Here is a 52264-nt window from a genome sequence, read left to right as displayed (position 1 = left end):
AACCATAAGGGCGCGACCCGTGGGTCGCGCCCTTCGTCGTCCCGTTCACCGGGTGCTGTCGCGTCCCCGGTCAGGACGGGAGCGGCCCCATGCACGCTCCCGTCCTGACGAGGCCCGGCTGGTCGAGGCGTCAGCCGCAGCTGATCGCCTCGTACCCGGCTTCGTAGGGCGTCGTCACCGTGACGCCCTCGACGACCGCGGTACCCGTGACCGTCGCCGTACCGGCGTCGATCGCGGTCGACCGCGAGCTGAACGACTGCGAGGCCGACTTGCCCGGCGCGACGTCCTTGAACGTCTTGGTCCCGAACGGCGTCTCGACCACGACGTCGGCCTTCGCGGCGCCGTCGTTGACCGCCCGGACCGCGACCTGCGCCTTGCCCGCGACGCAGCGCGACTGCGCCGTGACCGTGAGCTCGACCGACGCGTCGAGGTTCCGGACCCCGACCGTCTGCCAGCGCTTGCCCGCACTCGCGTTGTGCAGGTGCAGCAGGAGCAGCTCGCCCGTCCCGGCCTCGGTGGCCGCCGCCGACCGGTTGACCGTGAGCGGTGCGTCGTCGGCGCCCACGAACAGGAGCTGGCCACCGCCGCTGAACCAGTACGCGGGGTCGTACGGGTCGCCCGTGAACGGACCGACCCGGTCGATCGACTGGTCGGGCTGCGTGCCGTAGTACGAGTACGTCGCGACCGTGAACGACGGCACCGTGCCCGGCTCGATGCCGAGCTCGGCGATCGCGATCGGCACCACGAGCACGTTGCTGTCGAAGACCGACGTGTCGACGTCCGCCCAGACCGAGTTGACCGGCTCGAGCAGCACGCCCTCGCCCGCCCCGTACTCCTCGCCGTCGGGACCGGTCCAGTCCTTGAGCGTGTACGTGGTCGCCAGGGTCAGGTCCGACTCGTTGTACTTGCGGACCACGGTCTCGAACTCGGCCGATCCGTCGCCGTCCACGTCGGTCTCGACCGACGGGAACATGACCGCGCCGAGCGAGGCCCAGTCGCCGTCCATGGCCACGCCGATGCCGATCCGGCCGTCGCCAGGCTCGGCGCCCGCGGCCGCGTACTGCGGTGCGCTCGACGTGAAGCCGACCGCGCGGATGTCGCCCGACGCGACCGCCGAGGCCGACGAGCCCTCGGCGGCGTCCGCCTCGAGCCGCGGGCTCGTCGCCTTGAGCTCGAACGGCGCCACGAGAGACGTCCAGCCGCCCGAGGCCACGCCGCGTCCGTCGAGGTCGAGCTCGGCCGACGTGTCCTGGTTCAGGAACGTGACGTCCTTGCCCGTCAGGTCGCTCACGAGCTTCGGCGCGGCCTGGACCGGGACGCGCAGCTCGCTGCCCGACTCCGGCGTCAGGACCAGGCGACCCGTGAGCATGCCGACGAAGTCGCGCGGCACGCCCGAGGTGGTCTCGGCCGACGTCGGGTCGAGCTGCTTCGCGAGCGTCGCCGGGTCGGCCGTCAGGGTCAGCGTGACCGTCCGGGTCTGCCCCGCGGGGATCGTGAGGTTCGCGGGCGAGACCGTGACGGTCGCGCCCCCCGCGGTGCTCGACGTCGTGAACGCCGCCGCGTACTTCACGGCCTGCGAACCCGTGTTCTGCACGTCGACCGTGCGTCGCTCCGTGACGGTCTTGTCAGCCACGGGCACGAGCCCGTACGACACCGAGACGAGCTCCTTGTCCTGCGCCGAGAACGCGAGGGTCGAGTTCTTCACCGCGTCGACCGCGTCCACGCGACCGGACCCGACCCGCTCGGGGCCGTACGCCGTGCCCGTGCCGCCCTGGCCCGTCCACACGTCGTGCGAGGCCGTGTTCATGACGGCCGTCTTGACCTGCTGCGCGCTCCAGCCCGGGTGGGCCTCCTTGACGAGCGCCGCGATGCCCGCGACGTGGGGGGTGGCCATGGACGTGCCCGACTTGATGCCGGGCTGCGTGAGACGACCCGAGGCCACGGAGGAGATCCCCGTGCCGGGTGCGGCGACGTCGGGCTTCACGACGCCCAGCGAGCCGTGCACCCCGCGCGACGACCCCGCGTTGAGCGTGTCCCCGATCGCGGGGATCTCGACGAACGACGAGTTCGCGAGCGACGGGCCGAGCGTCAGGACGACCCCGCCCGCCTCGATCGCCGGACGCAGCGCGTCGTGGCTCGGACCCGTGAGCTGCGCGCCCGGGATGCCGGCGTTGCCCGCGATCCCGGCCGCGAAGACCTCGAGCTCGGACGACAGCAGGACGCCGACCGCGCCCGCGGCCTGCGCGTTGTTGAACCGCGTCGCGCTCCCGCAGGCCCGGGTGGCGTCGTCGTCGTCCCAGTAGAGGAACGCGATCTTGCCCGCCGTGGCGGCGGCCTGGGCCGGCGTCAGGGGCGTGCACCCGCTGACCGTGGCGCCCAGGAACGCGACCTCCGCGGTCACGTCGACCGAACCCGTGTAGCTCTGCGAGTTCTGCGCGGGGTAGGAGCCCGCGACGCCCGCAGGGGCCGTGACCTCGACGCCGTCGAACGTCTGGGTGTTGCCCACCGAGTTCGCGACCGTGAGGGAGGTGCGGGCGTTGCCCGGCGAGCCGCCCACGTCGGTCACGTCGCCCGCGTTGCCCGACGCGACCACCGCGAGCGTGCCCAGGCGTGAGAGCTGGTCGATGAACAGGTTCTCCGGGTCATCGGCCGGGCTGTTGTCCGAGCCGAGCGAGAGGTTGACGATGTCGAGCCGGTCGGACAGGTCACCGTCACCGTCGGGGTCGGCCGCGAACTCGAGCGCGTCGACCACGACGTTCGTCGAGCCGCCCAGGTCGCCGAAGACCTTGAGCGCGTACAGGCCCGACTCGGGGGCCGAGCCCGGCCCGACCGTCCAGTCGGAGATGTCCGTGAGGGTCGTGTAGTCGCCGTCGAACGTCGTCCCGTCGGCCAGGACGCCGTAGCCGCCCGTCGTGCCCGCGACGTGCGAGCCGTGACCCGAGCCGATCGAGTCGAGCGAGTCGATCGGGTTCTCGTCCGGCGTCGGGATCAGCGACGTGCCCGGCACGGTGCCCGACGCGTCGTAGTCGTACCCCGCGAAGTCGTACCCGCCGAGGTACTTGGCGTCGTCGAACGTCCCCGCGGGGACGGGGCCCTGCCCCTTGACGCCGTACGCCTCGTCGTACGCGGCCTGCGTGCCCGGGCCGCCGAAGCCCGCGTGCGTGTAGTCGATGCCCGTGTCGATGATCCCGATCCGGACGCCCTGCCCCGTGTAGCCCGTGCTCTGCCAGGCCTCGAGGGCGCGCGTGAACGCGTCGGTGCCCTTGTTCGAGGGCGTCTTGGGGATGATGCGGTAGACCGTGACGACCTTGTCGTCGGCGGCCAGTGCCCGGACCTGCTCGGCGTCACCCGTCACGACGACGCCGGGGACGAGCCTGCTCGTGACGGACACCTGCTGGGGTGCACCCGCGGCGCGGGCACTGCGGGCGTTCGTCTGCGCGGGGACGACGGTGTCCGCGAGGCGCTCGACGACGGCCTGGTTGTCCTCGACCTGCGCCGGGCTCGCGCCCTGGTCAGCGAGGTCCACACCGGACGGGGTGTCGAGCTGGACGAACGCGGTCACGGTCCCGGAGGAGTCGGCGAGCGAGGGGGCGACCTTGCCCGCCTCGCTCTCCGTGGGGGACAGCGAGCTCGCGGACTTCGACGTGAGGTCGGGGCCGGAGGGCCCGGCGGGATCGGACGGTAAGGACGCGGCGGGCAGCGTCGATGCTGCGACCACCGCCAGTCCTGAGAGAGCAGCTAACAACGAACGGTGCTTCATCGACACTCATTTCCCCGGTACGGACCGGTGGCGTTGAAGGTGCGTGGTGGTTCCCCCGTGGTGGTCGCCGACGGCTGTGTGCAGACGACCGTGCCTGCACGCTATAGGTGAAGTCCCGCTCCCGCGCGCCACGCGAACGTCGGGGCAGCCGGGACAAACCAGGACAGGACGCAGGGGACCCCCTACGATCGGTCCGGGGGCGCGGAACACCGAGGTTTCGCAGTCGGTCCTCACCCACGTGTCGACGTCGTCCGCGGGCAGCGGCCGGCTCGGCCCACGCTGTGAAGGAGCACACCATGTCACGTCGTTCGACCCGCATCGCAGCCGTCTCCGCGGCTCTCCTGGTCGTCGGGGCGCTGAGCGCGACCCCCGCGCTCGCCGACGGACCCGACCTCACGTCGAAGTCGTTCGCTGCCGAGGAGGACGTCTGCTCGGTCATCGCCCAGCCCACCCCGGCGGGGCAGGACATCGCCTTCACGCCCGCCCCCACGGTCGAGTGCTTCGACTCGTTCGGCGAGGCCATCGAGGCCGCGACGGGCGTGCCCGTGACCGACCCCGCGATCGAGGCCGGCGAGCCCGCGGCCCTGCAGGCCTTCGCCCAGGAGCAGTCGGCCCAGGCGGCGCAGGCACAGTCCCGCGCCGCCGGCCCGAGCGCGACCGCCGCGGCACCGGGGGCGACCATGATGCTGGGCGTCGCGTACAAGGGGGCCAACCACACCGGGGGAAACAAGGTCTTCTGGAGCAACGGCGGCACCGGGTGCAGGACCGGCAACACGTACGGCTTCCCCCGGCTGTCGGACTACCTGTTCAACAACAACATCAGCTCGCTGAACGCGTACGCCGAGTGCTGGGCGACCCTCTACGACCTCGAGAACTACGTCAAGGGCACCTCGACGAACTGCGTCCCCTTCTGCGCCACGCTCGGGTCGATGAACGACCGCGCCTCGTCGATCGTCTTCCGTCCCGCGGGCAGCATCGACTGACGCCTGCTCGCTCGCGGCCGGCGGGCCCGGCGCGCCTCGAGCGGCGTGCCCGACGGCGTGGGGGGCCTCAGCGCTGTCGGGCCCGGCCGAGCGCCTTGGCCGCCTCGACGAGCAGGAAGACCACGACCGCGAGCCCGAGCGTGATGCCCCACTCGCGCAGCCCGATGGGCGCGGAGCCGAACCACGAGTGCATGAACGGCGCGTAGACGAACACGGCCTGGAGCGCGAGCAGCGAGCCCGCCGAGTACCAGACCGCCCGGTTGCCCTTCAGGACCGCGGGCGTGATCGACGAGCGGTCCAGGAAGCGGCAGTTGAACAGGTAGGCGAGCTGGCCGAGCGCGAGCATCGTCACGGCCGTCGTCTGGGCCTCGGCCACGCCCATGCCCTGGTCGCGCTCGATGAAGTAGACGGCCATGGTCGCTCCACCGATGAGGACCGAGACGAGCAGGACGCGACGCAGGTAGGCAGCGGTGAGGATCGAGGCCTTGGCGTCGCGAGGCTTGCGCGACATGATGTCGGGCTCGGCGCGTTCGTTGGCCAGCGCGAGCGAGAGCGTCACGGCCGTGACCATGTTGATCCACAGCACCTGCACGGGCTGGAGCGGCAGAGCCCACCCCAGGAGCACCGCGACCAGGATCACGAGCGACTGCGCGCCGTTCGTCGGCAGCAGGAACAGGACGGACTTGCGCAGGTTGTCGTAGATGCGCCGGCCCTCCTCGACCGCGCGCTCGATGGTCGCGAAGTTGTCGTCCGCGAGGACGACCTCGGCGGCCTCCTTGGTCGCCTCGGTGCCTTTGATGCCCATCGCGACGCCCACGTCGGCCTGCGTCAGCGCGGGGGCGTCGTTGACGCCGTCGCCCGTCATCGCCACGACCTGCCCGTGCGACTGCAGCGCCGAGACGATCCGGATCTTGTGCTCGGGGCTGGTGCGCGCGTAGACGTCGACGTCCTGGACGACCGCGCGCAGCTCCTCGGTGCTCATGGCCTCGAGCTCGGCCCCCGTGAGGACCTTCGTGGCCGCGGCTGCGACTCCGGCGGCCCCGGCGGCCCCGGTCTGTCCGGGCCCGGCCCCGTCGCGGACGATCCCCATCTCCCGGGCGATCGCGAGCGCGGTGCCCGAGTGGTCGCCCGTGATCATCTTGACCGTGATCCCGGCGTCCTGGCACTGCGCGATGGCCTCGACGGCCTCGGGGCGCGGCGGGTCGACGATCCCGACCAGGCCGACCAGCTCGAGGCCCGCGTCGACGTCCTGCGGGTCCAGGGTCGAGCGTCCCGGGTCCGCCGCCGTGCGGGCCGCGGCCAGCACGCGCAGGCCCTGCGCGCCGATCTCGTCGATCTGGGCCGACCAGAAGTCGTGGTCGAGCGGCTCGGGACGCCCGTCGGGCCCGGTCTGGGTCGAGCAGCGGTCGAGCACCCGGTCCGGGGCTCCCTTGACGAGCACGTGGAGGCCACCGTCGGGGTCCTCGCTGAGCGTCGCCATGTACTTGTTCTCGGACTCGAACGGGACGAGCGCGACGCGCCGCCACCCGGCCGGGTCCAGGCCCGCCTTGAGGCCCAGGGTCCGCAGCGCGCCCTCGGTCGGCTCGCCCACGAGGCGCCAGCCGTCGCCCTCGCCGGTGGGCTCGTGGACGATGCGCGCGTCGTTGCACAGCATCATCACCTCGGCAAGACGCCGCAGGTCGGGGTGCTCGGCGAGGGGGGCGGGCGACCCGTCGAGGCTGACCTCGCCGTCGGGCGCGTAGCCGATCCCCGTCACCGCGTACTCGTGACCCGCCGTGCGGACCGTGCGGGCCGTCATCTCGTTCTTGGTCAGCGTCCCGGTCTTGTCCGAGCAGATCGTGGTCACCGAGCCGAGCGTCTCGACGGCGGGCAGGCGGCGCGTGATCGCCCGCCGTCGGGCCATCTGCTGCACGCCCAGGGCGAGCGTGATCGTCACGAGGGCCGGCAGGCCCTCGGGGACGGCCGCGACCGCGAAGCCGATCGCTGCCGACACGAGCTCGGGGGTCTCGAACCCGTGGAACACGCGGCCGATCACGACCATGACCACGGCCATGACGAGGATGAGGACCGCGAGCTTCTTCCCGAACGCGTCGAGCGTGCGCGACAGCGGGGTCTCGAGCGAGGGGACCTCGGAGATGAGGGTCTGGATGCGGCCGATCTCGGTCGTCTCGCCCGTCTCGACCACGACGCCCGTCCCCGTGCCCGCGGAGACCAGGGTGCCCGAGAACAGCATGCTCGATCGGTCGCCGACCCCCGACTCGGCGGGCACCTCGTCGACCGACTTGGCCGCGGGCACGGACTCGCCCGTGAGAGCCGACTCGTCGACGCGCAGGTTGACCCCCGAGAGCAGGCGCAGGTCCGCGGGGACGCGGTCGCCCGAACGCACCCGCACGACGTCGCCCGGCACCAGGTCGTCGGCGTCGACCTGGGCCCACGCGCCGTCGCGGCGCACCTGCGCGTGGACCGAGAGCATGCCCCGGATCCCGTCGAGGGCCTTCTCGGCACGCCCCTCCTGGATCAGCCCGATCGCCGCGTTGATGACCGCGACCGCGAGGATCACGGTGAAGTCGATCCAGTCGCCCACGATCGCCTTGAGCACCGCGGACACGAGCAGGATGTAGATGAGGACGTCGTCGAACTGGGAGAGCACGCGACGCCACCACGGTGTGCGCGCGGGCGGGGCCAACCGGTTGGGGCCGACCTCGGCGAGCCGGGTCCGCGCCTGCTCGGCCGTGAGGCCCGCCTCGCTCGACCCCACCTCGGCGAGCACGGCCTGCGGCGGGAGCGCCCAGGGCGTCGGGTCGGCAGTCGCGGGGACGAGAGGGGTGTCCGAGGCTGTCATGCCTCCCATTCAACGCCCGCTCGCTGCCGAGCACCCGAGGAGCAGCCGGGATGGGACGAACCGTTCCATCCCGCCGGGTCGGCGCGTGCACGCCGGGCGCCGTCCCCCAGGTCCTCCTACCGTGAGGAGTGGCCGCGCACGGTGCGCTGCCGTGAGGAGGACGTACCGTGCTGGTCTCCACCATGAACGATGTCCCGGGCCGGACCGTGCAGCAGGTCGTCGGCGAGGTGACCGGCCTGACCGTCCGGTCGCGCAACGTCGGCGCGCAGATCGGCGCGGGGCTCAAGTCGATCGTCGGCGGCGAGCTCAAGGGGCTCACCAAGCAGCTCCAGCAGTCGCGCGACGAGGCCGTCGCCCGCATGGTCGAGGAGGCCACCGCGCAGGGAGCCAACGCGATCCTCGCGATGCGCTACGACAGCGACGAGGTCGGGAACGGCTACCAGGAGATCGTGGCGTACGGGACGGCCGTGGTGCTCGCACCCTGACGGGCACGCCGCTTCGGCGGGCACGCGCCCCGGCGGGCGGCCGGCACCCGGTGCGCGACGGCACCCGGACGCCCTCCCACCGGGCCCGGGGTCTTCGCTAGGGTGCGCGGCGAGGGGGGATGCGTGATGAGACGAGGATTCGCGGGCCTGGTGGCCGCCGGTGCGCTCGTGGCCGGGTGCACGGCGACGCCCGCGCCGCAGGAGACGCCGCTCGTGGAGGCGACCTTGACGATCGTCGGGCCCGAGGAAGGCGTCCCCCGGGCGCTGGACCCGCTCCGACCCGCCGGCCCGAGGGAGCCCGGAGTCCCGGTGGTTCCGCTCCCCGAGGCGTCGGTGGTCGCCGAGCGGCTCCCGGGGCCCGAGGGCGCGATGTCCTTGCTCGGCGGGCGCCTGGCGGACGACGAGCGTCTCGGCACGGTCCGGCTCGAGGGCAGCGGGACGGTCGTCCTCGCGTGGCACGGCGACCCGCCCCAGGAGGCGCTGGCCGCGGTCGCCGAGGCCTACCCCGACGTCGCGGTCCGGGTCGATCCGCTCCCCGTGCTGCCGGGAGAGCTCCAGGCGCTCGCGGAGTCGCTCCTCGGGAACGACCGCTGGCCACAGGTCCGCGCGGTCTACGTGCGCGACGACCTCTCGTCGATCGTCGTCCAGGTCGGCGCGGTGTCCAACCCGCTCACGCTCGCCGAGCGGCTGGCGACCGAGGTCGGGTTCCCGGTCGTGGTGGAGGTCGGCGCGTCCTAGCGCCGAGCGCCGTGGGACGCCGCTGCGGGCGCACGACCTCGGGGTTACGGTCGACGGGTAGTGAACGGCAATGGGTCTCGTACCCGCAACCCCGAAGGAGCCACATCATGGCAGTCCGCACCGCCCGCACCGCGTGGAACGGCACGCTCATGGAAGGCACCGGTCAGGTCGAGCTCACGAGCTCGGGGACCGGCACGTTCGACGTCAGCTTTCCGCGCCGCACGGCCGACGAGGCCGAGGGGATCACGAGCCCCGAGGAGCTCATCGGCGCAGCGCACTCCTCCTGCTACGCGATGCAGCTCTCGGGGGTGATCGGCGAGGCGGGTGGCACGCCGATCGCGCTCGAGGTCAAGGCCGACGTCACGCTGTCGCCGGACCCGGCAGGCGGCCTGCGCATCTCGGCGGTCGCGCTCACGGTCCGCGGCGAGGTCGACGGGCTCGACGAGGCCGGGTTCCTCGCGGCGGCCGAGAACGCCAAGGCCACGTGCCCGGTGTCCAAGGCCCTGACCGGCGCGACGATCACGCTGGACGCGGCCCTGGAGTCGTAGGAGTCCCGGCGACCCTAGGACGGCAGCAGCGGTGGGCTCTGCGTGCCCGCGCCCTCGACCAGGCCACCGACGACCTCGGTGACCGTGGCGTGGGCGTCGTGCACCGGCGCCCACCGCAGCAACCGTCGAGCGCGCGCCGTGTCGAGCACCGGTACGGCGAGCGCGACGTCGAACCAGCCCGGGTCGAGCGGGACCAACCGGGCCGTCCAGGCGACCGCGACCGCCCGCCGCAGGGACCCCGGCGACACCTCCCGGAGCCGTCCCTGCGCGACGATCGCGGCGACGTCGGGGCCCGTGAGGACGTCCTGCGAGGCGATGTTGAACGTCCCCGGGTGCCGACCCACGAGGATCTCGCGGTAGGCGTCCGCGAGGTCGTCGGCGTGGACCACCTGCAGGCGCATGCCGCGCGGCCACACGAGCGTGGGCAGGTGACCCTTGCGGCGCAGCGGCGCCGGCAGGAGCTTGCCGAAGAACAGGCGCGAGACCTCGCTCGCGGCGTCGCGCTGGAACGTGAAGGGCGCGCGCACGCGCGTCACCACGATCCCGGGGTGCTCGGCGTCGAAGCGGTCCAGGAACCCCTCGACCTCGGCCTTCTGCGCGCTCGAGACCGACCCGGCGATCCCCGCCGTGGGCCAGTACTCGTCGCGGGGCGCGTCGTCGAAGGCGGGCGAGTACGCGCTCGCGCACGACGCGACCACGAGGTGCCCCACGCCCGCCCGCGCCGCCGCGGCGGCGACCCGCCTCGTCCCCTCGACGTTGACGCGCGCGAGCTCGTCGCGGTCGTGCGCGGGGTCGATCGCCCACGCGAGGTGGACCACGGCGTCGGCACCGACGAACGCGCCCGCGAGACGCGAGGCCACGACCTGCTCCGGGTCCGTGAGGTCGCAGCGGACCCACTCGGCGGCGTCGAACGGCGGCACGACGGTGCTCGAACCGTCGGCGCGAGGCACCCGGCTCGCGACCCCGACGACCGAGGTGACCACCGGGTCACCCACGAGCCTGCGCAGCAGGGCCGAGCCGATGTTTCCGCTCGCCCCGACGATCACGACACGCATGAAATCTCCTCTCGACGCCCGTTTCCCCAGGCTACCGACCCGACGCTGACCCGGCCGGGGCAGCGAAGGACCTTCACCCTCCGGCCGAGCAGAACGAGCGGCCGGACGAGCGGGGCGCCGGGCTGCGCCCGACCCGGACAAGGTGCGCTCCTGCGGGGTCCAACGGAAGATCGACGGAGGCTCCGTCGCGGCCCATCCGCGCGGAGGCTCGCCACGAGAGGACACGACGGTGCAGATCGCGTTGGACGACGTCCAGGTCGAGGGTCGGCGGGCGCCGATGCTCGAAGCCACCACCCTGACCCTCGCCGCGGGGGAGTGCGTCCTCCTCGCGGGCGAGCCGGGCCACGGGCACACCGCGCTCGCGCTCGTCGCGACCGGCCGCCTCGCCCCGTACACCGGGACCGTCACGCTCGTGGGCGACGACGGCACCACCACGACCGCGACCGCGGACCTGCGCCGTGTCACGGCCGTGGTCGACGTCCCGGGGATCTCCGAGCCCGACGAGGCGCTCACGGTCGGGGACGTCGTCGCCGAGGAGCTCTCGCTCGCGGGCCAGTGGTCCCTGCCCGGTCGCGCCGCGAAGTGGCTCGACGCGCACGACCTGCTGGACCGCCGCGGCGACCGCGTCGACGAGCTGCACGGCACGCTGCGCACCGCCCTCCTGTCGTCCCTCGCGTCCGAGCGCAAGGACGTGCGGTTCCTCGTCCTGACCCTGCCCGACCGGCACCGGGGGGAACCCTCGGGCTGGTGGGCCGTCGCGGAGTCCCTCGCGGCGCTCGGCTACGGCGTGCTCGTCCAGTGCACACGCTCCTCGGCCCGCGACCTCGGTGCCGACCTGCCGCCAGCGCGCGGCGACGACGCGCTCCGTGCGGCGCCGGTCGAGGCCCTGCGGACGCGGCCCGAGCCGGCGGCGGTACCGGACGCGCGGCAGGGCGACCAGGACGGGACCGTCGGACCGCCGGAGCCCGTCGAGACGACCGACCCGACCACGCTCTTCGACCGGGCAGAGCCGGGACGCCACCAGGCTGTGGCTCCCGAACCGGTCCCCGAACCACCTGACGCCCCACCCGCCGCACCGGACCCCGACACCGACGAGGAGGCCGACCGATGACCGCGATCCGCCTCGGGATCTCCGAGCTCCGGCGCATCAGCGCCGGGACCCTGCCCAAGCTCGCGATCCTCGCGATGATCGTGATCCCCACGCTGTACTCGGGGCTGTACCTGTTCGCGAACGAGAACCCCTACGACAAGCTCGCCGAGGTCCCGGCGGCGCTCGTCGTCCAGGACCGCGGCACGACCGTCGAGGACGCGGTCGACGGCACCTCGACCGAGAAGAACTTCGGCGACGAGGTCGCGAAGCAGCTCGTCGACGGTGACGGCGGGTTCGGCTGGGTCGAGACGACACAGGCGGACGCCGAGGCCGGGGTGCGGTCGGGACGCTTCGACGCCGCCCTCGTCATCGGTCCGACGTTCTCGGAGGACCTGGCTTCGTCGGGAAGGTTCGAGCCGCAGCAGGCGAGCCTGGTGCTCATCACCAACGACGCCAACAACTACCTCGCCGCGACCATCGCGGACACGATCGTGGGCAAGGTCCGTGACGCGATCGCCGAGCAGGTGGGCACCGAGGCCGCCGACACGTTCCTCAAGGGGTTCGCCTCGATCCACACCAACCTCGCGAGCGGGGTCGAGGGTGCGCAGAAGCTGGTCGACGGCGCCACGCAGCTCTCCGACGGGACCGGGCAGCTCGTGGACGGCACGGCCCGGCTCGCGGCGGGGGCGAGCGAGGCCGCGAGCGGTGCGGCCCGCCTCGCCGACGGGGCCGACGAGCTGTCGACCGCGAGCGGCACGCTCGCCTCGGGCGCGGGCACCCTGTCGGACGGCCTCGACACGCTGCGCAGCAGGACTGCGAACCTCCCGGCGCAGACCCAGGAGCTGGCCGACGGTGCGCAGCAGGTCGCGGACGGCAACGCCCAGGTCGCGGGCTACGGGCAGCAGGCGGCAACGGCGGCGAGAGACGTCGTCGGGCAGCTCGCGAACGCCGACGCCGACGTCCAGGCGCTGCTCGACCAGCTCGTCGCGGACGGGACGCTCACGCAGGCCCAGGCCGACCAGATCCAGCCCGTCGTCAGCCAGGCCATCACCGACATCACGCCCGCGGTCGAGGACGCCGCCGCCACCGTCGAGGGGGCCGCCGGGAAGCTGGGCGAGCTCAGCGCGGGCTCGGCGCAGGTCGCGGCCGGGGCGGCGACGCTCGCGGGAGCCACACCCGCCCTCACGCAGGGCATCGCGACCGCGGCGTCGGGCGGGGACCGGCTCGCGTCGGGCGCGGCAGAGCTCGAGGACGGGGCGGGCACGCTCGCGAGCGGCGCGGGCGCGCTCGCCTCGGGCACGGCGCAGGTGTCCGACGGCGCAGCCGAGCTCGCGTCGTCGAGCGTGACCCTGCGCGACGGGACGGCCCAGCTCCAGTCCGGCACGACCGAGCTCTACGACGGCCTCGCGGCGGGACTGGGGCGCATCCCCGACGTCGACGAGCAGACGCAGGAGGAGACGGCGAAGACGCTCGGCAACCCGGTCGCGGTGAAGAAGGACACGATCGCGAACGCGGGCACGTACGGGGCCGGGCTCGCGCCGTTCTTCATGTCGCTCGCGGCGTGGATCGGCGCGTACGTGCTGTTCCTGCTCGTGCGGCCCCTGTCGAACCGGTCGCTCGCGGCAGGGCGACCCGCGTGGCAGACCGCGCTCGGCGGCTGGCTCCCGCCGGCCGTGATCGGCGTGGCCCAGGTCGCGCTCATGTTCACGGTCGTGAAGTTCGCGCTCGACATCGACCCCGTGTACGCCGTGGGGACCGCGGTCCTGCTCGTGCTCGCGTCGGCGACGTTCGTCGCGATCCTCCAGGCGCTCAACGTGTACCTCGGGGCGGTGGGGCAGTTCCTGGGGCTCGTGCTCATGCTCGTCCAGCTCGTGACCGCGGGCGGGACGTTCCCGTGGCAGACGATCCCCGAGCCGTTGCGCGCGCTGCACCGCTTCCTGCCCATGTCCTACACGGTCGAGGGGCTCCGGCAGCTCCTCTACGGCGGGGACCTCGCGACCGTCGCGCGGGACGTGGGGGTGCTCCTCGTGGTCCTCGCGGTCGCGCTCGCGGCCACGACGTTCGCCGCGTACCGGCAGCGGGTGTGGAGCCCGACGAGGCTGCAGCCGGAGCTGGTGCTCTAGGCAGGTGCGGCGATCCTGCGACGGGTTCGTCGGACCGAGATAGGTTCGGACCGGAAGTCCGTCCCGTCCCAGCACCAGGAGTCGATCAACGATGAAGCTCGCCGAGGCCCTCGCGCAGCGCGCCGACCTCCAGCGCCGGCTCGCCCAGCTGGCGAGCAGGGCGATCGCGAACGCCCGCCACCAGGAGGGCGACCTCCCGGCCGAGGACCCGGTCGCGCTGCTCGCCGAGCACGAGCGCACCGCGGCGCAGCTCGAGTCCTTGATCGGGCGCATCAACGCGGCGAACCTCGCGACCGAGGTCGAGCCTGGCCTGACCATGACGGCCGCGCTCGCGCGTCGCGACGTGCTGCGCCTGCGGCACCGTCTGCGGAGCGACCTCGCCGACGCCGCATCGGCCTCCCAGGACCGTTTCACGCGCACCGAGCTGCGGTACGTGTCGGGTGTGGACGTGCCCGCGACGCGGGCCGAGGCCGACGACCTGGCGCGTGCGCTGCGTGAGCTCGACACCCGCATCCAGCAGGTCAACTGGACGGCTGACGTCGAGGGTGACGGCGTGGGCTGAGGCCCCGCGCGCGGGGTCGCACAGGTCCTCGTCGATGACTTCGCGCCACTGCGGCCGTCTGTAGTACACCGAACACCGACAGCCGGGAGGACGACACCATGGGGAAGCTGACGTTTGCCATGAGCATGAGCCTGGACGGATACGTCGCCGCGCCCGGCGACGACCTCGGCTGGAGCGTGCCGAGCGACGAGCTGTTCCAGTGGTGGTCCGACCGGGTGGGGGCGACGGGCACGGCGTTGTACGGGCGCGGCCTGTGGGAGGCGATGAGCCCCCACTGGTCGACCGCCGACCAAGAGCCCGGCGTCACACCGGCGCACGCCGAGTTCGCCCGCCGCTGGCGGGACATGCCGAAGGTGGTGTTCTCCTCGACGATCAGCGCGGTCGACTGGAACGCCCGCCTGGTCACCGGCGACGCCGTCGCCGAGATCGCCCGGCTCAAGGCCAAGGACGACGGCCCGCTGGACGTCGGCGGCGCCGCCCTCGCCGCGTCGGTGATGCGGGCCGGGCTGATCGACGAGTACGTGATCGTCACCCACCCGGTCCTGGTGGGCGGCGGCACGCCGTTCTTCCCGTCCCTGGACACCTGGGTGAAGCTGGACCTGGTGGAGACCCGGACGTTTCCCGGCGGTGTGCTCCAGACCAGGTACGAGACGAGGCGCTAGGTCCCGCCGGTCGCCCGTGCTCCGCCCTCGGGCTCGGTGCGCGGGCCGACCCGCAGTACCGTTGCGACCGGAGCGGACGGAAGTCGGTAGCCACGAGCGGGAGCGAGCACGACCCGGCCCGGGCAGGGCAACTCCAGGAGCCGGTGGGCAGGCTCGTACAGGGTCACCCCTGGCACGGTGCAGCCCAGCACGGCGCACATGTGCACCGCGCACCCGGCACAGCGCACCACCGAGTGCTGGCCCGCACGTGGCGAGGGTGGGTCCGGGGACCTTCCGTCCGCTCCGCCGCCCGGCGCCGGGCAGTGAACCGCGCGCCGCCCTCGGGCACGGTGCCGACCCGTCCCCCGCGCAACCCCCGATCCGGGACACTCCCCGGACGCGCGTCCGCGGCCCCGGGGAGTGGTGGGAGAATCGCCGACGTGACTGCTGAACTCGACGCCGCAGGAGCCCCCGTCCCGCCCGAGCGCACGGAGGCGGACGCCCAGCACGCCGCGAAGGCGGCCGCCGCCGAGGAGGCCACGCGGTCCGCGGCCCTCAGCGAGGCCGAGCGTGCCGCGGACGCGGCGCGCGAGGCCGTCGCGGCCGCGCTGCGCACCACGACGCGCGGCATCGTCGACTCCTCGACGCGTCGCCGGGCCGAGTACTCGACCGACGCGTCGAACTATCGCGTCGTCCCCGAGATGGTGGTCTTCCCGGTCTCGACCGAGGACGTCGTGGCGACGCTCGAGGTGACGCGCGAGCTCGGCGTGCCGCTCACGGCGCGCGGCGCGGGCACGTCGGTCGCGGGCAACTCGATCGGCCCGGGCGTCGTGATCGACTTCTCGCGGCACGTCAACCGGGTCCTGTCGGTCGACCCGGCGGCGCGCACGGCCCGCATCGAGCCGGGTGTCGTCATGTCGACGCTGCAGAAGGCCGCGGCCTCGCACGGCCTGCGCTTCGGCCCCGACCCCTCGACGCAGAACCGCGCGACGCTCGGCGGCATGATCGGCAACAACGCGTGCGGTCCGCACGCGGTCGCCTACGGGCGCACCGCGGACAACGTGGTCGAGCTCGACGTGGTCGACGGCACGGGCCGACGATTCACCGCGGGCAAGGGCGACCCGACGTTCGCGGCGGTCCCCGGCCTCGCGCAGCTCGTCAAGGACAACCTGGCGCTCATCCGCACCGAGTTCGGGCGGTTCGGGCGGCAGGTCTCCGGGTACTCGGTCGAGCACCTGCTGCCGGAGAACGGCTCGGACCTCGCGAAGTTCCTCGTGGGCTCCGAGGGCACCCTCGTCACGATCCTCGAGGCCACGGTCGCCCTGGTCCCGATGCCGAGCGCGCCCACGCTCGTCGTCCTCGCCTACGAGGACATGCCCACCGCGGCCGACGACGTCCCCGCCCTCCTCTCGCTGAGCCCGCTCGCGGTCGAGGGCCTCGACGCCCGCCTCGTCGACGTGGTGCGTCGCGCCAAGGGTGCGGGCTCGGTCCCCGAGCTGCCGCCGGGCGGTGGCTGGATGATGGTCGAGGTCGGGGGAGCGACTCCCGAGGAGGCGTACGCGAACGCCGAGGCGATCGTCGCGGCCTCCGCGTCGACGTCCACACGCATCCTGCCCGCAGGTCCTGACGCCACGGCCATGTGGCAGATCCGGGCCGACGGCGCCGGGCTGGCCGGGCGCACGCCGGCGGGGGAGCAGGCGTGGCCGGGCTGGGAGGACTCCGCGGTCCCGCCCGAGAAGCTGGGCGCCTACCTGCGCGACCTCGACGCGCTCATGGCGCGCTACGGCGTCGACGGCCTGCCGTACGGGCACTTCGGCGACGGGTGCGTGCACCTGCGCATCGACATCCCGCTCGAGACGTCGGGCTCGGTGCTGCGGACCTTCATGACCGAGGCCGCCGAGCTCGTGGCCAAGTACGGCGGCTCGCTGTCCGGTGAGCACGGCGACGGCCGCGCACGCTCGGAGCTGCTGCCCGTCATGTACTCGCCCGAGGCCATCTCGCTGTTCGAGCAGGTCAAGGCGCTGTTCGACCCGCAGGACGTCCTCAACCCCGGGGTGATCGTGCGACCCAACGCGGTCGACGCAGACCTGCGCCGGCCCAAGGCGCTGCCCGTGCTGCCGACCAAGGGCGGCTTCTCGTTCGGCCACGACCACGGTGACATGACCCAGGCCGTGCACCGCTGCGTCGGCGTCGGCAAGTGCCGCGCGGACTCGTCGGCGTCGGGCGGGTTCATGTGCCCGTCCTACCAGGCGACCAAGGACGAGAAGGACGTCACGCGCGGACGGGCGCGCGTGCTCCAGGACGCGATCAACGGCACGCTCGTGGGCGGCCTCACGTCGCCCGAGGTGCGCGACTCGCTCGACCTGTGCCTGTCGTGCAAGGCGTGCTCGGCCGACTGCCCGGCGGGCGTCGACATGGCCCAGTACAAGGCCGAGGTCCTGCACCGCACCTACCAGGGCAAGCTGCGCCCCATGAACCACTACGCGCTCGGCTGGCTGCCGCGCTGGTCGCGCCTCGCGGGCATGATGCCGCGGTTCATCAACACGGTCCTCGGCATCCGGCCGCTCGCGAAGCTCGTGCTCTCGCTCGGCGGCATGGACCCGCGCCGCGAGGTGCCGAAGTTCGCCGAGGTCCCGTTCCGCACCTGGTGGAAGCGCGGAGGTGCGACGAACGGGGTGCCAGGGCTCGCCGTCGGGCAGACGCCCGGTCGGCCCAAGGCGGGCAAGCGGCCGCAGGTCGTGCTGTGGACCGACTCGTTCAGCGACGCGCTCGCGCCCTCGGTGCCGCAGTCCGCGGTCACGGTGCTCGACGCCGCGGGCTACGACGTGATCGTGCCCGACCAGCAGGCCTGCTGCGGCCTGACCTGGATCAGCACGGGCCAGCTCGACGGGGCCCGCAAGCGGCTCGAGAACCTGCTCCAGGTCCTGGGACCGTTCGCGGTCAACGGGATCCCGATCGTCGGGCTCGAGCCCTCGTGCACCGCGGTGCTGCGCTCCGACCTGCTCGACCTCTTCCCCGACGACCCGCGCGCCAAGGCCGTCGCGGGCGCGACCCACACGGTCGCCGAGCTCCTCACGCGCCCCGAGACGCGCCCCGCACCCGAGACCTGGCAGGTGCCCGACCTGTCCGACGTCACGGCCGTCGTCCAGCCGCACTGCCACCAGCACTCCGTCATGGGCTTCGCGGCCGACGAGAAGCTGCTGCGCGGGGCCGGCGCCACGATCGACACGCTCGCCGGATGCTGCGGCCTCGCCGGGAACTTCGGCATGGAGAAGGGCCACTACGACGTGTCGGTGGCGGTCGCGGAGAACGCGCTCCTGCCCGCGCTGCGCAAGGCCGGCCCGAACGACATCTTCCTCGCCGACGGGTTCTCGTGCCGCACCCAGGCCGACCAGCTCGGCGGCGTGCAGGGCAAGGCGCTCGTCGAGCTGCTCGCCGAGCGGCTCTAGGCCGGCGCCTCGGGGGGCGCGGCCTGCGCCCCCGCGCCCCGGATCTCCGACTCCTGGGCGCCGACCTGCCACGTGAACGGTGCGAAGTCGAGCGTCTCGTCGCGCCACGACGCCCGGCGCGCGGCGTACGCCCAGAACGGCAGCGCCACGAAGACCACGCTGAGGCCGACGAGCAGACCCACGTACGTCGTCGGGCTACCCACCTCGACCTGCGCGGGAGGCACGAAGCTCACCACGAGCGCGAGAGCCGCCGCGAGCAGGCCGCAACCGCCGATGACCCACACGCCCACGATGCCGCCGGGCACGTGGTAGCGGCGCGGTCGGGCGGGCTGGGAGTACCGCAGGGCGATGACCGCCGCGAACATGAGCACGTACGCGACCAGGTACAGGATCACCGTGAGCTGGCTCAGGAGCTGGTACGCGGCCTGGACCGACGGCAGGACCACGAACAGGACCGACAGGACCGTGACGACCGCGGCCTGGACCAGCAGGATGCGCGAGGGCATGCCCGCCCGGTTCGTCCGGTGCAACCAGCGTGGCAGGTAGCCCGCGCGCGCCACGGACAGCAGACCCGTCGCCGGGCCCGCGACCCAGGTCACGATGCCCGCGAGCACGCCCACGGCCAGCATCGCGGCCAGGTATGGCGCCGCCCACCCGACCCCCGCCCAGGAGAGCAGCAGGTGGTAGGCCGTGAGCAGGCTCTGCGTCAGGTCGATCTGCCCCGTCGGGATGACCACGGCGATGGCGAGCGTCCCCAGGACGAGCACGACGACGGCCCCCAGCGCGGCCACGAGGATCGCGATCGGGTAGTTGCGGATCGGGTTCTTGATCGACCGCACGTGCACCGCGTTCATCTCCATGCCCGCGTAGAACAGGAAGATGCTCGCCGCGAGCACGATGTTCGACACCTTCGACAGGTCCGGCACGAACGCGCCCCACGAGAGCTCGACCTGCGACGGGTTGCCCGCCGCGAGGTATGCGGCGGCCAGCCCGATGAGGATCGCGGCCGGCACGAGCGTCCCCACGATCCCACCCCACTTCGCGACCTGGGAGAACGACTTCACGTCCCGCAGCGCGATGAGCGTCGCGAGCCAGAACACCGCGAGCACGACCGCGAGCACGAACACCTTGTCGCCCGACAGCCGCGGGGCGCTCGCTGCGTCCCCCGTGTACGCGAGCGTCACGGCGGCGAACGTGAGGATCGTGGGGAACCAGATGCAGCCCTCGATGAACACCATGAAGATCGCGAGGAACCCCCACCGGCTGCCGAACGCCTCGCCGACCCAGCGGAACATGCCGCCCTCCTCGGGCCAGCCCGTCGCGAGCTCGGCAGCCACGAGCCCCACCGGGGCGAGGAAGAACAGCGCCGCGAACAGGTAGTAGAACGTCGAGGCGAGCCCGTACTCGGCCTCTGCGGGGAGCCCGCGCAGGCTCACGACCGCGACGATGTTCATGACGGCGAGCGCGGCGACCGTGATGGTCCCCGCGCCGGGCGTCCTGCGTTCTTCGCTCACGTGCGTGGCCTTCCTGCGACGGGGGGTGCCGGGTCGTGGCCGACGGCGCGACTCACGCATCGTGGCACCGGGCGAGCGGCGGCGCGCGGGGAGCGGGTGGTCCGGACGCTCGGCCGCGTGCTCGGTGTGGCCGCGGGCTGGCAGCATGGTCGGCATGGAGTTCCAGGACGTCGTCCGCCGCCGCCGCATGGTCCGACGCTTCACGGACGAGCCCGTCGATCCCCGGTCCGTGGACCGCCTGCTGCGCAACGCGGTCCGCGCACCCAATGCCGGCTTCACGCAGGGGTGGGCGTTCGTCGTCCTCGACACGCCCGACGGCGTCGCGCGCTTCTGGTCCGCGACCTCGCCCCGCGCGGTGGGGGAGCCGGGCGGGGGCGGTTCCGCCGGGGGTGCGGGCGGCGGGGGGGACGCGGCCCCTGGCGGCGCCGCGAAGGAGAGCCGGTGGCTCGCCGGGATGCGGACGGCCCCCGTGGTCGTCGTGGTCCTGACGTCGCGCGAGGCGTACCTACGGCGGTACGCCGAGGACGACAAGGTCCGTGCGGCGGCGCAGGCCACGGGCGAGGGCGACTCCCCGTGGGACGTCCCGTACTGGCACGTCGACGCGGGCATGGCGTCGCTGCTCATGCTCCAGACCGCGGTCGACGAGGGACTCGGCGCGTGCTTCTTCGGGGTGCCGCCGGGGCAGGTCGAGGCGTTGCGGGAGGCGTTCGGGGTGCCGGACGAGTTCCTGGTGACCGGGGTGGTCGCCGTCGGGCATGCGGCGGACCCGGCCCCTCGGGAAGGCGCGAGGGGACCTGGGGTCGGCGCTACGGCGTCGGGGGGTTCCCCGACGCGACGCCCGCGCCGACCGCTCGAGGACGTGGTGCACCGCGGCGGGTGGTGAGACCGTGCCCCGCGGGGTCAGCGCAGGTCGAGCCGCATGAGCACGCGAGGGAACCCGTTGAGCACCGAGCCGGTCGTCGCGGCCTGCGTGAACCCGGCGTCCTCGAAGAGCTTCTTGGTGCCCGCGTAGGCCATGGTCAGGTCGATCTTCTTCCCCTGGTTGTCGAGCGGGTACCCCTCGACGGCCGGTGCGCCGTGCTCGCGGGCGAAGGCGACCGCGCCCTGCAGCAGGTGGTGCGAGACGCCCGCCCCGCGGTGGCCCGGGCGCACCCGCACGCACCACACCGACCACACGTCGAGGTCGTCGACGTGCGGGATCTTGCGGTTGCGGGCGAAGGCCGTGTCGGCGCGCGGGTGCACGGCAGCCCAGCCGACGACCTCGTCCCCGTCGTACGCGAGCACGCCGGGGGGCGGGTCCTGGCGGCACAGCTCCTCGACGAGCGCGCCGCGGTCGGGACCGACGAGCGCGACGTTCTCCTTCGAGGGCAGGCGGTAGCTCAGGCACCAGCACACGTTCGCGTCGGGCCGCTTGGGCCCCACCATCGTGCGCACGTCGGCGAACTCCGTCGCGGGCCGCACCTCGATCACCATGCCGTCACGATGCCACCGGCCGCTCCCGCGTGCTCGTCAGAGCGAGCGTGACCTCCGGTGCTCGCGGGTTCTGACAGCCTGGCGGCGGTGTCAGCCCCGGCGGGCCCGGTCCATGGCGGCGTGCAGGTCCGCGAGGTCGTCGCGGGCTCGGACGTCGCTCGGCAGCTCGGACCAGTCGTCGAGCGTGTCGAGGTCCACCGCGGTCCCGGTCCGCTGCACGACGACGGCGCGCACGCCCCGCAGCTCGGCTTCGGCCAGGTGCGCCTCGAGGCTCCCGACGCCGAAGCGGAACGTGAACGGTGCCTCGGCGTCGAGCGCCAGGAGGTTGGTGCCCGAGCGCGTCCGGTCGGTCGCGACGACGACGGGCGCGTCCTCGGCGAGCAGGGCCTCGACGTCGTCGGTCGTGAGCGCCGGGAGGTCGGCGTGGGCGACGAGGAGCCGGACGGGTCGCCGGGCCGTGGCACCGGCGCCCTGGCCCGCCGGGTCGGCGAGGCTCGCGACGATCTCCCGGCCGACGTCGAGCGCGGCGTTCAGCCCCGGGCGGCTCGCGGGCTGCAGGACGATCTGGAGGCGGCCGGGGCCGTCGCCCTCGGCGCTGTCGCCGTCCCCCTCGGCGGGAGTGCCGGTCACCGTCGGCGGGGCGTCGTCCATCGGTGGCGGCACCGGCTCGACCAGGCTCCCCAGCGCACGCCACGTGAAACGAGGGTCCGACGTCACCACGAGCACCCGCTCCACGGACCCGCTCGCGAGCAGCGTGCGCACCACGTGCCGCGCGAGCGTCGCGATCAGGCGGCTGCGCTCGGCCGGGTCGAGCACGGTCGCGAGCCGCGACTTGCCCGACGAGCCGTCGCGCAGCGGCACCACGGCGACGACACGCTGCCGGCCCGGGGACGCTCCCGCCGCACCCGGGCCCGCGGGGTGAGCGGCGCCGTCGGGCGTCATGCCGATGCCGCGAGCAGCTCGCGCGCCAGGCGCTCGCGGCCCTGCGCCCCGCCCATGACCGTGTCCGTCACGAGGACCTCGAGGCCCAAGGCCTCGATCGCGGGCGCGAGGTCGCGGTCGGCCTCGTCGATGCACATGACGTCGACCAGCCCCACGTACAGGCGCGCGACGCCGAGCGCCGAGACGTCGTGCCCCAGGCTTGCGAGGACCGACGCCGCAGGGCCCTTGAGCGCGCGGCCGCCGACGATCGGGCTCACCGCGACGCGGCGGGCCGGCGAGGACGCGAGGGTGTCGCGCACGCCCGGCACGCTGAGGATCGGCTCGATCGACAGGAACGGGTTCGACGGGGCGACGACCAGCAGGTCGGCCCCCGAGACCGCGTCGAGCACGCCCGGGGCCGGGGACGCCTGATCGGCGCCCACGAACGTCAGCCCCAGGACCTCGTCGCGGTGCTGGCGGGCGACGAAGTACTCCTGGAAGCCCAGCGGCCCGTCGGCGGTCTCGACGACGGTCGCCACGAGGTCGTCCGTCATGGGCAGCAGGCGCGAGCGGACCCCGAGCGAGCCGGTGATCTGCGCCGTGACCTCGGTCAGCGTGGCCCCCGCGCGCAGGCGGGCCGTGCGCGCGACGTGCGTCGCGAGGTCCTTGTCGCCCAGCGTGAACCACGTGTCCTCGCCCAGGCGGCGCAGGGCGTCGAGCGTCGCGTAGGTCTCCCCGGCGAGGCCCCAGCCGCGCACGTCGTCGGCGAGGCCCGCGAGCGTGTACGTCACGGTGTCCAGGTCCGGGCTGATCGCGAGGCCGTGCAGCTCGACGTCGTCGGCCGTGTTGACCACGACCGTGAGGTCGGCTCCCGCGAGCTCCATACCGTGGGCGAGCTTCGCGCCACCCACTCCGCCTGCCAGGACCGTCACCCGCACGTCGTTCACCACCGGTCGAGCATAGTTGGGTCGCCTGGGGCGGCGGACCCGCCCGTGTCCGGTGAGATGGGTCCTTCTGCGCGAGACGGGTGGTTGCGCGCCGGTCCCCGGGACCCGTCTCGCGCACGACCACCCGTCTCGCGCACGTGGCGCGGCGGCGTGCTCAGAGCAGCGGCAGCATGCGCCCCAGGTCCGGCACCGAGTCCGAGGTGTGGAGCGGCGCGAGCGCGCGGGCCAAGTCGTCGACGTCGTAGGGGATGCGGCCCGTCGCGAGGCGGACCCACAGGCGAGGGTCGACGACCTCGAGGCTCCAGCCGCCGCGCGTCACGACGATGCGCAGCAGCTCGGCCGCGACGAGGTCCAGAGCGCCCCGGTCGACGGCCTTCTCGGCGACGCCCGGCAGGCTGCGCTCCAGGTCGTCGGCGTGCACGACGAGCTCGATGAGGCGCGAGACCACCATGTCGCGCAGCGTGATGGGGCCGCGGCGGGCCTGGACCACGGTCTCGGTGGGGGCGAGCTCGTCGAGCCGTGCGAACGCGCGTCGGGCGTACCCGGAGACGGCCGCCAGGCGGTCCGCCGCGATCTCCTCGTCGAGGGCGCGGGTCACCTGGGCGATCTGCTCGGCGCGCTCGGGGTAGGTGCCGAGGTACTCGGCGAGCGTGAGCGGGTTGGTGCCGGGGGCGACCGGGCCTGCGGCCACGAGCGCGTCCATGGCCCGGCCCAGGTGGGACACGAGCTCACCCACGGTCCAGCCGTCCAGGACGCTGGGCTGGTCGACCGCGTCGTCCAGGGTGTCGTCGAGCGACCCGAGCCACCTCTCGAGGCGGTCCCACTGGGTACGGAGGGCTGCGGTGGCCTCGGCCAGGTCTGCGGTCATGGTGACATCGTGCCGGGTGCGGGCCGCGGCGTCACGCACGGCGCAAGGGATGGGACGGGTGTGGGCCCGGCGAACCAGCCACTGAGCTCCAGAGGCTCAGACCTGCGCGCGCTCCCCGAGGAACTGCGTGACCATGGGCCCGAGCTGGTCGAACTCGATGAGGAACCCGTCGTGCCCGAACTCCGAGTGCAGGAGCCGCAGCGGCTGCGCGCCCGGGATGCCCTGGGCGATCCGTGCCGAGTGCTCGGGGAGGAACAGGCGGTCGGTGTCGACGGCCACGACGAGCGCGCGGGCCGTGATCTGGCCCAGGGCCGCATCGACGCCGCCGCGGTCGCGGCCCAGGTCGTGCGTCAGCATGGACTCGGTGAGCACGACGTAGGAGTTCGCGTCGAAGCGGCGCGAGAGCTTGTCGCCGTGGTGGTCCAGGTAGGACTGGACGGCGTAGCGCCCGTCGGTGAACGGGTCCTCGCCGCCCTGCGGCAGGCGGCCGAAGCGCTCGTCGAGCTCGCGTGCGCTGCGGTAGGTCGCGTGCGCGATCTGCCGCGCGATGCCGAGGCCCACGTGCGGACCCTGGTCGTCGGGGACGTCGTAGTAGTCGCCGCCGCGGTACTGCGGGTCGGCGCGGATCGCACCGAGCTGCGGGTGCGCCCACGCGATCTGGTCGCCCGACGTCTGGGCACCGGACGCGATGACCGCGACCGACTCGACCGTGATGCCCGCCTCGGGGCCGAGGATCGCCCACTCGAGCACGCGCAGGCCGCCCATCGACGCGCCGATCACGAGCTCCCACGACGTGATGCCCAGGGCACGCGCGAGCTCGATCTCGACGGCGACCTGGTCGCGGGTCGTCACGCGGGGGAAGCGCCCGCCCCACGGGCGGCCGTCCGGCGCGTCGGACGCGGGGCCCGTGGTGCCCTGGCAGCCGCCGAGCACGTTGGGCGCGACGACGAAGTACCGGTCGGTGTCGATGGGGGCGCCCGGCCCGACCATCGCCTCCCACCAGCCCGCGGACAGGTGACCGGGTCCGGTCGGACCGACGACGTGCGAGTCCCCGGTCAGCGCGTGCAGCACGAGCACGGCGTTGGAGCCGTCGGGCGCGAGCGTTCCCCAGGTCTCGTACGCCACGCGCACGTCCGGGAGCCTGCCCCCGGCCTCGAGGTCGAACGTGCCGACGTCGGCGAAGAGGCGGTCCCCGGCGTCGTCCCCCTCGCGCCACGCGGCCGAGGCCGGGACGGGCGCCTTGGCCCGTGCACGCGAGTCCGACCCGCGCAGCGGGCGCGGGGACGCGGAGGGAGCCGGAGAGGTCATCGCCGTCCACTGTACGGCCGGGGCACCGGGCGCGCCCCGGCCGTCCAGAATCGTCATCGCGTGTCCCGGCGCCCTACTCCGCCGCGCCCGAGGCAGCGGTCGCGGCGTCGGAACCCAGTGCGGCCTTCGCGGCGGTGAACCCCGCCTCGAGGTCCGCGAGGATGTCGTCGACGTGCTCGATCCCGACGGACAGGCGGACGAGGCCCGGCGTGACGCCGGCCTTGACCTGCTCCTCGGGGCTGAGCTGGGCATGCGTCGTGGACGCCGGGTGGATGACGAGCGAGCGGACGTCGCCGATGTTGGCGACGTTCGAGTGGAGCGTGAGCGCGGACACGAACGCCTGCCCGGCGTCGGCGCCGCCGTCGAGCTCGAACGTGACGATCGCGCCCGCACCGCGCGGCGTGTACTTCTGCGCGTTGGCGTACCAGGGGCTCGACGGGAGGCCCGCGTACCCCACGGACACGACGTCGTCACGCGACTCGAGCCAGGTCGCGACGGTCTTGGCGTTCTCGACGTGGCGCTCGACGCGCAGCGACAGGGTCTCGATGCCCTGGGCGATGAGGAACGCGTTGAACGGCGAGATGGCCGACCCGAGGTCGCGCAGGAGCTGCACGCGCGCCTTGAGGATGTACGCGAGGTTCGCGCCCAGGATGCCGTCCACGCCCAGGTCGCGGGCGTACACGATCCCGTTGTAGCTGGGGTCCGGGGTGTTGAAGCTCGCGAACCGCTCGGGGTCCTTCGAGAAGTCGAAGTTCCCGGAGTCGACGATCACGCCGCCGATCGCCGAGCCGTGCCCGCCGAGGTACTTGGTCGCGGAGTGGATGACGATGTCCGCGCCGAACTCGATGGGGCGCAGCAGGTAGGGCGTCGCGACCGTGTTGTCCACGATGAGCGGGACGCCGACCTCGTGCGCGGCGGCGGCCACGGCCTCGATGTCGAGGACGTCCGCCTTGGGGTTGGGGATGGTCTCGGCGAAGAACGCCTTGGTGTTCGGGCGGGCCGCGTCGCGCCAGGCCTGCGGGTCGTGCGGGTCGGTGACCCACGTGGTCTCGATGCCGAGCTTGGCGAGCGAGTACTGGAGCAGGTTGTACGTGCCGCCGTACAGCGACGGGCTGGCCACGATGTGGTCGCCTGCCTCGGCGACGTTGAGGATCGCGAAGGTGGTCGCGGCCTGGCCCGACGCGAGGAGGAGCGCGCCCACGCCGCCCTCGAGGTTGGCGATGCGGTTCTCGACGACCTCGGCGGTCGGGTTGCCGATGCGCGTGTAGATGGGGCCGAGGTCCTTGAGGGCGAAGCGGTCGGCCGCGACGCTCGCGTCGGGGAAGACGAACGACGTGGTCTGGTAGATCGGCAGGGCGCGTGCCCCGGTGGTGGGGTCGGGCGTCTGGCCGGCGTGGATCTGGCGGGTCTCGAAGGACCAGCGGGGCTCGGTGCTCATGGTGGCTCCTTGGGGTGCGGGGGAGGGAGCCGCAGGTGCGTCCGGTGGCCTGGTTCCGGGGCGGTCCGCGGCGGGGCAGTGAGGGGACTGGTGCGCACGCGGTGGGCGGGTCCGGCCGGACGTCGGGGGCTGCGGCTGACGGTCGTCGTCAGGTCGCCGGTCCGAGGTGCGTCCGGGTGCCGCCCGCAGGGCAGGCGAACGTGCGCTGGGGGTCAGCTACACATTCGACGGCAGGTCATGTCCCGAGACTAGGTCGGCATCTCATCCGGCGATACCCCCGTCTCGCGATGCGAGACGTGCGGGGGTGATGTTCACCCCGGGGCGGGCCCTGTTCACCCGTGTGCCGGGTCGCCGCCCGGCAGACCGCCGGAGAGACTGGACGTCCGCCGCCCTCGCGGCGCGCGGCCGCAGGTGCGCGGCCGACCCGTCCCGACGACGCATAGGAGGAGCGTGACGATCTCGCAGCCTTCCCCCCCGCAGGCCACCCCCGCCCGACGACGTCGCGCGCCCCAGGACCCCGGGACGCCGCGCGGGGCGGGCCGGCTCGCGATCGTGGCCGCGCTGGCCGTGACTCTCACCGGCGGTGTCGTACCCGCCGCGGAGGCCGACCCCCCGAGCGACGACGACCTCCGCTCGGCGCAGCAGGACGAACGCGCGGTGGCCCAGCGCGTCGCCGACATCGAGGCGGACCTCGCCACCCTCGCGGACCAGCAGGACGACGCCTGGACGCGTGCGGGCCTCGCCGCCGAGGAGGCCGGTGAGGCGCAGAGCGCCCTCGAGGCCGCCGCAGCCGAGGTCGAGGCGGCGAAGGCCGCGCTCACCACGGCCGAGGCCGGTGAGGCGGCGGCTCGTTCCGCGATGGGCGCGACCTACCGTGCGTCCCGCCAGTCCGGCGGGTCGCTCGACACGCTCCGCGTCGTGCTCGACGCCGACGAGCTCGACCAGATCGTCCAGTCCGAGCAGGCGCAGCGGCTCACGGGTCGCAAGGTCCAGACGGTGGCCGACGGGCACCGCACCGCGCGGGCCCTGGCCGACTCGGCGCGCGCCCGGTCCGTCGCGGCCCAGGAGGCGCGGGCCGCGGCGAGCGAGCGGGCCGAGCAGGCCTACACGACCGCGCTCGAGGCGCAGCAGAACATCGACGGCGCCGTCAGCGCCGCCGCCGCCCGTCGCGACGAGCTCCTGGTGGACCTCGCCGCAGCCCGGTCCACGACCGTCGAGGTCGAGCGGCAGCGTCAGGACGCGATCGACGCCGAACGGCGGCGTGCAGCCGAGGAGCGGGCGCAGGCCGACCGTGGGGGCCAGAGCGTGCCCTCGCCCGGCGCGGGCAGCGGCTCGACGACCACGCCGCCACCCGTCACGCCGCCTGTCGCCCCGCCCGTGGCTCCGCCCGTGACCCCGCCGGTGACACCCCCGGTCACCCCTCCCGTGACGCCTCCGGTCACGCCCCCCGTGACCCCGCCCGTCACTCCTCCCGTGACGCCTCCGGTCACGCCCCCCGACTCCGGGGCGGCCAAGGGCGAGGCTGCCGTCGCCTGGGCACGCACGAAGATCGGCGCGCCCTACCTCTGGGGCGGCACCGGCCCTGCCTACGACTGCTCGGGCCTGACCTCGCAGGCCTGGGCCAGCGTCGGCGTGAACATCACCCGGACCTCACGCTCGCAGTACGCGCGGGTCGCCAAGATCGCCTACAGCCAGCTCCGCCCGGGCGACCTCATCTTCTACGGCACGAACCCGAACGACCCGAGCACCATCTGGCACGTGGCCATGTACATCGGTAACGGGCAGATGATCGAGGCCATCTACGAGGGGAAGCCGGTGCAGATCAGCTCCGTCCGCTGGTCGAGCACGATGCCCTACGCCGGACGCCCCTGACACGGCGCCTCTGACGCGGCGGCCCGGGCGAGGCGCCCCGTCAGCCGGTAGGGGCACCCGCGCACGAAGGCCCGGCCTCCCTCAGGGGAGACCGGGCCTTCGTGGCGTCCGGGGCGTGCCGGCAGCGCAGGATCAGTGACCGGGGGTGTGGTACCCGCTGTCGATCGCGCGCTGGATGGAGCGCTCGATCTCGGCCTCGGCCTCGGTGCGGCCGGTCCAGTGGGCGCCCTCGACGGACTTGCCCGGCTCGAGGTCCTTGTAGACCTCGAAGAAGTGCTGGATCTCGAGACGGTGGAAGTCCGACACGTCGTCGATGTCCTGGCGCCATGCGGCGCGCTGGTCCCCCGTGGGCACGCACAGGACCTTGTCGTCGCCGCCGGCCTCGTCGCGCATGCGGAACATGCCGAGCGCGCGGCAACGGATCAGGCAGCCGGGGAACGTGGGCTCCTCGAGCAGGACGAGGGCGTCCAGCGGGTCGCCGTCCTCACCGAGGGTGCCCTCGATGAAGCCGTAGTCGTCCGGGTAGCGCGTCGAGGTGAACAGCATGCGGTCAAGGCGGATGCGACCGGTCGCGTGGTCGACCTCGTACTTGTTGCGCTGGCCCTTCGGGATCTCGATCGTGACGTCGAACTCCACTGTTCTCCTCCAGTTGAACCGGCTCACCCGCTCGGTCGCGGTGTGGCGGTCGTGAATCGGCTGTCGTGCGCACGCGGCCCCGGCCGTTCCGACCGGTGAACCCGGCCGGGTGGTGTGGACCACGAGGTATCAGGCCAGCATGCGCCCTCTAGTGTGACACGAACGGTCTGGGTCGGCGGTGGCCGGACCCCGGGGACTCCGCGGTTCTTGGGTGATAATGCGCACGTGAGCGGCGCGCTCCTGGGCGCCGACGGCAGGAGGGAAGAGGACGACATGGGTTGGGTGGCGCGTACCGGGATCACTGCCGGGATCGTGGTGGTCCTCGCGGGCGGCTACCTGACGGCCGACGCGTACGACGTGGTTCCCGGCGTCCTGACGACCGCACCCGCGGTGGCTCCCGCGGCCCCCTTCCCGACGCCTCCCGGTGCGGTGGACTCCGCCTCACCTGCGCAGACGCTGCCGGTCCTCGACGAGTCGGCGCCGTTGCCCGACGCCACGGCGATCGCCGCCTCGCTCGACGCGCTGGTCCAGGACGCGCGTCTGGGCGGCAGGGTGGGCGGCGTCGTGATGGACCGGATGACGGGCGAGGTGCTCGCGCAGAGCGGGGCGGAGACGCCCATGGTCCCGGCCTCGACCCAGAAGGTCCTCACCGCCGCCGCGGCCCTCGCGTCCCCGGGACCCGAGGTGACGCTCACCACGAAGGTCGTCGAGGTCGACGCCGGCACGATCGCCCTCGTCGGCGGCGGCGACATGATGCTCGCGGCCGAGGAGGGCGACCCGTTGGCCGTCAACGGTCGGGCAGGGATGGCCGACCTGGCGACGCAGGTTGCGGGCGAGCTCAAGCTCACCGGTCGTACGACGGTGCGCCTCGTGGTCGACGACCGCTACTTCTCCGGCCCCACGGTCAGCCCCGCGGTGTTCGCCGGGAACGTGACGGCGGGCTACATCGCCCCCGTGACCTCGGTCGCGGTCGACATCGCCCGCCTGAGCGACGCCGAGTACGCCAAGCGCAGCGCCGACCCGTCGCTCGCGGCTGCCGAGATTCTCGCGACGCGCCTCACGGAGCAGGGCATCACGGTCGAGGGCCCTCCCGCACGGGGCGAGTCCGCCTCGACGGCCAAGGTTCTCGGGTCGGTCGAGTCAGCTCCGCTGAGCGAGGTCGTCGCGTACTTCCTCCAGCACTCGGACAACACCATCACCGAGGTCGTGGGACGTCTGGTCGCGATCGACGCCGGGCTGCCCGCGACGTTCGACGGAGCGAGGCAGGCCGTCACCGCGAGCGTCTCGCGCCTCGGGGTGGACCTGACGGGGGCCGTCCTCGCCGACTGCTCCGGCCTGGGCGACGGGTCGGCGCTGTCGGCGGCCCAGCTGGCCGCCGTCGTCGACCTCCTGGCGGACCCGGCGCAGCCCGGCCTGCGCGCAGGGGCCGTCGGGCTGCCCGTCGCCGGGCTGTCCGGCACGCTCGACGACCGCTTCCTCGCGTCGCCCGGCAGGGGAGTGGTCCGGGCCAAGACGGGGAGCCTGCCGAACGTGACGTCGCTCGCGGGTACGGTCGTCACCGCGCAGGACCGCCAGCTCGTGTTCGTCCTCCTCGCGGACGCCCTGCCCGACGGTGGCGCGTACGGTGCGCGTCTGCTGATGGACGGTTTCGTCGGGGGCCTGGTGGGTTCGGCGGACTGACGCCCCGCCCGCCGACGGTGACGGTTGCCCGCCGACGGTGACGGTCGCCCGGCCCCGCGTACCGGCTACGGTGGGGCGATGACGTCTTCCGTGGTCGGCGCGCCGCTCGTCGACTGGACCTCCGCCGCGCAGATCGCCGCCCGCGTCGCACCTCCGGGTCCGACGGCCTCGCGCGACGAGCTCGCTGCGCTCGTGGAGGGGCTGCGCGAGGCGGCGTCCGCAGCGGTGCCGCACGTCCTGCGCGTCACGCGCATGTCGCCGGCCGACCCGGGGCGGCCCGGTGACGCGGGGGCACCGGCGCTCTCGCAGGTGTACGTCGTCGACCGGTCGCGCTGGGCCCGGGCCAACACCGAGGTCATGGCGAGCCTGACCGACGGCGTCGCGGACTCCCTCACGGGCGCGGGGGACAAGCCGGTGTCGGCGACCACGGCGCTCGTCGGGGCGGCGCAGGTCGGGGCCGTCCTGGCTGCGCTCTCGAGCCGCGTGCTGGGCCAGTTCGACCCCTACAGCGCGCACGGCACGCCGGTCCCCGGACGTCTGCTCCTCGTCGCCCCGAACGTCCTGCAGCTCGAGCGCGACCTCGACCTGGTGCCGGCGGACTTCCGCCTGTGGGTCTGCCTGCACGAGCAGACCCACGCGCTCCAGTTCGCCGCGGCCCCGTGGCTCGCGGAGCATCTGCGGGCTTCGGCCCGCGAGCTCCTCGCGGGCCTCTCGGAGTCCTCCCGCCAGCTCGCCGAGGCGCGTCTGCGCGACAAGCTCGCGACCGCGGGCAAGGTGGTCCTGCGGGCCGTGCGCGGGCAGGAGGGCGGGGTCGCCCACGGGCTCCTCACGCCCGACCAGCGGCGCTCGCTCGAGGAGGTGTCGGCCGTCATGGCGCTCCTGGAGGGGCACGCCGACGTCATGATGGACGCGGTCGGGCGCGCGACGGTCCCCACGGTCCGGCGCATCCGGGCGCAGTTCGAGGCGCGCCGCGACGGGCAGGGCAGCAGCACGCTCGACACGGTCCTGCGCAGGTTCCTGGGCATGGACGCCAAGCTCGCCCAGTACCGGGACGGCGCCGCGTTCGTGCGCGGGGTCGAGAAGCAGGTGGGGCGCGACGGGCTCAACGCGGTCTGGTCGAGCCCCGAGCACCTGCCCTCGGCACACGAGATCGCCGACCCCGGTGCCTGGGTGCGCCGGGTCCACGGCTGACGCGCGCGTGGTAGGTCCGCGTCCCGCGGAGGCGGCGGCACGGCGCGCCGTGCGCAGCGTGGTCCGCGACCTCGCGCCCGGCTCGCTCGTGCTCGTGGCGTGCTCGGGCGGTGCGGACTCGCTCGCGCTCGCGGCTGCGACGGCCTTCGTCGCCTCGCGCGACGGGCTGCGGGCCGGGGCGGTCGTGGTCGACCACGGGCTCCAGGACGGCAGCTCCGAGGTGGCGGCCGTCGCGGCGGACCGGTGCCGGGCGCTCGGCCTCGACCCGGTCGAGGTCCGGCGGGTCGAGGTCGCGGGCCGCGGTGGTCTCGAGGCGGCGGCGCGCCACGCGCGCTACGCGGTGCTCGACGACGTCGCTCACGTCGCGGGGGCGTCGGCAGTGCTCCTGGGGCACACCCTCGACGACCAGGCCGAGTCGGTGCTGCTGGGGCTCGCCCGTGGTTCGGGGGCACGGTCCCTCGCGGGCATGGCCGCCGTGCGGGGCGTCTATCGTCGCCCGTTCCTGGGTCTGCGGCGGAGCGACACCGAGGACGTGTGCACCGCGAACGGACTGACCTGGTGGACCGACCCCACCAACGGGGTGCCCGGTACCGGACCGGGTGTGCCCGGGCAGGGCACGACCGGACAGGGCGCGACCGAACCGGACGTGCGGCTCGGCGCGCCCCTGCCCCTGCGCTCGCAGGTGCGTGCACGGGTGCTTCCCGTCCTCGAGGACGTGCTCGGTCCGGGCGTCGCGGAGGCGCTGGCTCGCACCGCCGACCTGCTCCGCGAGGACGCGGACCTGCTCGACGAGCTCGCGGACCGGCTGCTCGACGAGGCCCGTGTCGCGGAACCGGGCGGCGGCGAGGACCGTCGCACGGGCGGCGCCCCTGTGGTGCTCGACACCCAGGTGCTGTCGTCGGCCCCGGCCGCGCTGCGCCGTCGGGCGCTGCGACGCGCCGCGACCGAGGCCGGGAGTCCCGCCGGATCCCTCTTCGCGAGCCACGTCGCGACGCTCGACGCGATGATCACCGACTGGCGTGGTCAGGGGCCCGCGCACCTGCCGGGCGACCTCCGGGCACTGCGGACCCGTGGGAGACTCTTCCTACGGCCCGCGCGTCCCCCCTCGCCCGAGCGAACCGTGCCCGCCGAGACCCCAGCAGAACCAGCACAGGAGTGAAACCCGTGGACTCATCCGACGTCGGCAACGACCTCGAGAACATCCTCCTCACCGAGGACCAGCTCCGCGGGAGGCTGGTGGAGCTCGCCGAGCAGATCGACCGCGACTACGCGGGCAAGGACCTCCTGCTCGTCGGCGTGCTCAAGGGCGCCGTCATGGTCATGGCGGACCTCGCCCGCCTGCTGCACCACGACGTCGAGATGGACTGGATGGCCGTCTCGTCGTACGGGTCGGGCACCAAGTCGTCGGGCGTCGTGCGCATCCTCAAGGACCTCGACGCCGACCTCACGGGCCGCCACGTGCTCATCGTCGAGGACATCATCGACTCGGGCCTGACGCTGTCGTGGCTGCTGTCGAACCTGCGCAGCCGCGGCCCGGCCTCCGTCGAGGTCGCCGCGATGCTCCGCAAGCCCGACGCCGCGAAGACCGAGGTCGACGTGCGCTACATCGGCTTCGACATCCCCAACGAGTTCGTCGTGGGCTACGGCCTGGACTATGCGGAGAAGTACCGCAACCTGCCGTTCGTGGGCACGCTCGCCCCGCACGTCTACTCGTCCTGACGCGCTTCCCCGTGCCCGCGCGCTGACGGGAGGCAGGGCCGCGACCGAGCGTCGCGCGCCCTCCTCCCGTCACCCGCGGGCCGCCCGCGGCCCCGGCCGCCACCCGTTGCGGACGTCGCTCGTCGAAGCAACGCCCTGGGCGAACAGACCAGCCAACTGCCAGGTTGTGCGTGTAACTTCACTGGCGGAACCATTGCGCGAGTGGAGGGATACGGGGAATCGTCCCCGTCGCCGATGAACATCAAGAAGATTCTCAGCGGACCGATCATCTGGATCGTCGTGGGCCTGGCGATCCTCGGGATCGCCTTCATGGCGCTGTCCGGGCCCAGCGTCCACCGTGTCGACACCTCGACGGGGCTCGAGCTCCTCCAGGACGGCAAGGTCGAGCAGGCCCTCATCGTCGACGGCGACCAGCGGGTCCAGCTGACCCTCAAGGAGGACTACGAGGTCGACGGCAAGTCCCAGGGCAAGAGCGTGGAGTTCTTCTACGTCCAGCCCCAGGGTGAGGCCGTCGTGAACGCCGTCACGGAGGCGGACCCCCCGAAGGGCTACAACTCCGAGATCGCGCGTCCCTCGTTCCTCGCGTCGGCGCTCTCGCTCATCCTGCCGTTCCTCATCATCGGCCTCGTCTTCTGGTTCCTGCTGTCCCGCATGCAGGGCGGCGGCTCCAAGGTCATGGGCTTCGGCAAGTCCAAGGCGAAGCTCGCGTCCAAGGACACCCCGCAGGTGACGTTCGCCGACGTCGCCGGGGCGGACGAGGCCGTCGAGGAGCTCCACGAGATCAAGGAGTTCCTCGCCGAGCCCGACAAGTTCCAGGCCGTGGGCGCCAAGATCCCCAAGGGCGTGCTGCTGTACGGACCTCCCGGCACCGGCAAGACGCTCCTGGCCCGCGCCGTCGCGGGCGAGGCGGGCGTGCCGTTCTACACGATCTCCGGCTCGGACTTCGTCGAGATGTTCGTCGGCGTCGGCGCGAGCCGCGTGCGTGACCTGTTCCAGCAGGCCAAGGAGAACTCTCCGGCCATCATCTTCGTCGACGAGATCGACGCGGTGGGCCGTCACCGTGGTGCCGGCATGGGCGGCGGGCACGACGAGCGCGAGCAGACCCTGAACCAGCTCCTCGTCGAGATGGACGGGTTCGACGTCAAGACCAACGTCATCCTCATCGCGGCGACGAACCGTCCCGACATCCTGGACCCCGCGCTCCTGCGTCCGGGCCGCTTCGACCGGCAGATCGCGGTCGAGGCCCCCGACCTCAAGGGCCGCGAGGCGATCCTCGCGGTGCACGCGCAGGGCAAGCCGATCGTCCCCGAGATCGACCTGGCCGCTGTCGCGCGCCGGACCCCCGGCTTCACGGGTGCGGACCTCGCGAACGTCCTGAACGAGGCCGCGCTGCTCACCGCGCGCTCGGGCGCCCAGCTCATCGACGACCGGGCCCTCGACGAGGCCATCGACCGCGTCATCGCCGGGCCGCAGAAGCGGACCCGCGTGATGAACGTCAAGGAGCAGAAGATCACGGCGTACCACGAGGGCGGCCACGCCCTGGTCGCCGCGGCGATGCGCTACACGGACCCCGTCACCAAGGTGACGATCCTGCCGCGCGGACGTGCCCTGGGCTACACCATGGTCATGCCGCTCGAGGACAAGTACTCCACGACGCGCAACGAGCTGCTCGACCAGCTCGCCTACGCGATGGGTGGTCGTGTCGCCGAGGAACTCGTGTTCCACGACCCGACCACGGGAGCCTCGAACGACATCGAGAAGGCGACCGCGATCGCCAAGAAGATGGTCACCGAGTACGGCATGAGCGAGCGCGTGGGGGCGATCAAGCTCGGCACGGGCTCTGGCGAGCCCTTCATGGGGCGCGACATGGGCCACACGCGTGACTACTCCGAGTCGGTCGCGGGCACCGTGGACCACGAGGTGCGCCGCTTCGTCGAGGCCGCGCACGACGAGGCGTGGGAGGTGCTCGTCCAGTACCGCGACGTGCTCGACCACCTGGTCCTGGAGCTCCTCGAGAAGGAGACCCTGAACCAGGCCGAGCTCGCGCAGATCTTCGCCCCGGTCGTCAAGCGCGACCCCCGCGAGGTCTGGCTCTCGAGCGAGCAGCGCGCCGTCTCGCACCGTCCTCCCGTGCTGACCGACGCAGAGAAGGCCACCATGCCCAAGGACCCGTTGGGCGAGCCCATCGTCGTCCCGCAGGACGAGGCCGCCGCCGCGAGCGACGAGCTCCCGCCCGAGCGCATCGGCGAGGTCCCTGCGGACCGCGTGGTCGACGACGGGCAGGTCTGACGTGACCGCACGGGCCGAGCAGGGCCTGCGCGCCGCTGCCGACGTCCCCGCGTACGACGAGGAGCGGGCGCGCGCCGCGGTGCGTGAGCTCCTCCTCGCCGTGGGGGAGGACCCGGACCGCGAGGGGCTCCAGGAGACCCCCGCCCGCGTGGCCCGCGCGTACCGCGAGATCTTCGCGGGCCTGCGCCAGGAGCCGGGCGACGTCCTGACCACCATGTTCGACCTCGGTCACGAGGAGATGGTGCTGGTCAAGGACATCGAGGTCTACTCGACGTGCGAGCACCACCTCGTGCCGTTCCACGGCGTCGCGCACGTGGGGTACATCCCCAACGCCGACGGCCGCATCACGGGCCTGTCCAAGCTGGCCCGGCTGGTCGACGTGTACGCGCGTCGCCCCCAGGTCCAGGAGCGGCTCACGACGCAGATCGCCGACGCCCTGGTCGAGCACCTCGAGCCGCGCGGCGCGATCGTCGTCGTCGAGTGCGAGCACCTGTGCATGTCCATGCGGGGCGTCCGCAAGCCGGGCTCGCGGACGGTGACGTCGGCGGTGCGCGGACAGATGCGCGACGGCGCCACGCGCGCCGAGGCCATGAGCCTGATCCTGGGACGGTAGGCACGCAGCAGTGCGGTACACACAGCACGACGGCGCGCTCCCCGCCCTGCCCTTCGACGGGATCGGCCGGACGCTCGTCATGGGAGTCGTCAACGTCACGCCCGACTCCTTCTCCGACGGCGGCGAGTGGTTCGAGCCGCGCGCGGCGATCGAGCACGGCCTGGAGCTCCTGGCCGAGGGCGCGGACGTCCTCGACGTCGGGGGCGAGTCCACGCGACCGGGGGCCGGACGCGTGCCCGTCGAGGAGGAGCTCGCGCGCGTCCTGCCCGTGATCTCGGCCCTCGCGGACCGCGGCGCCGTGGTGAGCGTCGACACGACGCGGGCCACGGTCGCCGAGCAGGCGGTCGCGGCGGGGGCGCAGATCATCAACGACGTCTCGGGGGGCCTCGCCGACCCGGAGATGGCCGCGGTCGCCGCCCGGACCGGGGCGGTCTTCGTCGCCATGCACTGGCGAGGTCACGCGGACGTCATGGACGACCTCGAGGTGTACGACGACGTCGTGGCCGACGTGCGGGACGAGCTGGCCGCGCGCGTCGAGGCCTTGCGTGCCGCAGGCGTGCGCGACGACCGGATCGTCCTGGACCCCGGGCTGGGCTTCTCCAAGGCGGGCTCCACCAACTGGCCCCTCCTGACGCACCTGGGCACGCTGCGCGAGCTCGGGTTCCCGGTGCTCGTGGGGGCGTCGCGCAAGCGCTTCCTCGGGCACCTGCTCGCCGGTCGGGACGGCACGCCCGCCCCGCCGCTCGAGCGGGACGCGGCGACCGCAGCGATCACGGCTCTCGCCGCGGCGGAGGGCGCCTGGTGCGTGCGCGTGCACGCCGTCCGAGCCTCGGCCGACGCGGTACGGGTCGCCGCCGCATGGACTCGGGCAGGTCGGACGGGGGAGGATGCCAGCGTGGGGCAGACGGGGCAGAGCACGGACGACCACGGAACGAACGACAGCGACGACAGGAGTACGACGTGAGCACAGCGTTCGCAGGGGCGGTGCAGGGGACCGACGGGCGCCCGTTCGACCAGATCCGGCTCACGGGGCTCAGTGCGACGGGCCACCACGGGGTGTTCGAGCACGAGCGCCTCGAGGGTCAGCTCTTCCGCGCCGACGTGGTGCTGCACCTCGACACGCGTCCGGCGGCGGCCGGTGACGACCTCGCGGACACCGTGAGCTACGCGGTCGTCGCGGAGGACGTCGTCGCGGTGCTCGCGGGCTCGCCCGCCGACCTCATCGAGACGGTCGCCGAGCGCGTCGCGGCGGTCGCGCTGCGCCACCCCGCCGTCGTCGCGGTCGACGTCGCGGTCCACAAGCCGCAGGCGCCCATCACCGTGCCCTTCGACGACGTCCAGGTCGTCGTCCGTCGCGACCGCGTCAAGGTGCCGGTCGTGGCCGACGAGGCCCCGCGCGTCGTGCCCATCCCGGTCGGGTCGATCACCCCGGCCGTGCTCGGGAACGTCGCGGTCACGGAGCCTGCCGCCCCGCAGGACCAGCACGTCGTCATGCCGCCGTCGATCCCGCCGGTGGCTCCCGCACCCGCGCCGGACCGATCGCCCGACCAGGGCGTCTTCGCGGACACGGCCGAGGACCTCGGTCCGGCCGCCGTCGACGCTCCGCACGCGGGCGGGGTGTCCGACCAGGAGTTCGTCGACGCCCTCGACTCGTTCTACAGCGCCCCCCAGGACGCCCTGAGCGCCCCTGCCGAGACCTTCGAGCCCGCCGCGGAGCACGAGCCGGTTCCTCAGCCCGACCGGTCGGCCCCCGAGGTCGGCGCCGAACCGACGCCCGTCGCGGCCGAGCCCTTCCGCGAGGCGGCTGCGGCGCCGTCGGAGGTCGCGGAGCCCGCCGAGGCCCCCGCAGCGGCGCTCCCCGTGCCCGCAGCCCAGCCCGCCGTGCCGGACGGGTCCACCGACCCGGCCGTGCTCGCGGTGCGCGAGGTCCCCGTGGCACCCGAGACCACTGCGGCTGACGGACCGGACCTGTCCGGCGGGCACGTCCTGCCCGACGACGTCGCCCCCGTGGCGTACCAGGTCGCCGCCGAGCCCTCGCCCGTCGAGCCCTCGCCCGCCGAGCACGTCCCCGCCGACGAGGCGGTGCTGCCGGTCGCCGCGCAGGCCCCGGCCGAGAGCCCTGCGGTGCCCGGGCCCGTGGTCGAGGCCCCCTCGACGGCCCCCTTCGCTGCCGAGGCCCCGAGCGTCGAGACGGGGCCCGTGGCACCGGCGCTCCCCGAGCACGAGCCGGTCGCCGCCCCCGTCCCGTTGCCCGTCCGTCCCGCTCCCGAGGACGCCGAGGCTCCGGTCGGGCAGACTGCTGCCGAGGCGCCGGTCGTGCCTGAGGCGGTGCCGGTGCCGGCCGTCGCGACCGATCGGCTCGACGAAGCCCCTGCGGGCTTCGTCCCCGTCGTGCTCGCGCTCGGCGCCAACCTGGGCGACGCCCAGCAGACGTTGCGCGACGCCGTGACGGACCTCGACCGGATCTCCGGGCTCGAGATCACCGACGTCTCGCCGCTCGCGCGGACCGCGGCGGTCGGTGGCCCCGAGCAGCCGGACTACCTCAACGCGATCCTGCTGGCCCGGACCACGCTCGCGCCGCGTGCGCTCCTTCGCGCGGTCCAGGCCGTGGAGAACGCCCACGGGCGGGTCCGTGCCGAGCGCAACGGCCCGCGCACCCTCGACGTGGACCTGGTCGTCTTCGGCACGGTCACCGAGTTCACCGAGGACCTCGAGCTGCCTCATCCGCGGGCGCACGAGCGTGCCTTCGTCCTGGAGCCGTGGGCGCAGATCGCGCCGGACGCCGTGCTGCCCGGCCTGGGTGGCGGTCCCGTCGCCGCCCTGGCGGCGACGGCGCCCGACCGTGGCGGCATCCGTTGGCTCGCGCTCGACTGGCTGACCGACGCCGAGCCCGAGGCGGCTCCGGCCGCGGCCCCCGTCGACGAGGCTCCCGCGGCCCCCGGGCCTGCTCGACAGGTCCAGGCGGAGCCTGAGCCGGTGCCCCCGTCGGTCGAGGTGGCGGCTCCCGAGCCGACCACGGCGCCCACGACCCCGGCACGCCCCGGGGGAGAGCTCACCGCGACCCCGCAGGAGCAGCTCGACCCGGTCGGACACGCACCCGTCACGGCCGCGCCGCCGTTCGTCCAGGAGTCGCCGTTCGTCCAGGACCAGCCGACCGCGCCCTCCGCCCCCGGCCAGCCGTCGGCCCAGACGCCAGCCCAGACGCCTTCCCAGGCTGCGGGGGCGCAGGCCGCACCGGCTCAGCAGGGCTCGCCCGAGCGCGCCGTGGAGCAGCCCGGACCCTTCGTCCCGGCGTTCCACCCCGTGCACCCGCAGGACGGGCAGGAACCTCCGCACGCCCAGGTCCCGCCGTTGTGGGCGGACGTCTCGCAGGCCGCGTCGGCGACCGAGCCGCGGGCCCAGGTGCCACCGACGCCGGCCGGCCACGCGCAGGTCGCGCCCGAGGAACCGGTGACCCCGCAGTTCCACCCCGTGCACCAGGCGCCCGCTAACCCGTTCGAGCCGCAGCAGCCCGCGCCGGCCGTCGAGCAGCAGGGCGGGCCGTCGGCCCAGCCCCCCATCACGGGGGTGCCCATGTCGTTCCCGGCCGACCTGCGCGGCCCGTCGAGCTGATGCAGCGCACCAGGGTCACGACCCTCCTGCTCGTCACGGTCACCACGACCCTGGTGGGGTGGCTCGTCGTCGTCGGCCTGGAGCGTCGGGGTACGTACCTGCCGCACGTGCCGTGGATCGTGGACGCGGCCCTGGTCGCGCTCGCCGGAGCCGTCTTCTGGGCAGGCTGGGCCGTGCGGTCCTACCTCAAGGGTCGGCGCCCCTCGCTGGATCCCCTGCGGGCGGCGCGCACGCTCGTGCTCGCCAAGGCGGCGGCCCTCACCGGGTCGCTGCTCGCGGGCTGGTACCTCGCGCAGGTCGTCGCGGTGCTGGGCGACCTCGCGATCGAGGCCCGGCGCGACCGTGCGATCGCGGCGGGGGTCGCGGCGCTGTGCGCCGTGGTGCTCGCCGTGGTCGGGCTCGTGGTGGAGAAGTTCTGCCAGGTCCCGCCCGAGGACACCGACCCCGCGAACGGCGGACGGTCGCGAGCCGGCGGCGAGGCCGATCCCGAGGCCGGAGCCACGGCCTGACGCAGGTCGGTCTTCCGGCGGACGCGCAAGCCCGTGCCCTGATGGGAAGATGGGGACATGACGGACCACGCCTTCGACCTGGCCTCCGCACCGGACCAGGTCCCCACGGACCCCAGCGGCCCCTTCGACCCTCCGGGCGTGCAGTGGCAGGGCGTCTCGGCCCGGCTGATCACCGCGCGGCTGCTCACGGTGGGCATCTTCCTGCTCGTGCCGTTCGTGCTCGGGGCGGTGTTCGCGCTCGTGTTCAGCCTGGTCTGGTTGTGGATCGTCCCTGCCGTCGTGCTCGTGATCGGGATCTGGTGCGTCGTGGTGGTGCCGCGCCAGGTCCGGGCCATCGGCTACGCCGAGCGTGACGACGACCTGCTGATCCGCAAGGGCGTGATGTTCCGTTCGCTCGTCGTCGTGCCGTACGGCCGCATGCAGTACGTGGACGTGCAGGCGGGCCCGCTCGCCCGCAAGTTCCGCATCGCCCAGGTCCAGCTCCACACGGCGTCGCCCGCGACGGACGCGTCGATCGACGGCCTGGAGCCCGCCGAGGCCGAGCGCCTGCGCGACCGTCTCGCGTCGCGCGGAGAGGCACGGTTGGCCGGGCTATGAGCGAGAGCACCACGCAGCCCGACGCCCCACCGACAGACCTCATCTGGCACCGCGTCCACCCCGTGACCCCGGTGGTCCGGGGCTGGTCCGTCATCGCGGTCCTCCTCGTGATCGTCGGCAACCAGACCCTCGACGGCCTGCCCGCGGGGCAGAACATGCTGGCCGGGAACGGCTGGTGGCAGATCCTGGGCGGGATCGTCGTCGTCGGTCTCATCGGCCTCGGCTACTCCGCGCTCGCCTGGCGCATGACGACGTACGCGATCGACGACGAGTCGGTCCGCCTCCACACGGGGGTCCTGTTCCGTCAGCAGCGCAAGGCGCGGCTCGACCGGCTCCAGGCCGTGGACATCGTCCAGCCGCTCGTCGCCCGCCTGTTCGGGCTGGCCGAGCTCAAGCTCGAGGTCGCGGGCGGCTCGGACTCGGGCATCAAGCTGGGCTTCCTCAAGCTCGACGACGCCAACCACCTGCGTGCCGAGCTCCTGGCACGCGCGGCGGGGCTGCGCGTGGGCGGTGCCCCTGCTCGCGCGGCAGTCGCGGGTGCCGGACCTGTCGGTGCACCGGCGGGCCCGGGCGAGGCCCCCGCCGGCGAGGTGCCGGGAGACGGGGGCGCCGTCGTCGGGCAGGTCGCCCTGGACGCGCCCGAGGCACCCGAGCAGCCCGTCATGGAGGTCCCGCCGGGCCGCCTCGTCTGGTCGTTGATCCGCACGGCCGCGACGATCGTCCTGGTCCTCGCGGTGCTCGGCCTGGTCGGCGTCGCGGTCGGCACCCGCGAGATCGGCACGCTGTTCACGGCCCTGCCGCTGGTCCTGGGCGTCGGCGGCTACCTGTTCGGCCGGTTCACGCGCGAGTTCAACTTCCGCAGCGCGATCTCGCCCGACGGCATCCGGCTGCGCCACGGCCTGCTCGAGACGCGTTCGCAGACCATCCCACCGGGCCGCGTCCAGGCCATCCGGCTCACGCAGGGGCTCCTGTGGCGCAGCGCGGACTGGTGGCGCGTCGAGGTCAACGTGGCGGGCTACGGCCTGAGCGCGGACGGCACGACCAACAACAGCGTCCTGCTGCCCGTGGGGACGCGCGACGAGGCCCTGGGCGCGGTGTGGCTCGTGCTGCCGGACCTCGGCACGGACGACCCTCGCGCGCTGCTCGACGAGGCGCTGTCCGGGATCGACGCGGGGAACCACTTCACGACGGCACCGCGACGCGCCCGCATCCTCGACCCGATCGCGTGGCGCCGCAACGGCTTCACGGTCACGGGTCGTGCGCTGGTCCTGCGGCGCGGACGCCTCGTGCGCCGTGTCGAGATCGTGCCGCACGAGCGCACGCAGTCGCTCGGCGTCCAGCAGGGCCCGTGGCAGCGGCGCCTGGGCGTCGCGACGTTCGCCGCGCACTCGGTCCCCGGCCCCGTCACGCCGACCGTGCCGCACCTCGACCAGCACGTCGCGGGCGCGCTCATGGACGAGCAGGCGCGCAGGGCCCGCGAGGCCCGCGCGCACGCCGGGCCCGAGCTGTGGATGCGGCGGGACGAGGTGGCGGCCGTCGTCGAGACGATCGAGGACGACGACGCGCAGACCGCGCCGTACGTGGAGACCTCGTCCGCCGGGACGGCTGCCGACCAGAGGATCGAGGACGCACGTGAGTGACGGACGCCGGCGCCCGGGGCGCCTGGGCGTGGGCGTGGTCGGCGCGGGCCGCGTCGGCGCCGTCCTCGGCAGCGCGCTACGCGCCACGGGCCACGCGGTCGTCGGCGCGAGCGGTATCTCCGAGGCGTCGCGCGAGCGGATCGAGACGCTCCTGCCCGGCATCCCCGTGCTCGAGGTCGAGGAGGTCGTGCGGCGTTCGGAGCTGGTCCTGCTCGCCGTGCCCGACGACGCCCTCCCGGGCCTGGTCTCGGGTCTCGCCGAGATCGGGGCGTGGCAGGGCGGGCAGATCGTCGTGCACACCTCGGGCCGCTACGGCGCGGGCGTGCTCGACCCGGCGCGCGCCCAGGGGGCGATCCCGCTCGCGATCCACCCCGCCATGACGTTCTCCGGCACGTCGCTCGACCTGTCGCGCCTCGTGGGCACGACCTTCGCGGTCACCGCCCCGGGGCCCGTTCAGCCCATCGGGCAGGCGCTCGTCGTCGAGCTCGGGGGCGAACCGGTCATCGTCGAGGAAGAGGCCCGCGGGCTCTACCACGCGGCCCTCGCGCACGGCGCGAACCACCTCGTGGTGCTCGTCGCCCAGGCGGCGCAGGCCCTCGAGGCAGCGGGCGTCGAGCAGCCGGGGCGCGTGCTGGCCCCGCTGCTCTCGGCGGCGCTGGACGGGGCGACCCGGTCCGCCGACGCCGGGGACGGCGGCGGTCCCGGAGCGATCTCGGCCCTGACGGGCCCCGTGTCGCGCGGGGACGTCGGGACCGTCGCGGAGCACCTCGAGGTGCTGCAGGCCCTGGCCGTGACCTCGGCGCACGAGACCGCCCCGCGCGTCGCCGCGACCGACGTCCCCGCGTCGTACCGCGAGCTCAGCCGTGGAGCCACCAGCCGTGCCCTGGCTGCCGGGCGCATCGACGCCCGCCAGGCCCAGGAGCTGCTCGACGTCCTCGAGGAAGGTCAGTGATGTCCGTGCCCACGCCCCCCACCGGTGCGCTCCCGCGCGTCGTGCGCACGCGCGACGCGCTGCGCGCGTCCCTGGCTGCCCCCGCCGGCGCGGCGACCCGCGCCGTCGTCATGACCATGGGCGCGCTCCACGACGGCCACCTGCAGCTCGTGCGTGCGGCGCGCGAGCGCGTCGGCCCCACGGGGCAGGTCGTCGTGACCGTGTTCGTGAACCCCCTGCAGTTCGGGCCGGGCGAGGACCTCGACCGGTACCCGCGCGACCTCGACGCCGACCTGGCACTCCTCGCAGGGCTCCCCGAGCCCGTGCCGGGGCGGTCGGCCGTGGACCTCGTGTTCGCCCCGTCGGTCGAGGAGATGTACCCCGGCGGCGACCCGATCGTGCGCGTCACGTCCGGACGCATCGGCACCGTGCTCGAAGGCGCGTTCCGCCCCGGCCACTTCGACGGCGTCCTGACCGTGGTGCTCAAGCTCTTGCACCTGACCAGGCCCGACGTCGCGTTCTACGGCGAGAAGGACGCGCAGCAGCTCCTTGCGATCCGCCGCATGGTCGCCGACCTGAACGTCGACGTCGAGGTCGTCGGCGTCCCGATCGTGCGCGACGACGACGGTCTCGCGCTGTCCTCGCGCAACGCCTACCTCTCCGAGACCGAGCGGTCCGACGCCCTCACGCTGAGCCGCGCGCTGCGCGCCGGGGCGGCCGCCGCCGCGGCCGGACGGGGGGCCGCAGCGGCCATCGAGGTGGCCTCGGGAATGCTCAACGAGCACCCCGGCGTTGTGGTCGATTACCTCGCACTGGTCGACCCGACTACCGTGGACGACCTGGAACCGGAGTACGTGGGACCGGCGCTGCTGCTCGTGGCGGCACGCGTGGGCACCACCCGACTGATCGACAACCTGGCCGTGGACGTGGCAGACCCCGCCGCGAGCACGGCCCGCCCAGGAGGCACGCAGTGACCCAGACGGGACCGCAGGCCGGCACGCGCCGCCCCGCTTCCTTGCAACGACCCATGATGATCGGGAAGATCCACCGCGCCACCGTGACGCAGGCGGACCTCCACTACGTCGGGTCCGTGACGGTGGACGTGGACCTCCTCGAGGCCGCCGACATCATCTCCGGCCAGCAGGTCGACATCGTCGACGTCACCAACGGCTCACGCCTGACGACCTACGCGATCCCCGGCGAGCGCGGCTCGGGCAAGGTCTGCATCAACGGTGCCGCCGCGCACCTCGTGCACCCCGGCGACACCGTGATCCTCATCGCCTACGGCATGATCGCCGACCACGAGGCGCGCCACTTCCTGCCGAACGTCGTGTTCGTCGACGGGGACAACCGCATCGTCGAGGTCAGCGAGGAGCCCGGACTCGTCCCCGAGGGGTACGACCTCGAGCCGAGCGGCCTGCCCATCGCACCGTTCCAGTCCGCCGCGGCCGAATGACCCAGGCCGCGGAGGCGCACGTCTCCACCGACGGGGCGCCCGACGCGGCCCCCGGCACCGCTCCCGTCGAGGCAGGCGGCGGCTCGCGCGCGCGCCGCCGCCTGGCCCGACGCCTCGCCGCCCCGGCCCCCGGCTGGACGACCACGGTCGACGCGATCGTCGTCGGCTCCGGCATCGCCGGCCTGACAGCCGCGCTCGAGCTGCGCACCCAGGTGCCGCGCGTCCTGCTCGTGACCAAGGGCGAGCTGTCGTCCGGGTCCACGGTCTGGGCGCAGGGCGGCATCGCCGCGGCGCTCGACCCCTCCGACTCCCCGGCCGCGCACCTCGAGGACACGCTCGCCGCAGGCGGCGGGCTGTGCGACCCGGCCGCGGTCGAGGTCCTCGTGACCGAGGGACCCGAGCGGGTGCGAGAGCTCGTCTCGCGCGGCGCGAACTTCGACCTGGCCCCCGGCGGCGACATCGCCCTGACGCGCGAGGGCGGGCACCACGCCGACCGCATCGCGCACGCGGGCGGCGACGCCACGGGCGCCGAGATCTCCCGGGCGCTCGTCGCTCAGCTCGAGGCCGTCCTCGCCGACCCCGGTATCGAGGTCATCGAGAACGCGCTCGTGCTCGACGTGCTCACCACGTCCCCCGACGAGCCCGGCGGTCCGCGGGCCTGCGGCGTGACGCTGCACGTGCGCGGCCAGGGGTCGCGAGACGGCGTCGGAGCCGTCCTCGGTCGGGCGGTCGTCCTCGCGACGGGCGGGATCGGGCAGGTCTTCCGGTCCTCGACCAACCCGCCCCAGGCCACGGGCGACGGCATGGCCGCCGCGCTGCGTGCCGGGGCGACGCTCGGGGACGTCGAGTTCGTCCAGTTCCACCCCACCGTGCTGTGGCTCGGCCTGGGCGCCAAGGGGCAGCTCCCGCTCATCTCCGAGGCGCTGCGCGGTGAGGGCGCGATCCTCCTCGACACCGACGGTCACCGCTTCATGCCCGCGGTCCACCCCATGGCCGAGCTCGCACCGCGCGACGTCGTCGCGCACGCGATCGTGCGGCAGATGGCCGCGACCGGCTCGGACCACGTGCTGCTCGACGCCCGCCACCTCGGCGCAGAGTTCCTGCGCAAGCGCTTCCCGACCATCACCCAACGGCTGCTCGACCAAGGGATCGACCTCACCGAGGAGCCCGTCCCCGTCGCGCCCGCCCAGCACTACCACTCGGGTGGCGTCGTGACCGACCTGCACGGCCGCTCGACGCTCGACGGCCTGTACGCCGTGGGGGAGGTCGCGTGCACGGGCGTGCACGGGGCGAACCGGCTCGCGTCGAACTCGCTCCTGGAGGGGCTGGTCTTCGCGTACCGGGCCGCGCAGGAGATCACGGCCCGCGTTGCTGCGGGCGAGCTCCCGCTCGGGACACCCGTCGAGCGCGACGGCGAGGCGGCCCTCGTGCCGGCCGCCGCACGGTCCCGGGTCCAGTCGGTCTCGTCGGCCGGACCGGGCGTGATCCGCAGCGGCGAAGGCCTGCGGGTCGCTGCCGACAAGCTCGCGGCGGTACGCACCGACGCGCACCGGTCCACGGACGTGGTCGCGGCCCCGCAGACCGCGGAGTGGGAGACGACCAACGTGCACCAGGTCGCCACGGTGCTCACCGAGGCTGCGCTCCTGCGCGAGGAGAGCCGCGGTGGCCACTTCCGCACGGACTTCCCCGAGGTCGAGCCCGCGTGGGCGCGGCGGATCGAGATCACGCTGGGGGCCGACGGCGAGCTGCGGGTCGTCTGAGGCGCTCGTCCCCGTCACCGTCGGCCGCCAGCACGGTCACCCTCGGCGGGCGGTAGCGTGAGCGCCGTGAACTCTCCCTCTCTCATCGAGCCCGGTCTCGACCCACGGTGGGTCGCCGACATCGTCACGCGCGCCCTCGACGAGGACCTCGGCCCCACGCCCGGTCGGGACGTGACCACCCAGGCCACCGTGGCGCCGTCGGGCACGGGGACGGCCCACCTCGTGGCACGCGCCGACGGCGTCGTGGCGGGTCTCGTCGTCGTCGAGGAGGTGACCCGGCAGGTGGCCGAGCGCTTCGGGCTGCCGCCCGTGACCGTGACGTTCACCGCGCAGGACGGTGACGCCGTGACCCGCGGGCGCGTCCTCGCGGCCCTCACGGGCCCCGTCCAGGTGCTCCTGACGGCCGAGCGCACCCTTCTCAACCTCGCGAGCCGTGCGAGCGGCGTCGCGACCGCGACGAGGGCGTGGGCCCGTGAGCTCGACGGCACGGGCGCGCAGGTCCTCGACACCCGCAAGACCACCCCGGGCCTGCGCGCCCTGGAGAAGTACGCGGTCCGTGCGGGCGGCGGCACGAACAAGCGCATGGGGCTGTACGACGTGGCCATGGTCAAGGACAACCACGTCGTCGCCGCCGGGTCGGTGAGCGGCGCGATCGACGCCGTGCGCGCCATGTTCCCCGACGTCCTGATCCAGGTCGAGGCCGACACGACCGACCAGGCCCTGGAAGCCCTCGACGCGGGCGCGGACTTCCTCCTGCTCGACAACATGCCGACCCCGGTGCTGGCCGAGACGGTCCGGCTCGTGCGCGAGCGGGAGGGTGCCCCGGGCGGCCCGGCGAAGATCGAGCTCGAGGCGACGGGCAACCTGACCCTCGACCGTGCGCGGGAGGTCGCAGGGACCGGGGTGGACTACCTGTCGGTAGGGGCGCTCACGCACTCGGCGCCGATCCTCGACCTCGCGCTCGACCTGATCGGCTGAGGCGCCGGGCCGGGGGGGCCCGCAGCCCGGCCCGGCCCCGCCCAGGACGGGGCCGGAACCTGCCCTGCTCGGCCCCGGTAGAATCGTCGCGTGACTTCCCCCGATCCTGCTGCTGCCGCCGTGCCCGCCGCCGATGCCGCTCCCGTCGTGAACCCCGCCCCGGTCGAGGTCGACGAGACGGACGACCTTCCCGAGCAGCTCCGGGTCCGGCGCGAGAAGCGCGAGCGGCTGCTGGCGCAGGGTGAGGAGGCGTACCCGGTCTCGGTGCCTCGCACGCACACGATCGCCCAGGTCCGTGAGGCCTACGACCACCTGGAGAGCGGCCAGGAGACGGACGACGTCGTGGGAGTGGCGGGCCGTGTCGTGTACCTGCGCAACACGGGCAAGCTTTGCTTCGTGACGTTGCAGGACGGCGAGGGCAACCGCCTCCAGGTCATGCTGAGCCAGGCCGTGGTGGGCGAGGAGTCGCTCGCGGCGTTCAAGGCGGACGTGGACCTGGGGGACCACCTGTTCGCGCACGGCCGGGTCATCAGCTCGCGCCGTGGTGAGCTGAGCATCTTCGCGGACGAGTGGAAGATCGCGGCGAAGTCGCTGCGCCCGCTGCCCGTGCTGCACAAGGAGCTCTCGGAGGAGAGCCGCGTCCGTCAGCGCTACGTCGACCTGATCGCCCGCCCCGCGGCGCGCGACATGGTGCGGCTGCGCGCGGCCGTGGTGCGGTCGCTGCGCGAGAACTTCCACGAGCGTGGCTACCTCGAGGTCGAGACCCCGATGCTCCAGACCATTCATGGTGGTGCGGCGGCGCGTCCGTTCACGACGCACATGAATGCGTTCGACATGGAGCTGTACCTGCGGATCGCCCCCGAGCTGTTCCTCAAGCGCGCGGTGGTCGGTGGCGTGGAGCGGGTGTTCGAGATCAACCGGAACTTCCGCAACGAGGGCGCCGACTCGACGCACTCGCCGGAATTCGCGATGCTCGAGGCGTACGAGGCCTACGGTGATTACAACACCATGGCCGAGCTGACCCAGAACCTCGTCCAGCGTGCCGCCCAGGATGCGCTGGGAACCACGACGATCGAGCTTCCGGACGGAGAGCAGTACGAGCTCGGCGGCGAATGGGCGCAGCTCAAGATGTACGACTCCTTGTCGGCGGCGCTGGGTGAGGAGATCACCCCGGAAACGTCTGTGGAACACCTGTCCAAGATCGCGGACCGCCTCGATATTTCCTACGACACGAAGCGTGCGGGGCACGGCAAGCTCGTCGAGGAGATCTGGGAGCACCAGGTGGGTGACCACCTGTATGCGCCGACATTCGTCCGCGACTTCCCGGTCGAGACCTCGCCGTTGACGCGTGACCACCGCACGGTCAAGGGGCAGGTCGAGAAGTGGGACCTCTACGTCCGAGGATTCGAGCTCGCGACAGCCTATTCCGAGCTGGTCGACCCCGTGATCCAGCGTCAGCGTTTCGAGGCCCAGGCGATCCTGGCGGCCGCGGGCGACGACGAGGCCATGCGTCTCGACGAGGACTTCCTCACAGCCATGGAGTATGCGATGCCTCCCTCCGGGGGCATGGGGATGGGCCTCGACCGCCTGCTCATGGCGCTGACGGGCCACGGGATCCGCGAGACCATCCTCTTCCCGCTGGTCAAGCCCGCGCAGTGATTCCCGCAGCGCCTCGGGGACGGGCAGCCGTCCGGGGTGCGGCGACGCGGACCGTCAGGGTCGCGTGCGGGGTGCCACCGACCGGTCGGCACCCCGCGCGCGTCCGGCGGTCGTAGACTTGCCCGCATGAGCGATTTCTGGCCGGCCGTCTATGCCTTGATCCCCTCGATCGGGGTCGGCATCCTCTTCTATTTCGCGATGCGCGCCATCATCCGTGCTGACCGCAACGAACGCCTCGCCATGGCCGAGCTCGACGCCCAGGCGGAGCAGGCGCAGGTGCGTGCGCGGGCGTCGGAGAATTCTTAGGTTCCTTACGAGTCGCCGCGACACGCGCTTTGACTTTGACGTCATTCCCTCGTAATGGCACACTTCGAGATACCAGCATCAATTCTCGAAGACGCGAGGTAGCACAGTGGCACAGAAGGTCCAGGTAATTCTCGTCGACGACGTCGACGGTGGAGTGGCGGACGAGTCCGTGACGTTCGCCCTCGACGGCGTCTCCTACGAGATCGACCTCAGCTCGGCTCACGCCCAGGAATTGCGTGACGCCTTTGCGTCATGGGTCGGTCACGCACGCAAGGTCACGCGCGGCGGCGCTCGCCCCGCAGCACGCAAGACGCGTTCTTCCGCAGCGGGTCCGTCGCGGGCGACGGAGATCCGCGAATGGGCTCGTTCGAACGGTTACACGGTCAGCGAGCGCGGCCGTATCTCTGCCGACGTCCAGCAGGCCTACGACGCGGCGCACTGATTTCTTTTCGCTGCTTCTCGCCAGGGGCGTCCTGACCGGTTCTCCGCACCCCGGAGGGCTGGTCTGGACGCCCCTGACGTATGCCCGGTGCTACTAGGCTCTGGTCATGACTTCTACCTCGTCGCCCGTGGCCGCAGGTGCGGACTCGCGGACCCTCTGGCTCGGCACGTACCCCGACGGCGCGGAGCCCGGGAGCGGTGAGGGGATCTGGCGGCTGTCGGTCGACGCGTCGACGGGTGAGCTCGGGGAGCCGGTGCTCGCGGCCGTGACGCCGTCGCCCTCGTTCGTCGCGCTCGCCCCGGGCGGCACGCGCCTGTATGCGGTGTCGGAGACCGCACCGGGTGCGGTCAGCGGCTTCGAGATCTCACCGGACGGGGCCCTCGCGCCGTCGGGCACGGTCCCGAGCGGTGGCACGTTCCCGTGCCACCTGGTCGCGACGGACGACGCCGTGCAGGTCGCGAACTACGGCGACGGCACGTTCGCGGTCCTCCCGCTCGACGCGTCGGGCGCGCTGACAACCCCGCTGCGCCTGGGGCACCGGGGGACCGGACCGGACACCGAGCGTCAGGAGGGGCCGCACGCCCACTTCGTGGCGGAGGTCGCGGGGGAGGCGGTCGTCGTGGACCTGGGTACGGACGAGCTGCGCGCGTACCCGCGTTCTGTCGCCGAGCTTCGCTCCCTCGTCGAGGGGCCCGGCGGCGCAGGTCCGGCCCGGGTCGCCGCCACCTTCCCGGGTGGGGCAGGGCCGCGGCACCTCGCGGTCCTCGACGGCGAGCACGGCGCACCCGCCGCACTCTTCGTCGCGACCGAGCTCGACGCGCGCGTGTACGTCCTGGTCCCGGCGGGCGACGGTGTCTTCGAGGTGGCCTCGTCGGTCGAGGCCACGGCCGCCCCGCTTCCCGAGGGCGGTCGCAACTACCCGTCGCACGTCGCGCTGAGCGCGGACGGTACGCGCCTGTTCGTCGCGATCCGTGGTGCGGACGTCCTGTCGACGTTCGCGGTCACCCGTGCGGTCTCGGGGCCCGACGACGCCGCTCCCGTCCTCGAGCACGTCGCCGACACCCCGCTCGGCGGTGCGTGGCCGCGTCACTTCGCGGTGCTGGCGCCTGCGGGCGAAGGCACCCCCGACGCCGACCTGGTCGTGGTGGCGAACCAGAACTCGTCGAACCTCACGGTCCTGCGGATCGACCGGGCCGACGGTGCGGGCACGCTCGTCGACGAGCTCGCGATCCCCCTCCCGGCCTGCGTCGTGGAGGCCTGAGCGCCGTGAAGGACTCGCCGCGCATCGCGATGCTCTCGGTGCACACCTCCCCGCTCGACCAGCCCGGCACGGGCGACGCGGGCGGCATGAACGTGTACATCACCGAGCTGTCGCGGGCGCTCGCGCGGCGCGGGGCGAAGGTCGAGATCTTCACGCGCGCGACGTCGTCGGCCCAGCCTCCCGTGGTCGAGGCCGAGGACGGCGTCCTGGTGCGCCACGTCGTCGCCGGTCCGTTCGAAGGGCTCGACAAGAACGACCTGCCCGGCCAGCTCTGCGCCTTCACGGCGGGGGTCCTGCGGGCCGAGGCACGGCGGGACGCGGGCTGGTACGACGTGGTGCACACGCACTACTGGCTGTCGGGCCAGGCG

At 73.6% G+C, this 52264-nt stretch carries 43 protein-coding genes (1 of these 43 running past the window's edge); 32 read left to right on the top strand and 11 right to left on the bottom strand.

The features are described 5' to 3' along the window. Positions 1-130: 130 nt before the first annotated feature. The gene (locus tag H9640_RS04870) at positions 131-3760 is read right to left on the bottom strand and encodes a S8 family peptidase (RefSeq protein ID WP_191789591.1); all 3630 of its coding nucleotides are present in this window, start codon (positions 3758-3760) and stop codon (positions 131-133) included. A gap of 296 nt (positions 3761-4056) precedes the next feature. Between H9640_RS04870 and H9640_RS04865 the strand changes: the two genes are divergently transcribed. Further along, entirely contained in the window at positions 4057-4743 is a 687-nt protein-coding gene (locus H9640_RS04865) for a hypothetical protein (RefSeq protein WP_191789590.1), read from the top strand. 67 nt (positions 4744-4810) lie between these two features. Here H9640_RS04865 and H9640_RS04860 read toward each other — a convergent pair whose 3' ends face one another. After that, entirely contained in the window at positions 4811-7585 is a 2775-nt protein-coding gene (locus tag H9640_RS04860; protein ID WP_191789589.1) for a cation-translocating P-type ATPase, read from the bottom strand. Between the two features lie 167 nt (positions 7586-7752). Here H9640_RS04860 and H9640_RS04855 point away from each other — a divergent pair, with 167 nt between their 5' ends. From H9640_RS04855 to H9640_RS04845, 3 genes are all read left to right on the top strand, one after another. Beyond that, positions 7753-8070: a YbjQ family protein gene (locus tag H9640_RS04855; RefSeq protein ID WP_030144034.1), complete on the top strand. Its 318-nt coding sequence runs from the start codon at positions 7753-7755 to the stop codon at positions 8068-8070. A gap of 126 nt (positions 8071-8196) precedes the next feature. Continuing rightward, positions 8197-8808, top strand: coding sequence for a hypothetical protein (locus H9640_RS04850; RefSeq protein ID WP_191789588.1), 612 nt, complete (start codon positions 8197-8199; stop codon positions 8806-8808). Between the two features lie 107 nt (positions 8809-8915). Then, positions 8916-9356 carry an OsmC family peroxiredoxin gene (locus H9640_RS04845; RefSeq protein WP_191789587.1) on the top strand — a complete coding sequence of 147 codons (441 nt, stop codon included), beginning with the start codon at positions 8916-8918 and terminating at the stop codon, positions 9354-9356. A gap of 14 nt (positions 9357-9370) precedes the next feature. Here H9640_RS04845 and H9640_RS04840 read toward each other — a convergent pair whose 3' ends face one another. Next, positions 9371-10411 (bottom strand): NAD-dependent epimerase/dehydratase family protein, encoded by a 1041-nt coding sequence (locus tag H9640_RS04840; RefSeq protein ID WP_191789586.1) that lies wholly within the window; start codon positions 10409-10411, stop codon positions 9371-9373. A 229-nt stretch (positions 10412-10640) separates the two neighbouring features. Between H9640_RS04840 and H9640_RS04835 the strand changes: the two genes are divergently transcribed. The 5 genes from H9640_RS04835 to H9640_RS04815 all read left to right on the top strand — a co-directional run bounded on the left by H9640_RS04835 (position 10641) and on the right by H9640_RS04815 (position 18276). Beyond that, positions 10641-11522 (top strand): ATP-binding cassette domain-containing protein, encoded by an 882-nt coding sequence (locus H9640_RS04835; protein WP_191789585.1) that lies wholly within the window; start codon positions 10641-10643, stop codon positions 11520-11522. After that, positions 11519-13624: a YhgE/Pip domain-containing protein gene (locus H9640_RS04830; RefSeq protein WP_191789584.1), complete on the top strand. Its 2106-nt coding sequence runs from the start codon at positions 11519-11521 to the stop codon at positions 13622-13624. Before H9640_RS04835 ends, H9640_RS04830 begins: the two co-directional genes overlap by 4 nt. A gap of 91 nt (positions 13625-13715) precedes the next feature. Further along, positions 13716-14186, top strand: coding sequence for a DIP1984 family protein (locus H9640_RS04825; RefSeq protein ID WP_191789583.1), 471 nt, complete (start codon positions 13716-13718; stop codon positions 14184-14186). Positions 14187-14284: 98 nt separating this feature from the next. After that, positions 14285-14848 (top strand): dihydrofolate reductase family protein, encoded by a 564-nt coding sequence (locus tag H9640_RS04820; RefSeq protein WP_191789582.1) that lies wholly within the window; start codon positions 14285-14287, stop codon positions 14846-14848. 587 nt (positions 14849-15435) lie between these two features. Then, positions 15436-18276 (top strand): FAD-binding and (Fe-S)-binding domain-containing protein, encoded by a 2841-nt coding sequence (locus H9640_RS04815; RefSeq protein ID WP_191789756.1) that lies wholly within the window; start codon positions 15436-15438, stop codon positions 18274-18276. Here the strand turns inward: H9640_RS04815 and gadC are convergent. Continuing rightward, positions 18273-19790, bottom strand: a complete 1518-nt coding sequence (gadC, locus tag H9640_RS04810; RefSeq protein WP_318243647.1) for a putative glutamine/gamma-aminobutyrate antiporter GadC — start codon at positions 19788-19790, stop codon at positions 18273-18275. The two genes, H9640_RS04815 and gadC, sit on opposite strands and share 4 nt — an antisense overlap. A 154-nt stretch (positions 19791-19944) precedes the next feature. Here gadC and H9640_RS04805 point away from each other — a divergent pair, with 154 nt between their 5' ends. Continuing rightward, positions 19945-20673 (top strand): nitroreductase family protein, encoded by a 729-nt coding sequence (locus tag H9640_RS04805; RefSeq protein WP_191789581.1) that lies wholly within the window; start codon positions 19945-19947, stop codon positions 20671-20673. Between the two features lie 17 nt (positions 20674-20690). Here H9640_RS04805 and H9640_RS04800 read toward each other — a convergent pair whose 3' ends face one another. From H9640_RS04800 to H9640_RS04775, 6 genes are all read right to left on the bottom strand, one after another. After that, positions 20691-21263, bottom strand: coding sequence for a GNAT family N-acetyltransferase (locus tag H9640_RS04800; RefSeq protein WP_191789580.1), 573 nt, complete (start codon positions 21261-21263; stop codon positions 20691-20693). Between the two features lie 90 nt (positions 21264-21353). Next, a complete protein-coding gene (gene cofC, locus H9640_RS04795) occupies positions 21354-22205 on the bottom strand; it encodes a 2-phospho-L-lactate guanylyltransferase (protein WP_191789579.1) in 852 nt (283 codons plus the stop codon). Further along, entirely contained in the window at positions 22202-23134 is a 933-nt protein-coding gene (gene cofD, locus H9640_RS04790; protein WP_318243646.1) for a 2-phospho-L-lactate transferase, read from the bottom strand. The genes cofC and cofD overlap by 4 nt, the downstream gene beginning before the upstream one ends. A 151-nt stretch (positions 23135-23285) precedes the next feature. Then, a complete protein-coding gene (locus tag H9640_RS04785; protein WP_191789578.1) occupies positions 23286-23999 on the bottom strand; it encodes a maleylpyruvate isomerase N-terminal domain-containing protein in 714 nt (237 codons plus the stop codon). A gap of 96 nt (positions 24000-24095) precedes the next feature. Continuing rightward, positions 24096-25307 (bottom strand): homoserine O-acetyltransferase MetX, encoded by a 1212-nt coding sequence (gene metX / locus H9640_RS04780; protein WP_225226726.1) that lies wholly within the window; start codon positions 25305-25307, stop codon positions 24096-24098. Positions 25308-25380: 73 nt separating this feature from the next. Beyond that, positions 25381-26745, bottom strand: coding sequence for a bifunctional o-acetylhomoserine/o-acetylserine sulfhydrylase (locus H9640_RS04775; protein WP_191789576.1), 1365 nt, complete (start codon positions 26743-26745; stop codon positions 25381-25383). A gap of 450 nt (positions 26746-27195) precedes the next feature. On the opposite strand from H9640_RS04775, the gene H9640_RS04770 reads away from it, so the two are divergent. After that, positions 27196-28617: a C40 family peptidase gene (locus H9640_RS04770; protein WP_191789575.1), complete on the top strand. Its 1422-nt coding sequence runs from the start codon at positions 27196-27198 to the stop codon at positions 28615-28617. 132 nt (positions 28618-28749) lie between these two features. Here the strand turns inward: H9640_RS04770 and H9640_RS04765 are convergent, their stop codons facing one another. Then, on the bottom strand, positions 28750-29253 hold the full coding sequence (locus H9640_RS04765; protein ID WP_056645206.1) for an inorganic diphosphatase: 504 nt from the start codon (positions 29251-29253) through the stop codon (positions 28750-28752). Between the two features lie 225 nt (positions 29254-29478). Between H9640_RS04765 and dacB the strand changes: the two genes are divergently transcribed. From dacB to mshA, 21 genes are all read left to right on the top strand, one after another. Further along, positions 29479-30933, top strand: a complete 1455-nt coding sequence (dacB, locus tag H9640_RS04760) for a D-alanyl-D-alanine carboxypeptidase/D-alanyl-D-alanine endopeptidase (protein WP_318243645.1) — start codon at positions 29479-29481, stop codon at positions 30931-30933. Positions 30934-31011: 78 nt separating this feature from the next. Further along, positions 31012-32124, top strand: a complete 1113-nt coding sequence (locus H9640_RS04755) for a zinc-dependent metalloprotease (protein WP_191789574.1) — start codon at positions 31012-31014, stop codon at positions 32122-32124. A 7-nt stretch (positions 32125-32131) separates the two neighbouring features. Continuing rightward, a complete protein-coding gene (tilS, locus tag H9640_RS04750; RefSeq protein WP_191789573.1) occupies positions 32132-33283 on the top strand; it encodes a tRNA lysidine(34) synthetase TilS in 1152 nt (383 codons plus the stop codon). A gap of 5 nt (positions 33284-33288) precedes the next feature. Then, positions 33289-33843 (top strand): hypoxanthine phosphoribosyltransferase, encoded by a 555-nt coding sequence (gene hpt / locus H9640_RS04745; protein WP_030144051.1) that lies wholly within the window; start codon positions 33289-33291, stop codon positions 33841-33843. Positions 33844-34077: 234 nt separating this feature from the next. Further along, positions 34078-36132, top strand: coding sequence for an ATP-dependent zinc metalloprotease FtsH (gene ftsH / locus H9640_RS04740; protein ID WP_191789572.1), 2055 nt, complete (start codon positions 34078-34080; stop codon positions 36130-36132). A 1-nt stretch (position 36133) separates the two neighbouring features. Further along, positions 36134-36745: a GTP cyclohydrolase I FolE gene (gene folE / locus H9640_RS04735; protein WP_425564139.1), complete on the top strand. Its 612-nt coding sequence runs from the start codon at positions 36134-36136 to the stop codon at positions 36743-36745. Between the two features lie 79 nt (positions 36746-36824). Beyond that, entirely contained in the window at positions 36825-37709 is an 885-nt protein-coding gene (folP, locus tag H9640_RS04730) for a dihydropteroate synthase (protein WP_191789751.1), read from the top strand. Beyond that, complete coding sequence (folK, locus tag H9640_RS18975; protein WP_318243644.1) at positions 37706-40357, top strand: 2-amino-4-hydroxy-6-hydroxymethyldihydropteridine diphosphokinase; 2652 nt, start codon at positions 37706-37708, stop codon at positions 40355-40357. The genes folP and folK overlap by 4 nt, the downstream gene beginning before the upstream one ends. Beyond that, positions 40357-40866: a DUF3180 domain-containing protein gene (locus H9640_RS04715; protein WP_191789571.1), complete on the top strand. Its 510-nt coding sequence runs from the start codon at positions 40357-40359 to the stop codon at positions 40864-40866. The genes folK and H9640_RS04715 overlap by 1 nt, the downstream gene beginning before the upstream one ends. A gap of 57 nt (positions 40867-40923) precedes the next feature. Beyond that, positions 40924-41463, top strand: coding sequence for a PH domain-containing protein (locus tag H9640_RS04710; RefSeq protein ID WP_191789570.1), 540 nt, complete (start codon positions 40924-40926; stop codon positions 41461-41463). Further along, the gene (locus H9640_RS04705) at positions 41460-43103 is read left to right on the top strand and encodes a PH domain-containing protein (protein WP_191789569.1); all 1644 of its coding nucleotides are present in this window, start codon (positions 41460-41462) and stop codon (positions 43101-43103) included. The genes H9640_RS04710 and H9640_RS04705 overlap by 4 nt, the downstream gene beginning before the upstream one ends. Beyond that, positions 43096-44055, top strand: coding sequence for a Rossmann-like and DUF2520 domain-containing protein (locus H9640_RS04700; RefSeq protein WP_191789568.1), 960 nt, complete (start codon positions 43096-43098; stop codon positions 44053-44055). The genes H9640_RS04705 and H9640_RS04700 overlap by 8 nt, the downstream gene beginning before the upstream one ends. Continuing rightward, positions 44055-45008 carry a pantoate--beta-alanine ligase gene (gene panC / locus H9640_RS04695; protein ID WP_191789567.1) on the top strand — a complete coding sequence of 318 codons (954 nt, stop codon included), beginning with the start codon at positions 44055-44057 and terminating at the stop codon, positions 45006-45008. Before H9640_RS04700 ends, panC begins: the two co-directional genes overlap by 1 nt. Positions 45009-45061: 53 nt before the next feature. Continuing rightward, complete coding sequence (gene panD, locus H9640_RS04690; protein ID WP_225226761.1) at positions 45062-45490, top strand: aspartate 1-decarboxylase; 429 nt, start codon at positions 45062-45064, stop codon at positions 45488-45490. Then, on the top strand, positions 45487-47250 hold the full coding sequence (locus H9640_RS04685) for an L-aspartate oxidase (protein ID WP_191789566.1): 1764 nt from the start codon (positions 45487-45489) through the stop codon (positions 47248-47250). Before panD ends, H9640_RS04685 begins: the two co-directional genes overlap by 4 nt. Before the next feature lie 57 nt (positions 47251-47307). Then, positions 47308-48228, top strand: a complete 921-nt coding sequence (gene nadC, locus H9640_RS04680) for a carboxylating nicotinate-nucleotide diphosphorylase (protein ID WP_372440770.1) — start codon at positions 47308-47310, stop codon at positions 48226-48228. 147 nt (positions 48229-48375) lie between these two features. Beyond that, on the top strand, positions 48376-49887 hold the full coding sequence (gene lysS, locus H9640_RS04675) for a lysine--tRNA ligase (RefSeq protein ID WP_191789748.1): 1512 nt from the start codon (positions 48376-48378) through the stop codon (positions 49885-49887). A 126-nt stretch (positions 49888-50013) separates the two neighbouring features. Then, positions 50014-50193, top strand: coding sequence for a hypothetical protein (locus H9640_RS04670; RefSeq protein WP_191789565.1), 180 nt, complete (start codon positions 50014-50016; stop codon positions 50191-50193). A gap of 106 nt (positions 50194-50299) precedes the next feature. Beyond that, on the top strand, positions 50300-50635 hold the full coding sequence (locus H9640_RS04665) for a histone-like nucleoid-structuring protein Lsr2 (RefSeq protein ID WP_191789564.1): 336 nt from the start codon (positions 50300-50302) through the stop codon (positions 50633-50635). A 106-nt stretch (positions 50636-50741) separates the two neighbouring features. Next, positions 50742-51896 carry a lactonase family protein gene (locus tag H9640_RS04660; protein WP_191789563.1) on the top strand — a complete coding sequence of 385 codons (1155 nt, stop codon included), beginning with the start codon at positions 50742-50744 and terminating at the stop codon, positions 51894-51896. A gap of 29 nt (positions 51897-51925) precedes the next feature. Beyond that, positions 51926-52264 carry the 5' end (the start) of a D-inositol-3-phosphate glycosyltransferase gene (gene mshA, locus H9640_RS04655; protein ID WP_191789747.1) on the top strand. 897 nt of this gene lie beyond the right edge of the window, so only the first 339 of its 1236 coding nucleotides appear in the window; the start codon lies at positions 51926-51928; its stop codon lies beyond the right edge, outside the window.

This window comes from Oerskovia gallyi, assembly GCF_014836745.1.
Lineage (GTDB): Bacteria > Actinomycetota > Actinomycetes > Actinomycetales > Cellulomonadaceae > Oerskovia > Oerskovia paurometabola.
The sequence above is the reverse complement of the archived record's forward strand: the minus strand, read 5'-3'. Positions and strand labels throughout refer to the sequence as shown.

What these genes read in the sequence shown, in the direction of transcription:
- H9640_RS04870 (WP_191789591.1), bottom strand. Translation starts at nt 3,760, where the DNA reads ATGAAGCACCGTTCGTTGTTAGCTGCTCTCTCAGGACTGGCGGTGGTC.
- H9640_RS04865 (WP_191789590.1), top strand. Translation starts at nt 4,057, where the DNA reads ATGTCACGTCGTTCGACCCGCATCGCAGCCGTCTCCGCGGCTCTCCTG.
- H9640_RS04860 (WP_191789589.1), bottom strand. Translation starts at nt 7,585, where the DNA reads ATGACAGCCTCGGACACCCCTCTCGTCCCCGCGACTGCCGACCCGACG.
- H9640_RS04850 (WP_191789588.1), top strand. Translation starts at nt 8,197, where the DNA reads ATGAGACGAGGATTCGCGGGCCTGGTGGCCGCCGGTGCGCTCGTGGCC.
- H9640_RS04845 (WP_191789587.1), top strand. Translation starts at nt 8,916, where the DNA reads ATGGCAGTCCGCACCGCCCGCACCGCGTGGAACGGCACGCTCATGGAA.
- H9640_RS04840 (WP_191789586.1), bottom strand. Translation starts at nt 10,411, where the DNA reads ATGCGTGTCGTGATCGTCGGGGCGAGCGGAAACATCGGCTCGGCCCTG.
- H9640_RS04830 (WP_191789584.1), top strand. Translation starts at nt 11,519, where the DNA reads ATGACCGCGATCCGCCTCGGGATCTCCGAGCTCCGGCGCATCAGCGCC.
- H9640_RS04825 (WP_191789583.1), top strand. Translation starts at nt 13,716, where the DNA reads ATGAAGCTCGCCGAGGCCCTCGCGCAGCGCGCCGACCTCCAGCGCCGG.
- H9640_RS04820 (WP_191789582.1), top strand. Translation starts at nt 14,285, where the DNA reads ATGGGGAAGCTGACGTTTGCCATGAGCATGAGCCTGGACGGATACGTC.
- H9640_RS04805 (WP_191789581.1), top strand. Translation starts at nt 19,945, where the DNA reads ATGGAGTTCCAGGACGTCGTCCGCCGCCGCCGCATGGTCCGACGCTTC.
- H9640_RS04800 (WP_191789580.1), bottom strand. Translation starts at nt 21,263, where the DNA reads ATGGTGATCGAGGTGCGGCCCGCGACGGAGTTCGCCGACGTGCGCACG.
- cofC (WP_191789579.1), bottom strand. Translation starts at nt 22,205, where the DNA reads ATGACGCCCGACGGCGCCGCTCACCCCGCGGGCCCGGGTGCGGCGGGA.
- H9640_RS04785 (WP_191789578.1), bottom strand. Translation starts at nt 23,999, where the DNA reads ATGACCGCAGACCTGGCCGAGGCCACCGCAGCCCTCCGTACCCAGTGG.
- metX (WP_225226726.1), bottom strand. Translation starts at nt 25,307, where the DNA reads ATGACCTCTCCGGCTCCCTCCGCGTCCCCGCGCCCGCTGCGCGGGTCG.
- H9640_RS04775 (WP_191789576.1), bottom strand. Translation starts at nt 26,745, where the DNA reads ATGAGCACCGAGCCCCGCTGGTCCTTCGAGACCCGCCAGATCCACGCC.
- H9640_RS04755 (WP_191789574.1), top strand. Translation starts at nt 31,012, where the DNA reads ATGACGTCTTCCGTGGTCGGCGCGCCGCTCGTCGACTGGACCTCCGCC.
- ftsH (WP_191789572.1), top strand. Translation starts at nt 34,078, where the DNA reads ATGAACATCAAGAAGATTCTCAGCGGACCGATCATCTGGATCGTCGTG.
- folP (WP_191789751.1), top strand. Translation starts at nt 36,825, where the DNA reads ATGGGAGTCGTCAACGTCACGCCCGACTCCTTCTCCGACGGCGGCGAG.
- H9640_RS04715 (WP_191789571.1), top strand. Translation starts at nt 40,357, where the DNA reads ATGCAGCGCACCAGGGTCACGACCCTCCTGCTCGTCACGGTCACCACG.
- H9640_RS04710 (WP_191789570.1), top strand. Translation starts at nt 40,924, where the DNA reads ATGACGGACCACGCCTTCGACCTGGCCTCCGCACCGGACCAGGTCCCC.
- H9640_RS04705 (WP_191789569.1), top strand. Translation starts at nt 41,460, where the DNA reads ATGAGCGAGAGCACCACGCAGCCCGACGCCCCACCGACAGACCTCATC.
- panC (WP_191789567.1), top strand. Translation starts at nt 44,055, where the DNA reads ATGTCCGTGCCCACGCCCCCCACCGGTGCGCTCCCGCGCGTCGTGCGC.
- panD (WP_225226761.1), top strand. Translation starts at nt 45,062, where the DNA reads ATGATGATCGGGAAGATCCACCGCGCCACCGTGACGCAGGCGGACCTC.
- H9640_RS04685 (WP_191789566.1), top strand. Translation starts at nt 45,487, where the DNA reads ATGACCCAGGCCGCGGAGGCGCACGTCTCCACCGACGGGGCGCCCGAC.
- H9640_RS04670 (WP_191789565.1), top strand. Translation starts at nt 50,014, where the DNA reads ATGAGCGATTTCTGGCCGGCCGTCTATGCCTTGATCCCCTCGATCGGG.
- H9640_RS04660 (WP_191789563.1), top strand. Translation starts at nt 50,742, where the DNA reads ATGACTTCTACCTCGTCGCCCGTGGCCGCAGGTGCGGACTCGCGGACC.